The organism is Microbacterium sp. Be9 (assembly GCF_011754135.1).
Lineage (GTDB): Bacteria > Actinomycetota > Actinomycetes > Actinomycetales > Microbacteriaceae > Microbacterium > Microbacterium maritypicum_A.
Window position 1 is genome coordinate 114964 of the sequence record NZ_WNWT01000007.1, and the last position, 57254, is coordinate 172217.

Consider the following 57254-nt stretch of genomic DNA (forward strand, 5'->3'; position numbering starts at 1 on the left):
CTTGCCGCCCTTGCGCAGCACGTCGACCGCATAGCCTCCGTCGGTCGTCGCCACCAGGGCGGTGACCGGCACGACCAGCGCGTCCTTCACCTCCGAGGTCGCGAACACGACCTTGACCGCACGCAGTCCGATGCCCTCGGCGACGGCCGGATCGTCGAACTCCACGTTCGCCGTGGCGGGCGTGGTCTCGCCCTCCTTCTCGGTCGGCTGACCACCGGGGTCGACGGCGGTCACCGTCGCGGGCACCTCCGTCCCGTCCGGCAGCACCACGGTCACCCGGGTCCCCGGCAGGATCTCGCGGGCCTGCGCGTCGGTGAGCTTGGCGACCACACGCAGGGTGGTGCTGGTGTAGGTCAGCGGACTCGTCCCGGCGGGGTCTCCCAGCTTTCCTTTCACCGACTCGATGCGCACCGATGCGGCGGTGATCGCGACCACGTCTCCCAGCTTCACGATGCCGTCCTGCGGCACCCCGAGCGACTTCTGCCAGGCCTTGACGTTGGTCTCCGTGACCGCGGTGAACTCGTCGTCCACCGTCATGTTCCTGCCGAAGCCGAGGTCGGCGAGCGCCTGCTCCAGCTGGCGCACATCCGGGCCCTTCTCGACGCCGACGCCGAGGTCGCGCCAGAACGGACGGTCGCCGCGCATCGCGATCACCGGCTTCCCGTCGACCTCGTAGATCGCCTGTCCGACGCCGATCACCTCACCCGCGGTGGGCAGGCGTGTGATGGTCCCCCCGCGCCCCGGCAGCGCGATGGACGCTCCGTAGCTGAGGGTGCCGTTCAGCCGCAGGTCGGAGGTCAGCGTGGTGAGCTCGGCCGTGGCGGTGACCGGCTTCTCGGCGTCGTCCGGAGACTCGGCCACCGAGCTCCACGGCTGCAGCACTGCGAGTGCCACCGCCGCGGCCACGAGCAGCACCCCGACCGGCAGCAGCACCTTCGTCACCCGGCGGCTCATTCCTCGCCTCCGGAGGGCATGACGGTCGCCGCGGTGAAGGCGCCTTCGAAGTATTCGCTCATCAGGGCGAACCAGTCGAAGTCGACGGCTTCGATGCTCTCCTGCGTGAACATGGGCGGCATGTCGCCCGCCTTCTCCGCACACGCCTCGAGGAGGGTGCGCGCCTCGTCTTCGGTGATGCCCGTCGGCAGCGTCAGCATGCCGTCGGAGTCGGGGTCGGCGAAGTCCGTGAAGCCGTTGTCCCGTGCGCACGACGCGAAGGCGAGCCCGGCCTCCGTGAGCTCCTCGGGGGAGATCATCTGCGTCTCGGCGCCCGCCTTCATCGAGATGTCCGGCTCCGGCTGCGTGAACTCGGGGACCTTCTCCTCGCACGCCTCCCACGCCGCGCGCTGGCCGCCGTCCTCGGGGTAGCCGGATGCAGCTGTCGAAGCCATCCACGTGCCGTCGTCGTCCGTGAAGATCATCGTCATCGCCATCTCCTCTCCGGCGCCGGCAGAGGCGGTACTGTCGCTCAGCGTGCCCATCGCCCCGTCTCCGGGAGCATCCGGCATCAGCAGCCCGACCTGACCGCCTTCGACGATCTTCGCCGTCTGGCCCTCGTCGGTCAGGCAGCTCACGAACCGCGCAGCGGCCGCATCGTTCGCTCCGTCCTTCGCCTTGTCGTCGCCGGACGGGGCGGTGCACGCAGAGAGCGCGAAGAGCGCCACGACAGCGGGCATCACCACCATGGACCGGCGTGCTTTCGAGTCGAACATGACTTTCCCTTTCTCGCGGTCGCAGCTCGTCCGCGACGTGCAGTCAGTTCTACGGATGCGCTGGTTTGCTGGGGGTATGACGGCGCCTAACCGGAAACTAACCGCGCACCGCGCACCCTCGGAGACGGGAGGTGCCATGCGACTGCTGCTGGTGGAAGACGAGGCCGACCTGGCCGACACCCTCGCCGACGGCCTGCGCCGGGAGGGATACCTCGTCGACGTGGCGCGCGATGGGGCGAGCGCCCTGACCGCCGCCGCATCGAACGATGTGGACGTGATCGTGCTCGACCGTGACCTGCCCGTGCTGAGCGGCGATGCCGTGTGCCGCACCCTCGTGGCGCAGGAGTACCCGGCGCGCATCCTGATGCTCACCGCCGCCGGCACCCTCAACGACCGCGTCGAGGGCCTCGACCTCGGTGCCGACGACTACCTCGCCAAGCCGTTCGCGTACGTCGAGCTGCTCGCGCGCCTGCGTGCTCTCGGCCGCCGCGGACACTCCGCGCGCGCGAGTGCGGTGCTCGAATTCGCCGGGGTGCGCCTCGACGTCGTGCGGCGCATCGTGGAGCGCGACGGCACGCCGATCCGCCTCACGCTCAAGGAGTTCGGGGTGCTCGAGACGCTTCTCGCGGCGGAGGGCGGCTACGTCAGCGCCGACGATCTGCTCGACGAGGTGTGGGACGAGCCGCACGAGCGCACCCGAGGTGTGGTCAAGATCGTGGTGCACACGTTGCGCCGCAAGCTCGGGGCTCCCGAGGTCGTCCAGTCCGCGGCAGGGCACGGGTATCGAGTGGGGACGACATGAGACGCATGAGCTTCCGCACCCGGCTGGTCGTCACCATCGCGGCCGTGTTCGTCGCCGCGGGTGCCGCACTGCTCTCGGTGCAGTACCTGGTGGTGCAGTCGCTGTTCGCCTCGGCCATCGACACGACGGCCGCGACCTGCGTGCCCGCACTCTCGGTCACACAGGTCGCACCGGGGACGCCGGCCGCGGACAGCACCGACATGAGCGGCGTCTCCCCGCTCACCGAGAGCGGCGATCTCCTCTACGGCACGACCGGCACCGGATGCGCCTACTTCGCCGAGACCGCCGATGTCACCGGCTTCGCGGTGGCCACGCCGATGCAGACCGTCGCACTCGACGCCGTGGAAGGAGCGGTGCTGCAGCAGTCGACGTTCCTCGCGGACGAGGTCGGCAGCGGGCTCCTCCTGTGGTCGATCGTGGTGCTCGTCGCCTTCACCGGTGTCGCCGCCGCGATCGCGTTCTGGCTCGCACGGCGCTCACTCGATCGCATCGGCGAGGTCACCGCCGCAGCCCGCGACATCTCGGAGCGCGACCTCGGGCGCCGCCTCGACCTGCCGGGCCCCGACGACGAGATCAAGGAGCTGGGCGACACGATCGACGGGATGCTCGACCGGCTGCAGTCGGCGTTCACCGCGCAGGATCGCTTCGTGGCCAACGCCTCGCACGAGCTGCGCACCCCGCTGACCACGACCAGGACCGCCCTGGAGATCCCGCTCGAACAGGGGGCGGTGCCGGCGGACCTGCAGGCCAACATGCAGCGCGCGCTGCGGGCCACCGAGCAGAGCGAGCGTCTCATCACGGCCCTGCTCGCCCTCGCCCGGGCCCGCACCGGGCTGGACGAGGTCGAACCTGTGCAGTTGAGCACGCTCATCGAGGACCAGGTCGACGACCTCGACGCCCAGGAGATCGAGGTGCACGCGAACCTGCGCGAGCTCACGGTCGAGGGCGATGCGGTGCTGCTGGCCAGGGCCGTGCGCAACCTGCTCGAGAACGGCATCCGCCACAACGTGCCCGGCGGTGAGCTGTGGGTGCGCTGCCGACGGGAACGCGGACGAGCCGTCATCGAGGTCGAGAACACCGGGACGCCGATCACCCCTGCCACCGTGCAGCTGCTCACCGAGCCGTTCTACCGCGGCGATGCGAGTCGCACCTCGGCCGGCCCGGACGGCACCGGGCTGGGACTCGCGATCGTGCAGAGCATCGCCAAGACCCATGGCGGCGAGGTGCGTCTGCGCGCCCGCAAGGGCGGCGGCCTGATCGCCGCGATCGTCCTCCCGCTCTGACCCGACCTACCTCCGGTCGCCCCGACCGACGACCTCCATGCGTTGCGTGAAGGTCATCCGGTCCTGCACGACCCGCTCCGGGTCCCACCCCGGGCCGGGCGTCGAGGCGATGAGGAGCTGCGAGTACGGGTGTTGCGGGCTTCGCAGCACCTGGCCGGTCTCTCCCTGTTCGACCACCGTGCCGCGGAACAGCACGAGCACGCGGGAGCAGAGCTCGCGGATGACGGCGAGGTCGTGACTGACGAACAGATAGCTCACCCCCGACTCGCGCTGGATCTCGGCGAGGAGTTCGAGCACCTGCGCCTGCACGGAGACATCGAGTGCGGACACGGCCTCGTCGAGCACGACGAGGCGCGGAGACACCGCCAGTGCGCGCGCGATCGCGACGCGCTGCCGCTGACCGCCCGACAGCTCATGCGGCTTCGCGTCGGCGTGCCGCTCGGTCAGCCGCACGCGATCCAGCAGCTCTCCGATCGTGCGGTCGATGTGCGCGCCCGCCCCCTGTTCCCGCAGACGCAGGGTGCGCCGCAACGCCTCGCGCACGGTCAGCCGTCGATCGAGCGAACCGTTCGGGTCCTGGAACACCATCTGCACCGCACGAGCCCTCGCACGGCGCTCGGCTCCGCCGCGCGGCCTGCTCAGGCGGTCGACACCGTCGATCACCGCCGACCCCGCGTCGGCGCGTTCCAGACCGACGAGGATCCGAGCGATCGTCGACTTGCCCGAACCCGATTCACCGACGAGGCCGAGCGCCTCACCCGATTCGATGGCGAAGCTCACGTTGTTCACCGCGACGACGCGCTCGGCTCCCGGACCCATCCGAAAGGCCCGATACAGCTCGGAGACCTCCACCAGACTCATGACGCCTCCTTCGTGTCGAGCACCGGGGCCGCGGCGATCAGCGAGAGCGTGTACGGATGGACGGCGTCCGCGAACAGGCCCGGTGTCGTCAGCGTCTCGACGATCTCGCCCTGCCGCAGCACATGGATCCGATCGCAGATCGCTCCGGCGAGCGCCAGGTCGTGGGTGATGAAGAGCATGCCGAGACCGCGGTCGCGGATCTGCCGTTGGAAGATCGCGATGATCTCGGCCTGCGTCGTCACGTCGAGCGCACTCGTCGCTTCATCGGCGAGCAGGAGCGCGGGATCGCTGCTCAGTGCGGAAGCGATGACCACGCGCTGGAGCATGCCGCCTGAGAGCTCATGCGGGTACTGTCGCATTCTCCGCTCCGGGTGGGTGAGTCCCACCGCGGCGAGGAGCTGGACGACATGCGCCTCGGCGCGACCTCGTCGCCAGCCGTGCACGCGGACGAGTCGTTCGGTGAGCGAGTCCCCGATGCGGCGCACCGGATTGAGCGCGGCGCGCGGATCCTGCTGCACCAGCGAGACGGAATCGGAGCGTACTCGGCGCCGGGTGCTCCCATCGGCGGCGACCATCTGGGTGCCGTCGACGCGGATGCTCCCCTCGATCGACGCCTCATCGCCGTAGAGCGCGAGGACGGCGCGAGCCGTCGTGGACTTGCCCGAGCCCGACTCTCCCACGAGTCCGACGAGCTCACCGCGGTCCACCGTGAGGCTGACACCGGCGAGGATCCGAACCGCGTCGTCTCCTTCGCCGAAGGCCAGGTCAAGGTCCTGGATGTCGAGGAGCATCTTTCATCCCTTCGCAAGCAGTCGGTCGGCCACGCGCACCCCGGCGACGTTCACCGCGATGACGACGATGGCGATGGCGGCACCGGGGACGAGCGTGGGAAGGAACTCCCCCTGGATGATTCCGGGTTGCCCCTCCTGGACCATCAGGCCCCACTCCGAGCTCGGAGGCTGCGCCCCGAACCCGAGAAAGCTGAGCGTCGCGAGACTCATGAGGGCTTCGCCGAAGAGGACGACGAGATACCCGACGAGCGGAGGGAGCAGGTTCGGGATGACTCCGCGCACGCAGATCGTCAGGCCGCCGAGCCCCTGAACCCGGTACGCGTCGATGTAGGGCCGCGTCATCTCGCTCAGGGCCAGGCTGCGCGTGTACTTCGCGATGACCGGCGCGTATGCGAGCGCGAGCGCCACGATCGCCGTGGCCGGCCCCTTGCCGAACACGGCGATGACGAGCACGACGAAGAGCAGCCCGGGGAACGCGAACATCACGTCGGTCGCGCGGGCCAGGACCGTATCGATCCATCCGCCCCGCCACGCCGCCAGGACACCGATCGCCACTCCGAGCACGGTGGCGAGCGCGAGCAGCACCACCGGCCCGACGAGCGTTTCACCCGCTCCGATGAGGAGCCGGGAGAAGAGGTCGCGTCCGAGCTGGTCCGTGCCGAGCAGGTGCTGTGCGCTCGGCCCTTCCCAGATCGCGGCGAAGTCGACGCTGTCGGCCTGGTAGGGGGCGAGGAGCGGGGCGAACGCGGCCGCCGCCGCGATGAGTGCGAGGAGGCCGCAGGAGATCCAGAAACCGAGGTCGGATCCGGACCGCCGACGGCGGCGCACCCGCGGGAGGATCACGGAGGTCATGCGGACACCGTCCTTCGTCGGATACGGGGGTCGAGCACGGGAAGGAGCAGATCGACGATCGTCGTGACGATCATGTAGGCCACGACCATGAACAGGAGCACCGCCTGCACCACCGGGAAGTCGTGCGTGTTGATCGCGTCGACGAGGAGCGAGCCGACGCCGGAGATCCCGAACACCGTCTCGACCGCGACCGTTCCGGCGATCATGCTCGCGATGACGAGCGCGACCATGGTGATGATGGGTCCCCAGGCCCCGCGCAGGACGTGATCGCGCACGATGTACCGCTCGCGGAGACCCGAGGCACGGGCGGCCTCGACGTGCTCCGAGGAGAACTGCTCGATCATGGACTGTCGTGTCACGCGGCTCACGATGGCGAGCGCGGTGATGGCGAGGGTGAGTGCCGGGAGTGTGAGCGCATACAGACGATCGAGTCCAGCGGAACCCGCACCTGCCACGGGGAACCATCGCAGTTCCACGGCGAAGAACGCGACGAAGGCGATTCCCAGCACGAAGGAGGGGATGCTCGCGGCGAGAGTCGTGAATCCGATGATGGCGGTATCGGCCGCCTTTCCTCGGCGCACGGCCGCGACGATGCCGAGGCCGATGCCGACGACGGTGAGCACGACGGCCGCGTAGGCGACGAGCGACAGGGTGATGGGCACCCTCGCCGCCAGGAGCGCGCTCACGGGCTGGTGGTACTGGAACGACTGTCCGAAGTCGCCGGTGAGGACTCCGGAGGCCCAGTGCCAGTACTGGACGAGCATCGGCTCGTCCAGGTGGTACTGGGCCCGGACGCTCGCGATCCGCTCCGGGGTCAGGTTCTCGGGGTTGCCGATGAGGAACGTGACCGGGTCACCCGGCGCTGCGTACATCGCAGCGAAGATGATGAAGGAGGCGATCACCAGCGTGAAGACCATGCCGGCGAGCTTGCGGAGCGCGAATGGCATCGTGACTACCCCTTCGCGCTGCCGAGATCGACGGCCCACGGGTAGTAGATGAACGCCGCAGAGGCGGGGACACCCGTCACCGTCTTCGACATGATGAGCGTCGACGGCGTCGCGACGACCGGGATCCACACCGCGTGCTCCACCCAGCGCTTCTGCAGCTCTGTCGTGATCTCGGCGCGCTCGACGTCATCGGTCGCGGCGTAGCCCTCGTCCACCAGCGCATCGTATTCCGGGTCGGAGAAGACGCCGAAGTTCACGCTCGCATCGGACGCGCCGTTCTTGTAGAAGCCGAGGGGGTCGTTCTTCGAGATGTAGTACTCGTCGGGCCACAGATCGGCCTGGCCTCGGAGGTCGGGGTCGGAGTAGAAGTCGCCGTACTGCACCTGCGGGATCACGGTGATCTCCGCCTCGAGCCCGATCGATTGCGCCGCGGCGACCAGCGCATTCGCGATCACGTTGTGTGTCGAGGAGCCGTTCGAGGCGACGACGATCGGGGCGGAAGGGGCGCCGGCCTCGGCGATCAGGTCCTTGGCCGCCGCGAGATCGGCCTCGCTCGGCTTCGCGGGCGCGCCCTCGAGGGCGTCGTAGGCCTGCTCGAAGGTGTCGACCTCGTATCCCCATGCTCCCGAGCCGACGGGTGTCTTCCATGGCTGGGCGAGACCGCCGAAGGCAGCCGTGGCGACACCGGTCCGGTCGAGGGCGAGCGAGAGGGCCTGACGGATGCGCTCATCCGTCAGTGCGCCGCGATCGGTCGCTTCGAGCACCCATGCGTTCGTCGAGGGTCCTTGATAGACGGACACGTCGGCGCTGCCGATGAAACTCCGGGCGGCGCCGGCGTTCTCGAGGAACGACCCCTGGGCCTCACCGGTCGTGACCGAGTTGGCTATCGCGGTCTCGTCGGCCCATCGGAAGACGACCTCGTCCGTGAGGGCGTCGACGTCGGAGTCCCAGTAGTCGGGGAACCTGGTGATGGTGAGCTGCGACCCCGCGTCCCACGACGTCACCTGGTACGGCCCGCTGCACGCGGAGGCCGAACCGGGGCTGCCGAAATCCTCTCCTTCGGCTTCGATCACACGCGGGTTCCAGACGATACCGCCATCGCCCGCCATCGCCTGGAGCAGGATCGCATCCGGCTGCGATGTCGTGACGGTGATCTGGTCGGCGCCGGTCTGCTCGATCGAGACCACGTTCCGGTACTCGTCGGATTCGGCGGCACCGTCCTCGGAGTGGCGCTGCATGCTCCACACGACGTCCGCCGTGCTCACGGGGCTGCCGTCGTGGAACAGCGCCCCCTGCCTGATGGTGAAGACGAGATGGGTGTCGTCGGTCCACTCGGCGTCCGATGCCAGCCCGGGGCCGAGGGTCAGGTCGGGCTGCACCTGCATGAGCCGGTCGCAGACGTTCGCGAGAACCGTGTCGTCGGCGGTGGTCGCATCGATGTCGGCATCGAGTGTCGTCGGCTCTCCGCCGAGCATCCACGTCACGCTCTCGAGCGGGCCGGAGGCGGCGGGTGTCGTCGCGCCGAAAGGCACGTCGAGCGCGGTGTCGCCGTCTTCGCCCTTCGAGCCCGAACTGCAGCCGGCGAGCACGAATGCCGAGGCGGCGAGCACGCCGATCGTCACGGCGATGGGGTGATGCTGCTTCTTCATTGAACGCTATCTCCTCGGGTTCTCAATCTGTCGGTCAGGGGGAGGGGAGTTCGACGTGCGGGCCGTCGTAGAGGTTCCAGGGCAGCACCTCGTACTCGGTCTCGCAGGGGAATCCGTTCGCGACGCGGTACTCGCCGGTGGTGAGGTCGACACAGCTCGAGAGGAGCGTCGACCACTGCTTCACCGAGGGGGAGTCGGGATGCGGATGCGTGCAGACGCCCTCGGGGAAGCCGAGGTGATCCGACATCGCCTCACGCACGAGCGCGTAGCTCTGTTCGGGGTTCTCCGCACGCGCGACCGCCGCCAGCCCGGCCTGGACACGCGGCAGACGAAGCAGCGAATCCGCTGCCACCGGAAGGTAGGACCCGGCGAGCTGCGGCGGCACGGACGCCTGGAAGTGGTTGGTGTGCGCGATCACGCCGCGTTCGGGATAGATCCAGTCCACGCCGCTCGGCGTGGTCTCGAGGTCGATGCCGAATCCGCTGCGGTCGGCGAGGAGCGCATTGCTCGCGATATGGGGACGGGTCTTGACCAGCATCCTGAGCGCGCTCGCGATATCGCCCTGATCGAGCACGAGTCGGCGGATCAGGGTCTGCGGCACGCCGACCGCCGCTCCGAAGCTCCCCCCGAGCCCGTTGGCGTTCAACGAGATGCCGGCGGAGTTGGCACCGTGGCGCCCCACCTGCCCGGCTTCCACCTGCATGATCACCGTGGGAAGCGGATCCTGCACGACGCGGACGATGAGGGTCGTTCCCGCGGTGCGCGTGCGCCAGTCCCAGTTCTGCCCGACGAGCGTGTGCCCGGTGCCGCTGCCCTCACCCGTCAGGAAGAACGACGTGCATCCGTCGACGGCGTCGTCGCGCTCGTCGTCGGCGGCACGGACCGTGGTGCTCGTGACTCGCGACGGTCCCTGGTGGTCGTAGACGAACTCGCCGCGCACGTTCAGCGTGACGATCTCGGCGAAGGCGACACCCGCCCCCTCCGCGATCCCCCGCATCTCCTCGACGAGGTGCGGCGCGATCTGCTCGCTGATCGGAACCCATCGCGAGACGGAATCCGTGATCGCGGCCCAGCTCATGCCGGTCTGCTGGGTCAGCGCTTCCGTGTAGTACTCGATCGAGCCGGCGATGAGGTCGGCGGCGGCCTCGCCGTATCGGCGCCCGCGCTCGCGGGGCGCCCCACTGATCTCGATCGTGCGGATCGGTGTCATGGCCGCCATGTGACCTCCCTGTCAGGTGCGCCTGTTGCGCAATGTGGTTGCACCCGAGATGATTGAATCATCCGTTACGGATGATGCGCCTCTCGAACAGAATGATACAGCAATGGAACCGTTTGTAACAAGCGATACAGAGAACCCCGCGCTCTCCGGCCTCCGCGCGCGCATCGCCAGGACGTGGAACGATCTCTCGAAATCCGAACGTGCCGTCTGCCGCGTGCTCTCATCGACGTCAGCCGAGCACATCCTCTATGCGAGCGCCGCCGAACTGGGCACCCAGAGCGGCACCTCGAACGCCTCCGTCGTGCGCACCCTGCAGAAGCTCGGATACTCGGGCCTCTCACATCTGAAGCAGGAGGTGGCCGCTCCGTTCTCGAGCAGCGTCTCGCCCGAGGTGCGCCTCAAGACCCGCATCGAGCACATCGGCCAGGATCTCGCCCGCATCCAGCAGGAGACCTGGGATGAGGCGGCGTCGCTCATCGAACTCGCCCGCAGCTCGAACGACGACGACGCGTATTCCGCCGCCATCACGCTGCTCATGCGCGCCGAGAGCATCTATTGCTACGGCCTCGGCGCCTCCGGGATCGCCGCCGAGAACCTCGCACTGCGCCTACGACGCACGGGACTCTCCACTCGACGGCTCAGCACCGACGGATTCCGTCTCGCAGACGAGGTCCTGAACCTTGGGGCGAAGGACGTCCTCGTCATCTTCGCGCCTGGACGGGTCACCCGCGACATCGATGTGCTCCTGGACCACGCGCAGTTGATGGGCGCCGGCGTCATCCTCGTGACCGACGAGCTCCACGAGAGGCTCTCCTCCCGTGTCGACGCGATCCTGACCGCACCGCACACCCCCACAGGGCTGACCTCCGAGAGCCTCTCGGCGATCCTGATCTCGGACGTGCTGGTCCAGGGCATCTCCGCCGTCGCCCCCGATGCGGCACTGCGTTCTTCGCAGCTGCTCAACGACGTTCGGGCACGACTGGGCTACTGAGCCCCCACGCAGAAGCTCCGGTCGCCCTTCCTGTCGCCCGGCGGACCGGGAAGCGGCAGGAAGTGCGACCGGAGCACACCTCTGAGACGGGTTCGCGTCAGCTGGTGACGGCCCAGTCGAACTGGTCGCCGTACTCCTTCAGCCACGCGTCGACCGCGTCGGCTTCCTTGCCCTCGCCGTACTCGTTCACCACGAGGTCTTCGAGTGCGCCGTACTGCGCGTCGTCGAGCTTGATCTTCTCGATCAGCTCAGCGGCCTCGGGGAACTCCTCCGCGAAGCCCTTGGTGCCCAGGAAGTGCAGGCCCTCGGCCTTGCCCATGGCGCCCTTCGGGTCTTCGAGGTCCTTCACGGGGAAGGCATCGTTGGCCCAGAACGGACGCCACAGCGTCACGACGATGTCCTCCTGCTTGTCGGTCGCGGTCTTCAGCTCGGTGAGCATGGCCGCGGTCGACGAGGTCACGAGTTCGTACTCGCTGTCGAGTCCGTACTCGGGCATCATCTTCTGGGTCTGGGCGGTGAGACCCGCGCCCGGCTCGATGCCGTAGATCTTGCCGTCGAACTCGGCACCCTTGCCCACGAGGTCCTCGATCGAGGTGAGCTCGGAGTACTCGGGCACGGCGAGCGTGAGCTTGGCGTTCTCGTAGTACTTGCCCAGATCCTCGATGTCGTCGCCGTACTTCTCCATGTACGAGGCGTGGGTGAGTTCGGGCCACGCCGACGGGTACATGTCGACGTCACCCTGCGCGAGTCCGGTGTAGAGCGGTCCCGCCTCGGTGAGCGTCTTCATCTCGACCGTGTAGCCGATCTTCTCGAGCTGGTCCTGCAGCAGGTATGCGGTGCTGAGGCCGTCGGTCCACGAGGGCAGGAAGCCCAGCGTGATCGTGCCCTTGTCGTCGGCCGAGCCGTCGCCGCCGCCCGTACCACCGGCGCCGTCGCCGCTGCATCCGGCGAGGGTGAGCGCCGCTGCGGCACCGAGCGCTGTGATTGCGAGGATCTTCTTCTTCATGTGATTTCTCTCTCTTGCGTTCCGTATGGGTGTTGTTTCGTAGGGGTGTGAGTCAGTGCACTCCGCCACCGACGGCGTTGCGTCGCGGAGCGACTTCGGCACGTTCCGCCGCAGCCGCGGCATCCTGCTGCTCGATGACCTCGGGAGCGGGAGCGGATGCTGTTCCGCCACCGTTCGGAGTGCGTCGACGCTCGATCATGCCGAGCAGCGACGACCGGTTCTCGCCCGGCGCGCCCAGCGCCGCGGTGACGCGGTCGAGGAAGACCGCGATCAGCACGACGCCGAGGCCGGCCTCCACGCCCTTCGGGATGTTGATCGTCGAGATCGCCTCGACGACCATCTTCCCGAGACCGTCCGCGCCGGCCATACCGGCGATGACCGCCATCGACAGGGCGAGCATGATGACCTGGTTGACGCCGGCCATGATGGTCGGCATCGCGAGCGGCAGCTGGATACCGCGCAGGATCTGGCCGGGCTTCGCACCGAAGGCCTGTCCCGCCTCGACGGTCTCGGAGTCGACGCCACGGATGCCGAGCTCGGTCAGGCGCACGCCCGGAGGCAGCGCGAAGATCACGGTGGCCACCAGGCCTGGCACCACGCCGATGCCGAAGAACACGATCGCGGGGATCAGGTACACGAACGCCGGCATGGTCTGCATGAAGTCGAGCACGGGCTTGAGCACCGCGCGCACCGTGGCGTTGCGCGCCGACCAGATGCCGAGCGGCACGGCGATCAGTACCGCGATCACGGCGGCGACGAGCACCAAGGCGAGAGTCTGCATGGCGGGGACCCAGAGGTCCATCCCCACGATCAGCGCGAACGACACGATCGTGCCGATCGCGAGCTGCCACGAGCGCACGACCCAGGCTATGAGTGCGGCGATCACGATGATGACCACGAAGTTCGGGGCGAGGAGCGCTCGGGTGAGGCCGTCGACGAGGAAGCTCATCACGAACGAGATCACATCGAGCAGGCCGTCGAGGTTGTCCTTGATCCAGTCGACAGCGGACTCGATCCAGGTTCCGATGGGAATGCGGAAGCCATCCATCAGCGCACCTCCTCCGTGGTCGGGGCGTCGACCGGGTCGGCGGTCCACCCGTCATCGAGCACGGCATCGATCTCGGCCTGGGGCATCGGCATCATCGGCAGGGTGATCTCCTCGGTCGCGCCGGGCCCGGGGCCGAGGGCGGCGAGCAGGGTGACGCGCGGGATCACACCCACGAGACGGCCGTCGGCGTCGATCACGGCGAGCGGCAGCGGAGACTCGACGGCGGGGACGAAGAGGTTCATCAGCACGTCGTCCTCGCGCACGCTCTGCAGCACGGGCTTGATGATCGAATCGAGGGTGGTCGCGCCGTTGCGCACGAGCTTGACCGCATCCCGGTCGGTCACGACGCCCACGAGCTGCCGGTCGCGGCCGACGACGTAGGTGGCCGACATGTACGCGTCGCGCATCTGCCGCAGCGCCGTGCGGGGGCCGGCGGTGTGCGGCACGACGGGGCGCGGGCGCTCCATCACGTTCGCGGCGGTGAGCACGCGAGCGCGGTCGACGTCCTGCACGAACTGCTCGACGTAGTCGTTGGCCGGGTCCATCAGGATGTCCTCCGGCGTGCCGATCTGCACGATACGGCCGTCGCGCATGACCGCGATGCGGTCGCCCAGGAACATGGCCTCGTTCAGGTCGTGGGTGATGAAGACGATCGTCTTCTGCAGCTTCTGCTGCAGTTCGAGCAGCTGCTCCTGCATCTCGCGGCGGATCAGCGGGTCGAGGGCACTGAACGCCTCGTCCATCAACAGGATGTCGCTGTCGGCGGCGAGCGCACGGGCGATGCCCACACGCTGCTGCATTCCGCCGGAGAGTTCGGAGGGGAGCTTCTCGCCCTGGCCCTCGAGGCCGACCAGGGAGAGGATCTCCTCCGCCTTGGCCAGACGCTCGGCCTTGGGAGTGCCCTTGAGCTCGAGCGGGTAGGCGACGTTCGCGGCGACCGAGCGGTGCGGCAGCAGGGCGAAGTGCTGGAACACCATCGAGATGCGGTCGCGACGGATCTCGCGGAGCCTCGATGACGGGATGCCGGTGATCGGGTCGCCGTTGACGGTGACGGTGCCGTCGGTGACGTCGTGCAGGCCGTTGAGCATGCGGATGATGGTGGACTTGCCCGATCCGGACAGCCCCATGATGACGAAGATCTCACCGCGGTTGACAGTGAAGCTGGCGTCGATGACCGCCGCGGTACCGGCATCCGCGACGGCGGCACGGCTCTCACCGGCTTTCAATCGACGGACGGCGGTGTTCGGATTCTTACCGAAAACCTTGTACAGATGGCGCGCTTCGAGAGCGATTTCGGACACGTTTCCCCCGCGGCTCGCCTTCGGGTGGCTGAGCCTGCTTCGGTTACGCCCGGGTGAGGCTCTCGGGGCCGTTCGACGTGTTCGCTGTGGCGGCACAGACGGCGGATTTCGGATCCGCCGCGATAGAGCATCGACCGTACGTCCACGCCTCTTCGCAGCACAGCTCATCGAAAGAAGGACGTGGTCGCGGACTGGTCTTCGGGCCGTCAGGCCCACGTTCCAACGTAACGAAATGGCCGATCAGGGGCAAATCCTGGGTCCGCGGCACGCTCGGGTTTCCGTCGCTGACCGGGGAATTGCACGGGTATTCAACAATCCTTCTGCGTGGCTGGCCGCAGGCCGGAACCGCCCTCTCAGGAGCTGCGGATGCTGCGTGTCACGGTGAACTTCGGCGTGCGTTCCACCTGCACGGTCGCACCCACCAGCAGGGTGAGTTCGGGGCGGTACGCGAGCGAAGAGTTGTAGACGGTGAAGAGTTCGCCGCCCGGTCGGAGCAGGCGCGCCGCGGCCTCGAACAGGCGGGTCGCCGCCCCCGTGTGGATGCTCGCGCCGAGGTGGAACGGCGGGTTCAGCAGGATCACGTCGAAGGAGGCGTCCGGCAGCTCGGAGGCCGCGTCGTCATGGGTGACCGTGACCCGGTCGGCGACGCCGTTCGCGGCGACCGTCGCCCGCGCGGATGCCACAGCGGCGGCGGATCGGTCGGTCGCCGTCACACGCGCATCGGGGTGAGCGAGCGCGTACGACACGGCGAGCGCTCCCGTGCCGCAGCCGAGATCGAGCACGCGTGGCGCGGCGGCCGGCGGCTGAGCACGGAGTGCGTCGAGCAGCACACGCGTGCCGATGTCGAGGCGCGCGCCCGCGAAGGCTCCGCCATGGGCGACCAAGGTCAGCCCGTCATGCTGCGCGGTCACGGGGTACGGCGGATCGACCGGGACCGGCAGGGCTTCCGACGCCACGATCAGACGCGACTTCCGCTCGGCGCGTTGGGGCTGAACCCGCGCGAAGCTGCGTCCCAGCACCTCGTTCTGCGTGAGGGTCATGTGCTTCACCCGCCCTCCGGCGACGAGCACCACGTCGGGAGCCGCCCAGCGGGCGACCGCATCCGCGATCTCCTCGAGCTCCGCGAGCGCCTTCGGCAGCTGCAGCAGCACCAGTTTCGCGCCGGTGAGCAGTTCGGCATCGAGCTCGCGGGGGCGGAACGGTTCGTCGAAACCCAGACCATCCGACTTACCCTCGGCGTGTTGCGGGGCGACGCGCCGCACCGGGGCGCCCTCGTCTCCGTTTCGGCCGTCCGCGACGGCGAGTCCGAGCTCCTCGGCGTTGCGCAGCAGAGCCCGCCGACCGGTCGCGAGGTCCTGATGCACGCGGATGCCGTGTCTCCCGGCGGCGACGAGAGCGAGGGTGATCGCACCGTACTCGTCGCCGATGACCACGGTCTCGGAGCCGGCGACATCGAGCGCGAGCGCCCGTTCGACGAGCAGCAGATCGGTCGCGTCATGAGCCTGGAGGTTGTCCGCCTCGACGTCGGGCCAGCGGCGCAGGCGGCTGTAGGGGAACTCCGGCACCAGCCCACTGTACGCGGCGGCCGTAAGGATTTCGCATGCGTTGTTTTCGCCCGATTCACAAGTTTGTGAATCGGGCGTACGCTCCCGCGCATGACCACCGTCATCACCACCCGGAACCTCACCAAGCACTACGGCCACGTGCACGCTCTCGACGGCCTCGACCTCACGGTCGAACACGGCCAGGTGCACGGCTTCCTCGGCCCGAACGGTGCGGGCAAGTCGACCACCATCCGCGTCCTCCTCGGCCTCGCGCGGCGCACCGGGGGCGAGACGACCGTGTTCGGTGAGGACCCCTGGAATCGCGCGGTCGAGCTGCATCGACGCATCGCGTACGTTCCCGGTGACGTCAGCGTCTGGCCCAACCTGTCGGGAGGTGAGGCCGTCGATCTGCTCGCCCGGCTGCGGGGAGCGCACACCAAGGACCCCGCCTACCAGCACGAGAAGAAGCGGCTGATGGACGCGTTCCAGTTCGATCCGCGCAAGAAGGGCCGCGCCTACTCGAAGGGAAACCGGCAGAAGGTCGCCCTCATCGCGGCGTTCGCGGTGCCCGCCGACCTCTACATCCTCGACGAGCCCACCAGCGGCCTCGATCCCCTGATGGCGGTCATCTTCCAGCGCGAGGTCGCCCGTGCGCATGCGAACGGTGCGACCGTGCTGCTGTCGAGCCACATCATGAGTGAGGTCGAGCAGTTGTGCGACCGGGTGTCGATCATCCGCGCCGGCCGCATCGTCGAGACCGGCACGCTCACGGAGCTGCGGCATCTCACGCGCAGTGACGTGTCGTTCACCCCCTCCGGAGCCACCCTCGAGCAGGTCGCCCGCATCCCGGATGTGCACAGCCCGGAGCAGCAGGGCGACCGCATCCGCCTCGCCGTCGACAGCGACCGCACGGCTACCGTGCTTCCCGCGCTCGCGGCCCTCGGCATCAGCGACCTGCGCGTCGCGCCGCCTTCGCTCGAGGAGCTGTTCCTGCGCCACTACGGCGATGACCTCGCGACGCTCGAGGCCGCGGAGGACGGTCGGACGGACGACGCGAGCCCCTCCACCCGCCGCGAGCGGCGTGCGCAGAAGGAGCGTGCGTGATGAGCGCCTTCGGAGTGCTGCTCCGACAGCGGCTGCGGCGTGACCGGCTGCAGCTGACCCTGTGGATCGTCGGCACGGCGCTGATGGCGTTCGCGGGGTACGCCGGTGTCAGCCAGTCGTACGCCACCCTCGCCGACCGGCAGAACATCCTGGCCGCGGCGCTCGCGAACCCGGTGATCCTGATGTTCCGCGGCCTCCCCTCCGGCACATCCGAGGGCGCCTTCCTCGCCTTCGAGGTGTTGCCGTGGCTGGCGCTGCTCGCCGCGCTCATGAGCACGTTCCTCGCCGTGCGGCACACCCGCGGCGATGAGGAGGCCGGGCGCGCCGAGCTCGTGTGGGCGACTCCGGCCGGACGCCGCCTGCCGACGATCGCCACCATCGTGCACGGCATCCTGGCGAACGTCGTGCTGGCCGCGCTCACAACGCTCGCGCTGATCCCCACCGGACTCCCGGCGGGAGGATCGCTCCTCACCGGAGCTGCGGCCGCGTCGTGCGGCATCGCATTCCTCGGCATCGGCCTGCTGGCCGCGCAGTTCATGCGCACCTCGCGCGGGGCGAACTCCCTGACGGTCTGGGTGCTCGTGGCGACGTTCCTGATCCGCGGCATCGGCAACGCTGCAGGAACCCCGAGCGATGACCTCACGAGCATGACGAGCGCCTGGCCCGCCTGGCTCTCCCCCTTCGGCTGGGTCGAGCAGACCCGCCCGTACGACACCGATATCGTCTGGCCGATGCTGCTCGGGCTCGGTTTCGGGTTCGCGCTCGCCGGTGCCGCCGTCGCCCTGCAGTCGCTGCGCGACATCGATGCCGGTTTCGTCGCGGAGCGCCTCGGCCGGGTCTCGGCACGACCGACCCTCGCCTCGCCCCACGCCCTGGTGTGGCGGCTCACCTCCGGCTCGATCGTGGGCTGGGCGATCGGAGGCGCCATCACGGGCATCCTCGCCACCACGCTGAGCGGGCTGGTCGACCAGATCTCGGGCGAGAATCCGGCCGTCGCCGACATCCTGAAGAAGATCGGAGGCGCGACGGGCGGACTCGACGAGGTCGTCGTCACGGTGTTCTTCACCCTGCTCGGGATCCTGGCCGCGTGCTGTGCCGTACAGACGGTGGTGCGCGCGCGACAGGAGGAGGCCCATGGCACCGCCGAGGCCGTGCTCGCCACCCCGGTCGGTCGCGTGCGCTGGCTCGCCGACTTCGTGATCGTCGGGATCGTCGCGGTGCTGATCGTGGTCGCCGCCGCGGTGCTCGCCGGCTGGGCGGGTGTCTGGTCGAACGGCGGCGACGCGTCGCTCTACCGCATCGTCGCGGTGGCCGGGCTCGGCCAGGCGGTCGCGGCCTCGATCTTCGCGGTGCTCACTGCGCTGGTGTTCGTGCTCCTCCCCCGGGCGACGACAGCGGTGGCGTGGAGCCTCGTGCTGCTCGCGGCCCTGCTCGGCATGTTCGGCCCCCTGTTCGGTCTGCCGGAATGGAGTGCGAACCTCTCCCCGTTCGCCGTGACCCCCGTGGCGGACGGCAGCGGCGTGGACGTGCGCGGCCTGTGGTGGCTGATGCTCGCGCTGGCCGCTGGAGCCGCGGGATCCCTGGCCCTGATGAGGCGGCGCGAACTCGCCCCCGGAGCATAGGAGGACTCCGATGGCCGACGACAGCACCGACGACCTCGAGCCCGAGGCGTCGATTCGCCACAGCGACTCCCACCGCGGGATGGAACCCGCCGAGCAGGCCGCGGCCATGATGACCGCGGCCGGGATGCCACGCATGCCCGCCCGCGTGATGATGGCGCTGATCGCCGCCCCCGAGGGCGGATACACTGCCGCCCAGCTCGGCGAGCGCCTCGGGGTCTCGGCAGCCGCCGTCTCCGGTGCGGTGCGCTACCTGCAGCAGCTGCACTTCATCCAGCGCCGCTCACGGCCCGGCGACCGGCGGGACCGCTACGAGTTCGTGCACGATCCGTTCTACAGCTCGATCGTCGGGAACATGCCGGTGTACTCGCGCCTGTCGGAGTACATCGACGACATCGCCGCCGCGCACGACGACGACCGGGGCGCGCATGACCGGGCCGTCGAACTGGCCGAATTCTTCCGCTTCCTCTCCGTGCGCATGCTGCAGATCGTCGAGGACTGGCGCGAGCACCGCCGCGACGCCGACTGACCGCAGCATCCACCCGTCGGCCGAAACGGAGACCATCCGCGTGCGCTCCGGCGTGCCGCGCGTCGACGCGCCGAGCCCGAGACGAATGCTCTGGGTTTTCGCACGCGAGACGACGAGGGGTTGACACCCGCGCGGATTGCATGGTTACTTAGTCAAGTAAGTAACCCACTAACCCAGCGGAGGACTCGTGATCGAAGAAGGCAAGCCGCTCTTCCTCCAGATCGCCGAGCAGATCGAGGACTCGATCGTCGACGGCTCGCTCGCCGAGGAGGCGCAGGCCCCTTCCACGAACGAGCTGGCCGCGTTCTATCGCATCAACCCCGCCACCGCAGCCAAGGGAGTCGCCATGCTCACCGACAAGGGAGTGCTCTACAAGCGCCGAGGCATCGGCATGTTCGTCGCCGACGGCGCCAGGGAGCTGCTCCTCGGCGAGCGCCGTGCCGCCTTCGCCGACCGCTACATCGACCCGCTCCTCGCCGAGGCCCGCACGCTCGGGCTCGGCGCCGAAGACCTCGCGGCCCTGCTCCGGCAGCGCGCCGCACTGACCACCGACGCAGAAGGGAAGAACCCCGCATGACCACCGTCATCGAGGTGCAGAACCTCAGCAAGCGCTACAAGGAGAAGCGAGCCCTCGACAACGTGTCGCTCGCCATCGAGGGTGGCGCCATCTACGGCCTCCTCGGTCGCAACGGGGCAGGGAAGACGACACTCATGTCGATCCTCACGGCCCAGAACTTCGAATCGTCCGGCACCGTGAAGGTGTTCGGCGAGCACCCGTATGAGAATGCGCACGTGCTCAGCCGGATCTGCTTCGTCCGCGAGAGCCAGAAGTACCCCGACGACGCGTACCCCAAGCACGCCTTCAAGGCTGCGAGCCTGTTCTTCCCGAACTGGGACCAGTCGCTCGCCGACGAGCTCATCGCCGAGTTCCAGCTGCCGATGAAGCAGACCATCAAGAAGCTCTCCCGCGGACAGCTCTCCGCGGTCGGCGTCATCATCGGACTCGCCTCGCGCGCCGAGATCACGTTCTTCGACGAGCCCTACCTCGGCCTCGACGCCGTCGCCCGGCAGATCTTCTACGACCGTCTGGTCGAGGACTACGCCGAGCACCCGCGCACCGTCATCCTCTCGTCGCACCTGATCGACGAGGTGTCCAACCTCATCGAGAAGGTCATCGTGATCGACAACGGCCGGATCCTCCTGAACGAGGACACGGATGCGGTGCGTGACCGCGCCGTGACCGTGGTGGGTGACGCCGCGAAGGTCGACGCCTGGGTGGGAGCCCGCGAGGTGCTGCACCGTGAGGCGCTCGGCCGCGTGGCCTCCGTCACCGTCCTCGGTGCCGTGTCCCCGGCGGAGCGTGCGGAGATCACGGCCTCCGGGCTCGACCTCGCGCCGGTCTCGCTGCAGCAGCTGATCGTGCGCCTCACCCAGAAGGCCGAGGCCGACTCCACGAGATCGACCATCACGAAAGAGGAGGTGCGCTGATGCGACGCACGCTCAACGTCATCCGCCTGCAGATGATCAATCGACAGACGTTCATCTGGGTCCCGCTGATCGTCCTCGCCGGAGCAACACTGATCTCGGTGCTGATCTACGCGATGATCCCGGGGGACTCCCCTAAATACGGCGGCGGCGGCCAGGCGCCCCTCTGGTACTTCTTCGCCATCGGGCTGTCGGCGATGACGCTCACGTTCCCGTTCTCCCAGGCGATGAGCATCACACGTCGCGAGTTCTTCTTCGGCACGATGCTGACTGCGGTGCTCGCCAGCACGTTCATGGGCGCACTCTTCCTGGTCGGTGGAGGCATCGAGGTCGCCACGAACGGCTACGGCGTGAACGGCTGGGTGTTCTATCTTCCGTGGCTGTGGGAGGCGGGTCCGCTCGGGGCCTTCATCGTCTACTTCACGCTCGCGCTGTTCTTCTTCGTGGTCGGCTTCACGGGCGCCACGATCTACAAGAGCTGGGGGCTGACGGTCCTGACGATCACGTGGATCGCGCTGGCACTGATCCTCGTCGGAATCGTGTACCTCGTGACCAGGCTCGAGCTGTGGGGACAGGTCTGGACCGGGATCGGCGATCTGGGGGCCCTCGGCCTCGCGCTGTGGGGCCTCGTGGTCACCGCGGCCCTCATGGGCGTCTCGTTCCTCGCCTTCCGCAGAGCCATCCCGTAGACCCGACCGCCTCGTCGACGCCGGTCGCCCTCCTGGGCGGCCGGCGTCGCGTGTGCGCGCTACCCGTAAGCGCCCGAGGACGCAACCCGCTCGCCCCCGACGCACAGGACGCATAGGCTCGCGGAACCACCCGCCCCGACCGCGCCCACCCCGACCGCGCCGCCCCCGACCGAGAGGACGCCGTGCCCCAGACCCGCACCCGGCTCCGGGTACGACGAGCAGGAGTCCAACGCGCACTCCACGACGCCGTCCGCCCCGCCCGCCTCCTGCTCGTGGCCAAGACGACCCTCGCGGTCGGACTGGCCTGGATGATCGCCCCGCACATGCCCGGGGTCACCGACGAGTACCCCTACTACGCTCCGCTCGGGGCCCTGTTGAGCATGTACCCGACGCTGATGGGTTCGGCGAAGTCGAGTCTGCAGACGCTGCTCGGCCTCGCCACGGGCATCGGGCTCGCCACGATCGTGGTGCTGACGATCGGCCCGACCTGGTGGAGCATCCCGCTGGTGGTCGGGGTCGGAGTGCTGCTCTCCGGTACGGGCTGGTTCGGTGTCGGTCGCGAGTACGTGCCGATGGCCGCGCTGTTCGTGCTGATCATCGGCGGGCAGGACGCCGATGACTACTCGCTCGGCTACCTGACCCAGACGGCCGTCGGGGTGATCGTCGGGTTGCTGGTGAACCTCATCATCGCGCCGGCACCCCTGACCGTCGCGGCAGCCGGGCGGGTGGCGGCCTTCCGGGAGCAACTGGCCGCGCACCTGCACGACATCGGCTCCGCGGTCTCGGAGTCGTGGCCTCCGGAGCACGAGCAATGGGCCGACGATGCGGCGTCGCTCGCCGACACGTCCTCCGCGCTGCGCTCGGCTCTGACGGAGGCGGACGAGAGCAGACGCGGCAACCCTCGCGCCAAGGGCCATCGCACCCGGATCCAGCAGAGCCACGATGAACTCGCCGCCCTCGACCGCATCGCGCACCTCATCCGCGACATCTCCGACGAGATCGCCGACACCATCTGGGATCGGCCGGCCGGCCTGGCGCTCGACCCCGCCCTGCCGGATCCCCTGTCCGCGGCCTGTCACGCGGTCGCCGACGTGATCGCTCGCGGTGACGCCTCGTCCAGTGACGATCACCGCGCTCGCGGCGAGGCGGCCCGTGCGATCCGACTGCTTCTCGAGACCGTCGACGACCGCACCATCGATGCCCGGCGGTCGATGGGACCCGGCGTGCTTACCGCCATGCATCTGCGGCGCATCCTGATCCTGAGCGGTGCGTCCGCCCCGGCGGAGGAGTAGCAGCCTGAGCGGCGTCAGATGGTGTCGTCGGCGGCGATCAGATCCAGTTGCCAGTACCGGCCCTCGAAGTCGGAGCTGTCGTGGGCATCGTCGGCAGCGCTCAAGACGTCGTTGATCTTCACCATCACATCGTCGAACTCCGACTCGGTGAGCCGGATGGTGCGCTGGGTGAAGGCGGCGTGCACCTCGGCCGTGCGCCCGGCCACGTACTCCGGGGTCCAGGCCATCACCCGGCGGATCAGATCCTGATGGTCCTCGACGAGGGCGGCGATCACCGCAGAGCCGAGAGCCTCGTCGGCGACGGGGCTCTCGGGCCCTCCGACGTTGAGCGCACCCTTGTGTCCGGTCCAGACACGATCGCGCCGATCGCGGGCCTTGTCGGGCGCCTCTTCGATGAGCCCGGCGTCGGCGAGCGCGCGCAGATGGAAGCTCGCACTGTTCGCCGGCACACCGAGCTCGGTGGCGATATCGGCGGCGCGGAGGAACTCCCGCCGCGAGAACAGCCGGATCATCTGGCGCCGCAGTGGGTGCGAGTAGGCCTTGAGCATGGCCGAGGTCATCCAGACGGGATCGTCGCTGGTGCTCTTCGCGGTGTCCTCCGTCATGTGCCGATCCTACCCGCACCCAGAATTGCGCAATAAGAGTTGCGCAATAGTTCTTGCGCATCTATTCTCAGGACATGACCACCGTCACCGCGCCCCACCGCCTGTGGCGCAACACCCGATACCTCACCTGGCTGGTGAGCGACACCAGCAAGGGTCTCGCGGCCTCGCTGTTCGGCTTCGCCATCCCCCTGCTCGCACTGATCGTGACGAACGATCCCGCCCAGGCCGGCATCATCGGCGGTGCCGGCATGGTCGCCCGACTCCTCATGACCCTGGCCGGCGGCGTGCTGGCCGACCGCCACCGCCGCATCGCGTTGATGCTCCTCGGCTCCCTCATCGGCATCGTGCTCGCGGGCGGCTTCACCCTTCTCGCCCTCGGCGATGCGATGACGTTCGGGTCGCTGCTGGTGATCGACGTGCTGCTCGCCGCGCGCAGTGGACTCTTCGACGTCGCGGGCGAGAGTGCGATCAAGGAGATCGTGCCCGACGACGCGATGGGCCGTGCCCAAGCCGCGAACCAGGGACGCGATGCCGCTCTCCAGCTCGCAGGCGGTCCGCTCGGCGGCCTGCTGCTGGGCGTGGGCGGATGGCTCGTCGGCGTGGTCATGACGCTGTGTCACGCGATCGCGGCCCTGACCGCGTGGATGCTGGGGCGTCAGGTGCGCCGTGCTGGGATGATCGACACGGGTGCGGATGACGTCGCCGAGCCGAGTACCGTCGTCGAGCCCGGTGTGGCCGTGAAGCCGAACGCCTGGGCGGAACTGCGCGAGGGATTCGGCTGGCTGCTCTCCCGCCCCGACCTCGGCGGAGTGCTGCTCATCACGACGGTCATCAACCTCGGCTTCAACGCCACGATCACGACCATCATCTACGCCCTCCAGCAGGACGGCTACTCCGAGCTGCTGATCGGCACCCTGAGCGCGTCGATCGGAGCCGTGATGCTCGTGGGCGCGGTCTGTGCACCGCTGCTCGTGCCGAGGATCAAGGCCGGCGTCCTGACCATCGCCGGACTCACGGTCGTCTCGATCGGCGCGATCGCCCTCTCGATGGTGACCGATCCCTGGGCCATCGCGGTGGTACTCGGCGCCTCGGTTCTCCTGATCCCCGCGCTCAACGCCGGGATGATGGGCTACTTCATGGTCGCCACCCCGAGCCATCTGCTCGGTCGTGCCAACAGCGCCGCCGGAGTCCTCGGCATGGGTGCGATGCCGCTCGCACCGCTCATCGCGGGCTTCGGGCTCGCGTGGATCGGGAGGGAGTGGACCATCCTGATCTGCGCCGCACTGTGCCTGATCTCGGTCGTGCTCGCCGTGAGCAACCGTGCGCTGCGGGCGCTCCCGGTCGAGTCAGGCTGGGCCGCGCACGCGAAACAGTACGAGACGGTTTGACGCCGCGCGGCGGCGAGGCCCGACTCTTCCGGCCTAGAGAACGCCGGTCAGCGCCGCGATACCGGCGAGCAGGGAGACCAGGGCGAGCACGAGCGCGATCCCGATGAGCACCGCGTGCACCTTGAGGAACGCGGTGGCCCTGCCGTTCTCATCCCGCGCCCGCGGATCCTTGGCGACGCGCTTGTAGAACTGCGGCCAGACGAGAGCGTTGAAGACGGCATTGAGGAAGAGCACGACGGCGAGGGGGATCACCCCTCCACGCTATCGGCGTCACCTATGCGCGCGACCGTGCCGTGTCCTCCGAAGAGGGGACAGCGTTGCCGCGACGCAGGGGATACGGTCGAAGGACCGAAAGCGTCGGAGGTGGGCATGGGTACTGCGACGACAGGAAAACCTCCAACGGCCGCGGGTGATGCCGTCGCGATCCCCTCCCGGCACGCGAGGTGGGTACTCCTGGCATCGACGCTCGCATTCAACGTATTCGCGACGTACTACTATCTCGCGATGGCCGAGGTCACGAACCCGCCCGTCTTGTTCGTCGGTCTCGTCATCCTGTGGGGAGTGTGGGCGGCCTTGCTGATTGCCACCCTGACAGCATGGCCTTCGGGGCGTATCGACCGGCTCGCGGTCAGTGCCGCGACGGCATGCGTGGCGGTCAGTGGGGCTCTCTCCTTCTTGGTCTGACCGGCCGGTCCGGACGAGACGCGCAGTCCCACCGGGGAGCCGCGGGATTCTTGGATGCAGACATGTATCAGAAAGCCCTTGCCGCGCTCCTGGTAGGTGTGATCACAATGGGCTTCATGATCGACGGTGCACCCGGCACCGCTCACGATCCTGCCTCGGACGACGGGCGCGCACGCTGGGAGCGCGCCGCGGATCTGTTCGGTGCATGGCGCGAGAGCGACGGCCGCGCGATGGACGAGCTCGTACGGCTGATGACGCCCGTGCTCTGGCACGTCGTGCGCGCGTACGGGCTCGAACGCACGCTCGCCGAAGACGTCGTGCAGACCACGTGGCTGCAGCTCGTCCGCGGCCACGGGTCGATCAGCGATCCTCGCGCCGTGTCTGCCTGGCTCACGACCACCGCGCGCCGCGAGGCCTGGAAGGTCGCGAAGGCGCATGGCAAGGTCGACACGGCCGAAGCAGACGACCTCGACACGCTTCTTCCCGAGCAGGCCTCGGCTGAGGAGCACGCGGCGCTCGGCGACGAGAACCGTCGCCTGTGGTCGGCCGTGCGCCGCCTCAACGAACGCTGCCAGAAGCTGCTGCGCGTGATCGCCTTCGAGGATCGCCCCGACTATGCGCGCATCGCCAGCGACCTCGCCATGCCCATCGGAAGCATCGGCCCCACACGCAATCGGTGCCTCGCCAAGCTGCGCGCCCTGCTGGACGCGCCGCCGACAGCGCAGACAGGGGGACTCGCATGACCGAGCATGAGGATGCCCAGATGTTCGCCCGGCTCCGCTCCCTGTGGAGCGAGGTCGATCCGATGCCCGCCGGCCTGATCGATCGCATGGTCGCCGCGGTCGCCGCCGACGGCCTGAACCGCGAGTACGCGCTTCTGACCCTCGTGGAGGGACAGTTCGGCGCGGTGCGGGGCGAAGCGGATGCGCTCACCCTGCAGTTCAGCGACGGCTCCACGAGCATCCTGCTGCACGTGACGACCACCGCGTCCGGTCACCGCCGCGTCGACGGCTGGGTCGACACCGCTGCCGCGGAGATCGTGCTGACGCAGGGCGAGAAGACACGGTCGGTCTCGCCGGAGGAGACAGGACGCTTCGTGTTCGACGATGTGCCTCCCGGCCTCACACGCGTGAGCCTGACGACCGTGATCGGGGACGAGACGCGCACCCTCGCGACCCCGCAGTTCGAGCTGTGATCGCGGGCACCGCCCGTCGATGAGGACGCGGGGCGACCCGCACGGAGAGGATGACGCATGGATCAGCCCAAGGGATGGACCTGGCAGGACCGCGCGGAGGGATCGATCCGCCGGGGCACGGCACTCGACCCGAGCACGGAACCGGTGGACGGCATCCGCGCGTTTCCGACGGCGTACCTGCCGGAGCGGCTGCTGATCACCCGCGCCCTCGGCGACGAAGAGGCCTACGACCGCGAGGTGCGCACCCTGCGTGATGCAGCCGACACCTTCGGATGGCAGCTCGAGATCGAGGACGGCACCCGCTCGGCACTCGACGGCGAGCTGGTTCCGGGAGTCCCCGGCTTCCTGCGCGCACGGCTGCGCACCCCCGACGAACCGGTCCGCGGCGAATCGCCCGTCGCACCCGACGCCTGGCGCGTGCTCCAGCGCGCCCGCCGCATGTCCCGCTCCACGATGCCGCGCACGAGCCTCGACCACGTGCTGTCCATCGACCCGGTCGGGCTCAATCCGTTCACCCGGACGAACCCGTTCACCCGCACCAACCCGTTCACGCGCACCAACCCGGTGCGCGGCGCCGGAGGGGGCGCGGGCGGCAGCGACGACTACCTCGAGCCCGGACGCGGCGCGCGACAGCCCGTCACCTGGTTGGGCCCCGCTCCGGTGCGCGGGCCCGCACCGAAGCGCGGACGGCGGCCCGTCGTCGCGGTGCTCGACACCGGCTGCGGCGAACACGCCTGGCTGCCCGCCGACATCGTCACCCGCACGGTCGACCTCGACGGCGTGCCGGTGGGGCTGACCGACGACGCCGACCCGGAGCGCTACCCCGACCTGTACGGGCAGCTCGACGGCGAGATCGACGCGGTCGCCGGGCACGGCACATTCATCGCCGGGCTCGTCCGACAGGCGGCCCCGGATGCCGATATCCTCTCCATCCGGGTGGCCGGAGCCCTCGGAGTGGTCGACGAGAGCACCCTGCTCGAGACCGTCGCCCAGGTCGTGACGCTGCTCGCCCGCCACCGGGAGGATCCGAACACGGGCTTCCCGATCGATGTGCTGAACCTGTCGCTCAGCTACTACCACGAGACACCGACCGACGGACTCTTCAGCCTCACGCTGTACCAGCTGCTCGCCAAGGCGCGCGAGCTCGGATGCGTGGTGGTGTGCTCGGCCGGGAACGACGCGATCGACCGCCCTTCCTTCCCCGCGTCGCTCTGGCCCTGGCCTGGTGCCGACAATGGCATCCGCCCCGACAAGGACGCGCCGCTCGTCTCGGTCGGAGCTCTCAACCCGTCGGCGCAGTCGGTCGCCCTCTTCTCGAACATCGGCCCCTGGGTCCGGGTCTATGCACCGGGCGCGGCCGTGGTGAGCACGTCACCCGCGTTCGTGGGCGGCACCCAGGCGGTGACGAGGGCCGACGTCGACGGTCTCCGCCGCGAGACGATCGACCCCGACGACTATCGCGGCGGATTCGCGATCTGGAGCGGCACCTCCTTCTCCGCCCCGTACGTGGCCGCGCGCGTCGCCGCGCAGCTCGGCACCGTGCCGGTCGGCGGTGTCAGCCCCGGAGCCGCGGCGAAAGCCGTCGCCGCGGTGCTGAAGTCGCTTCCGGATCCCGTGGACTCCGCCTGATCGATCGCGCCTGATGCACCCGGCCTGATGTACCCCCGGGACGAGCCGTCCGTACCGATGCGGGCGGCCCGTCCTGGTGCGCGGGGTGCTCCGCGGAATCCGGGCTCTTCCCTTGCAGACCCGACGCACGGCATTCTGGAGGGATGCCCCTGTCCGCGATCGAGCTGCACCGGCGCGGCGTCGAAGCGGCGAACGCCCGACGATTCACGCAGGCACGACGCGCGCTCGACACGGCATCCACCCGCACCGACGACCCCGACCTCCGCGCGCGCATCGACGGCACGGTCGCCTACGTGCTCGCGCAGACCGGAGAGCCCGCGGCCGCCGAGCAGCTGTGCCGCGAGGCCCTCGGCCGAACGGGCCTCCGTGCGGAGACGATCACGGTGCTCAGCGGCCAGCTCGGCACACTTCTCATGCACGGCGGACGGCTGGCCGAGGCGGAAGTCGAACTGACCCGCGCCATCGACACGCTCACGGCGATCGGAGACGAGACCACCGAGCTCGCGAACTGTCTGATGAACCGTTCGGTGGTGCGGATGCAGCAGCGCGAGCTCGAGACCTGCGTCGAGGATCTGCGGCGCGCGGTGGCCGTGTACGAGGCGAACGACGATGACGAGCCCCTGGCCGAGGCGCGACACAATCTCGGTTACGCGGCGCTGCTCGGGGGCGACCTCGTCACCGCGCTCACCCTGATGACCCGTTCCCGTCCGAAGCTCGCCGCGATCAGCGACCTCGCCGCGGCGATCAGCGACCTCGATCGGGCGGAGGTGCTGCGCGACGCGGGCCTCACGACCGAGGCCGAGGCACTGCTCGAACAGGTCGCCGCCCAGTTCGGCGCGCAGCGGATGCGGCAAGCCAGGGGCGAGGCGGAATTCCACCTCGCCCGCTCGCTGCTGCGACATGATCCCGCCGCCGCAGAGCGGGCGGCCCGCACCGCCGCCCGACGTTTCACCGCACTCGGGAATCACGGGTGGGCGGCGCGTGCCGAAGCGGTGCGCCTCGAGGCGCAGCAGCGGGCGAAGCCGCACCACCCCATCGACGGCGACGATTTCGCGCGCACCGCGAAGGCGCTCGACCAGGGCGGCTTCCGCACCGAGGCGACAGGACTCCGCCTGAGCGCTCGGCGTGACGGTTCCGGCCGGCTGCCGCGGCTGGACGATGCGGCCCCGACGCCCCTGCGCCTGCGTGCACACGAGGTGCGCGCCGCTCGCGCCGCAGCCGCCGGTCGCGACCGCGATGCCCTCCGGGCAGCCGCCGATGGCCTCGATCTGCTCACCGCCTGGCAGCAGTCGTTCGGCGCTCTCGACCTGCAGGCGTCGGTCGCGATGCACGGCAGCGACCTGATGTTCGCCGGACTCTCCGCGGCCGCTCGACGGCGCGACCCCGCCCTCCTGTTCGAGTGGTCGGAGCGTGCGCGGCACCTCAGCCAGCAGGTCGCCCCCGTGCGCCCCCCGCACGACGAATCCCTCGCGGTCGATCTGGCGGAACTGCGCATGCTCCGTGCCGAGCTGGCCGGCGCCGACTGGACGACGGATGCGAGGGTGCGCGCCCTCCGTGATCGGGTGCGCGAACGACAGTGGGCGGCGACCGGCTCAGGCGGCACGCGCGAACGGCTCGGACTCACGGAGGCGATGGCGCTGCTCGATCCCGACCTTGCCGTCCTGTCATACGTGTTCACCGGCACCGATCTGCATGCGGTCGTGGTGACCGCCACCGGAGCGACCGTCGTCGATCTGTCCTGGTCGCGGGTGCAGTCGGCGCTCGACGGCCTCCGCGCCGACCTCGACATGGCCGCCCTGACCCGTGGCGGCCTGATGGGCGAGGTCACCGAAAGGGCGCTCGCCTCGCGCCTGGCGATCCTCGACGCCGAGCTCCTCGCGCCGCTGCTGCTCGCCGCGCCGTCCGCAGCACGACTGGCCATCACGGTACCCGGAGCGCTCGGTGGAGTTCCGTGGGCGATGCTCTCCGGCATGTCGGGCACCCCGTTCACGCTCGCGACATCCGTCTCGCGCCTGCTGGCCGGCCCCTCCCGCACGATCACGCGGCCGGCCTCGGTCGGATTCGCCGCCGGTCCGCGTGTCGCTCGCGCCGGTGACGAGGTCGAACGGGCAGCGGCGGCCTGGCGACGCGCCGGGGTGGCACCGCAGACCCTGCTGACCGGGGAGGCGACGGTCGCCGCGGTCACCGAACTCGCCGCAGCCACCGATGTGCTGCACATCGCCGCGCACGGCAGGCACGCGGTGGACAACCCGCTGTTCTCCGGATTCGAGCTCGCCGACGGCATCCTCTTCGGCTACGACGTCGATCTCATTCCGCGGGTCCCGGCGACGGTGATCCTCTCGGCCTGTGAGCTCGGACGCTCGTCGGTGCGCTGGGGCGAGGAGGCATTGGGCATGACGCGGGTGTGGCTGCACGCCGGTGCCGACTGCGTGATCGCCGCCCCCGTCGCGGTCCCCGATGATGTGGCCGGCGATCTGCTCAGCGCTGTGCACACCGGTCTCTCCGCGGGTGCCGCACCGGCCGTCGCGCTCGCGAGGGCCGCGATCGACACCGGCGTGAACGCGCCGTTCCAGTGTCATGGAAACGGATTCTGACTTTTCCTCCATTCGGTGTATCAGAACCGATGCCGCACGCTCCTGTTCTTCGGAAGGTGCCATGCGAAGGGCCTCGAAGGGTGAGGCGCGAGGGAGGCGCAGTCGGATCTGGGGATCAGGCGCACTGGGGAGCGCGAGTACGACACGGACACCATCTGCTCGGGGGCGTCGCGGCATGCAGCCGCGACACCCTCAGAGGGCCTCGACGATCTGGGGACGTCGGGGCCCTTGGGGTGTCCGACAGCGTCCGGGCTCAGGCGACCAGCACCGCGTATCCGGCCGCGCGGAGGGCGGCGAGCACCTCGGGATCCGCTCCGGCGTCCGTGATGACGGTCGGGAAGAGGTCGACGCCGCCGACCGTCGAGAACGCCTCCACGCCGAGCTTGCTGCCGTCGGTCACCACGACCGCACGCCGGGCCCGCTCGGCCATCATCCGGTTCACCGCGGCTTCGCGCTCGTCCTGCGTGGTCGCACCGGCGACGGCGTCCATCCCGTTCACGCCGATGAAGGCGATGTCGAGCCGCACCCCGCGCAGCAGCTGCTCCACGAACGGACCGACCAGTTCGTAACTGCGCGAGTGGATGACGCCGCCGGTGACGACGACCTTGATGTCGGGGCGGGTGGCGAGCTGGGCGGCGATGTTCACGGCGTTGGTGACGACCGTGATGCCGCCGTTGCCCGAGAAATCGTCGCGCGCGGCGAGCGCTGCGGCGATGGCGGTCGTGGTGGTTCCGCCCGAGAGGCCGACGACCATGCCGGGGGCGACCAGGCCGGCCGCGGTCTGCGCGATGCTCGCCTTCTCGTGCGTGCGCAGGTGGCTCTTGTAGCGGATGGGCAGCTCATAGGCGACGGTCTGCGCCACCGCACCGCCATGGGTGCGGGTGAGCAGTCGCTGCTCGGCGAGGGTGTCGAGGTCTCGGCGTGTGGTCGCCGACGAGGCCTCGAACCGTTCGACCAGCTCTTCGACCGTCACCTCGCCCTTCGCGGCCAGGAGGTCGAGGATCGCGTTCAGCCGAGCCGCCCGCTTCATCAGGCGACCGATTCCGCCGGCCGCAGCGCGAACAGCCGCAGCATCCGCGCCGCTTCACCGGCGAGGGCGTCGCGGGCGGGGGCGAGGTACTTGCGGGAGTCGACGAGACGCTCATCGGCGTCGAGCTTCTCGCGCACCGCCCGCGTGAAGAACCCGTTCAGGTGCGTGGAGACGTTGATCTTCGTCATGCCCGCCCGCACGGCGTCGGCGATCACGGCATCCGCGACGCCGGAAGACCCGTGCAGCACCAGCGGCACCGGCAGGGCCTCGTGCAGTCGTGCGATCAGGTCGAGGTCGAGGGACGCCGTGCGGTCGGTCATCGCGTGCGAGGAACCCACCGCGACCGCGAGCGCATCGACGCCGGTGGCCGCGACGAACGCACGCGCCTCGTCGGGGTCGGTGCGCACACCCGGAGCGTGCGCCCCGTCCTTGCCCCCCACCTCGCCGAGCTCTCCCTCGACGTAGACCCCCGCCTCGTGAGCACGGGCGGCGACCTCCGCCGTGAGAGCCACGTTGTCGTCGTAGGGCAGGGCGCCGCCGTCGAACATGACGGAGCCGAAGCCCAGCGCGATGGCCTCGTCGACCAGTTCGGGCCGCTCGGCGTGATCGAGGTGCACAGCCACGGGTGTCTGCGCGCGCCTGGCCACCGCGAGCGTGGCGAGCGCAATGGGCTCGAGCCCGCCGTGGTAGTCGGCACAGTTCTGCGAGATCTGCAGGATGACGGGCAGCTGCGCGAGGGCGGCGGCCCGCACCAGCCCCTCGGCGGTCTCGAGGTGGATCACGTTGAAGGCGCCGATGCCGGTGCCTTCGGCGGCAGCGGCGGAGACGAGGTCGCGAGCGGAGACGAGGGTCACGAAGGGTCCTTCCGGAACGATTCAGGATGGGGATGCGAGATGCGGAGCTGTTGTTCGAGCTCCGTCCAGCGCGACGAGATGTCGCCGGCCAGCGGGGTCAGCACCGCGGCGGCGGACCAGGCGGTGGCCCGGCGAAGGATCTGCTCGGGATCGCGCACCCCCTCGGCGTACAGCACGGCGCAGGCGGCGACCCCGGCATCACCGGCGCCCGTCGGGTTGCCCGCGAGGGGTTCGTCGAGGCGAGCGTGCACGAGTGCGGATGCCGTGACCGCGAGCATGCCCTCGGCCCCCAGCGAGAGCAGCACGAGTTCGGTGCCCCGGGCGATCAGCGATCGGGCCCCTTCGACAGGGTCGGCGATGCCTGTGGCCTCGACCAGCTCGGCCGCGTTGGGCTTGAGCACTGTGGCTCCGGCCTCCGCCGCGCGCAGCAGAGCGGGTCCGGAGGTGTCGACGATCACCGGCACTCCGGCGTCCTTCCCCACCGCGATGAGCATGGGGAGCAACGACTCCGGCGCGCCAGGCGGCACACTGCCGGACACGACCAGCACTCGCGCACCCGACAACCGTTCGACGACCTCGGCGAGCAGCGCCGCCCATTCGGCATCGGTCGGATTCGCACCCCGCTCGTTGATGATCGTGGTGTCGCCGAGCGCCTCATCGACCACCGCGATGCTGCGGCGGGTCTCCGCGGCGACCGCCACCAGCGCGTTCGGCACACCGCTCGTGCGCAGCTCCGCGGCGAACTCCTCGCCGACCCGACCGCCCACGGTGGTGACCGCGAGCACGTCCGCACCCTCGGCGTGCGCCACCCGCGCGACGTTGAGTCCTTTGCCGCCGGCACGAGCGGCCCCGGCATCCGCCCGGTGCGTTCCGCCCTCGACGAGCCGATCGACGCGCCAGGTGAGGTCGAGGGCGGGGTTCGGAGTGACGGTGAGGATCATGTGAGCTCCCGTGCGCGGAGAGCGGCGCCCAGCAGCCCTGCGTTGCCGGAGAGCTCGGCGGGGACCAGCGCCGGGATGCGATGGAAGCTGAGCCGGGCGGCCAGGCGCGTGCGCAGCTCATCGAACAGGGCGCCGCCGGCGCGGGAGAGCCCGCCGCCGATGACCACTGCTTCCGGCGCCACGACGGCGGTGAGCTGAGCCAGAGACATCGTGAGCGCGTCGAGCGCGGAGTTCCAGATCTCCGCGGCCACCTCGTCGCCGGCCGCCGCGCGGGCGATCACGTCCTTCGCTCCGTCCGGAGCGATCCCGGTCGCCTCGCGATACCGCCGGGCGATGGCGCCGGCCGAGGCGACGGCTTCGAGGCAACCGCGTGCGCCGCACGCGCAGATCGGCCCGTCCGCGATCGGGGAGTGCCCGATCTCACCCGCGTAACCGCCGGCGGTGTACGGGACGCCCCCGACCAGCAGCGCACCGGCGATCCCCGTGCCGATCACGAGCACCACCGAATCGGCGTAGTCGCGCGCGCCACCGAGTCGGCGCTCCGCCCAGCTCGCGGCACGGACATCGTGGTCGAAGGCCACGGGCAGCCCGAGGCGTCCAGCGGCGAGGTCGCGCAAGGGCGAGTCGTGCCAGCCGAGGTTGCTCGCGAAGACGCCCAAGCCGGCATCCGCATCGACGATCCCGGGCACGACGAGTCCCACCGCCTGCGGCACGACAGCGGGGTGCGCGGCGCGGAGCTCCTCGGCCAGCACCTCGAGACGCTCGAGCAGCACCTGCGTGCGGTCGCCCTCGGCGATCGGCGTGGGCGTGCGGCGCAGTCCGAGGGCGGTGCCGTCGGCGTCGAACAGGGCCGACTTGATGTCGGTGCCGCCCACGTCGAACGCCAGCACGGGGGCACCGACGCCGAGCGTGCGCACGGCGGCGAGCTTCTCACCGGTCGCGTCTCGCTCGACGTCGGGAACGGCATCCGTCCCGTCAGCTCGGGTCATGGTCAGCTCCGGCGGCGGGTTGCGTCATGCATCCAGGATGACGGATCGCGTGAGGTTGCGGGGCTGGTCGGGGTCGAGGCCGCGGGCGACGGCGCGGTCGAGCGCGGTGCGGTGCAGGCGCACGAGGTCGGCGAGCGGGTCGATCGACCGCTGCTCGAAGCGGGCGCCGGTGGCCTCGACCTGCGCAGCGAGTCCCTCGGGAGCCTCGCCGAACTGCCAGGTGACGCGGCCAGGGGCCGCGATCGCGATCGGACCGTGCCGGTAGTCCATCGAGGGGTACGCCTCGGTCCACGACTGCGAGGACTCGCGCAGCTTCAGCGCGGCCTCGCGGGCGAGGCCGATCGTCCATCCGCGACCGAGGAACGTGTACTGCTCCGCGTCGCGCAGCTCGTCGTCGCCGCCCTCGGCGAGCACGGCCTCGGCATCGGTGATGGCGCCGGAGAGGTCTTCGCCGAGCGACGCCCGGAAGAGCGCCAGCGCGGTGGTCGCGAATCGCGTCTGCACGACCGACTGCTCATCGGCGAACGGGAGCAGCACCGCCTCGTCGGCGAGCGAGACGAGCGGCGAATCCGGATCGCCGATCACTCCGATGGTCGGGATGCGCCCCTTGATGCGGTCGACGAGCTCGAGCACCTCGCTCGTGGTCCCGGAACGGGTGAGGGCGACGACGGCGTCGTATCCGCGGTCGAGGAAGGCCTCGGACGCCGCGTAGGCGTCGGTCTCACCCTGACCGGCGGACTCGCGCAACGCGGCGTACGACTGCGCCATGAACCACGACGTACCGCATCCGACGACGGCGATGCGGGCTCCCGATGCGGGGAGCAGTGCCTGCTCGGCCTTCAGATCGGCCGCCCGCGCCCACATCTCCGGCTGGGAATTGAGTTCTTCGCGCATGTGCGCGCCGGGCAGCGATTCGGACATCGAGGTGCCTTTCTGGCGATAAGTTGCAGACTTGTGATCGTTTGAAGCCTAATTCGATCATAGTATGGCGTCGAATCACAACACCAACAGCTTTACCTTGATTTGTTTGTTCTCCTGACAAATAATCAGACGAGTTCCACCCTCGACGTCGACCCCGGCCGAAGTCGAGAGCCCCGAGCCCCGGCTTGAACGATCGTGGCTGCCTCACGGCGAAACGATCACCCACGCACTGTCGCGTGATGTGCTTGCGACTGTGCACCACACCCCCTCCCGAAGCGGCCCTGCCGCCGAGGGTTCGGACATCACAGTGAGGAATGCAATACACATGAAGAAGTCACTGCGGTTCGGCGCCGCCGCCATTGCGGCCGTCGCCACGCTCTCGCTCGCTTCGTGCGGGTTCGGCGGTTCGTCCGGCGACAGCGGAGGCGGGGACGGCTCGACCACCCTCGACCTCCTCGTCCCCAGCTACTCCGACGGCACCAAGGCCAACTGGGAGACGGTGATCGACGGGTTCGAGAAGGCCAACCCCGACATCAAGGTCAAGCTCGAGGTGCAGTCGTGGGACAACCTCGAGAAGGTCGTCTCCACCAAGATCCAGGCCGGCGAGGCACCGGACATCTACAACGGCGGACCCTTCGCGGGCTTCGTCGGCGATGAGCTGCTCTACCCGACGAAGGACGTCGTCTCCGACGACACCTACTCCGACTTCCAGGAGTCGTTCCTCAAGAACGCCGAGGTCGACGGGACCGCCTACGCGCTGCCGATGATCGCCTCGGCGCGCGCCCTGTTCGTCAACAACGCGCTGCTCGACCAGGCCGGCGTCGAGGCGCCGACCAACTGGGATGAGCTGCTGGATGCCGCCACCAAGGTGTCCGCACTCGGCGGCGGTGTCGCCGGCTACGGCATGCCGCTCGGATCGGAAGAGGCACAGGCAGAAGCGGCCGTGTGGCTGTGGGGCGGCGGCGGATCGTTCGGCGATGCCTCCGAGATCACGATCGACACCCCGGAGAACCTCCCCGGCGCCGAGCAGATCAAGAAGATGATCGACGCCGGTGCGACGCAGGCCGACCCGGGTTCCACGCAGCGCTCCCCCCTGATGGACATCTTCATCCAGGGCAAGATCGGCATGCAGGTCGGCCTCCCGCCGACGGTCGGCCAGATCAAGGAGAACAACCCCGACCTGGACTACTCCATCGTTCCGATCCCGACGAAGGACGGCTCGCCCTTCACCCTCGGCGTCATGGACCAGCTGATGGCGTTCCAGAACGATGGTGACAAGCAGGAGGCGATCACCAAGTTCTTCGACTACTACTACTCCGCCGACGTCTACGTGCCGTGGGTGCAGGCCGAGGGCTTCCTGCCGGTCACCAAGTCCGGTGCCGAGCAGCTCTCCGGCGAAGAGGCCCTCAAGCCGTTCCTCGACGTGCTGCCCGACGCGCAGTTCTACCCGTCGACGAACCCGAAGTGGTCCGCTGCCGACGGTGCGTTCAAGTCGCTGTTCGGTCAGATCCAGTCGAAGCCGGCACAGGACGTGCTGACCGAGATCCAGGCACAGGTCGACGCGGGCTGAGCCCGCTGATCGGAGAGGTTCGGGTACCCGAATGAGCCAGAAGACAGAGTCCTCGAACCTCGCGGGGGCGGCGAAGAGCCGCCCCCGCACTCCGAAGACCCCGGATGCCACGCGTGGCAGGCCGGGCGGAAAGGATCTTCTCCAAGCGCTGCCGTGGATCGCACCGGCGCTGCTGCTCATCATCGGCGTCGTGCTGTTCCCCGCCGGGGTGATGTTCTTCAACTCGACGCGTGACATCTCCCTGTCGGGCCTCGACAAGGGGTCCGTGGGCTTCGACAACTTCGTCACGGTCTTCACGTTCACCGAGTTCTGGCCGATCTTCTTCCGCACGATCGTGTGGGTGGTCGCGGTCGTGACCCTCACGGTCGTGATCTCGCTCGGTCTGGCGCAGATCCTGAACAAGGCCTTCCCCGGGCGCCAGCTCGTGCGCATGGCCGTGATCGTGCCGTGGGCCGCATCCGTCGTGATGACGACCATGGTGTTCTACTACAGCCTCGAGCCGTACTTCGGCATCTTCAACAAGTTCCTCTACGACATCGGGCTCTCCGATGACGCGGTGGGCTACGGCTGGACGAAGAACCCCGCGACGGCCTTCACCTGGTCGATCGTGATCGCGATCTTCGTATCGCTCCCCTTCACGACCTACACGATCCTCGCCGGACTCCAGTCGGTCCCGGCCGACGCGATCGAGGCGGCGAAGATGGACGGCGCCGGCCCCGCCCGCACCTACTGGTCGATCGTGCTGCCGCAACTGCGCAGCGCTCTGGCCGTGGCCATCCTCATCAACATCATCAACGTCTTCAACTCGCTGCCGATCCTGAAGGTGATGACCGGGTCGATCCCCGGCTACGGCGCCGACACGATCATGACCCTGATCTTCAAGTACATCGAGCTGCAGAAGAAGGTCGATGTCGCGAGCGCCCTGTCGGTGGTCGCGTTCCTCATCGTCATCGTGATCGTCGCGGCGTACGTGAAGATCGTCAAGCCCATGAAGGAGGTCTGATCATGACCATGACCGAGACCGAGCTCGTGACCACCGCCGGAGGCCGCGGTCGTCGCACGCCGCCGACACCCGGCCGCAAGCGCCGCTACACCGAAGACCAGGTCACGCTGCCCCGGGTGATCCTGCGCACCGTCGCCGGTCTCCTGGTGCTCGCCATCTTCGTGCTGCCCTACCTGATCATGTTCTTCGGCTCGGTGAAGACCAAGTCGCAGATCCGGTCGGTCGATCCGACCTACCTCCCGATCGAGTGGCACTGGGAGAACTACATCTCGATGTGGTCCACCCCCGAGACGCCCCTGCCGTACAACCTGATCTCGACCATCGTCATCGCCGTGTTCGCGACGCTGCTGGTCCTGCTGGTCTCGCTTCCGGCGGCGTACTACACGGCGCGCTTCAAGTTCCCCGGCCGCATGGTGTTCCTGTTCCTGGTCATCGTCACGCAGATGCTGCAGCCGGCCGTGCTCACCTCGGGTCTGTTCCGCCAGTTCACCGTGCTCGGGCTCGGCGACACCTGGATCGCGATGATCTTCATCAACGCGGCCTTCAACCTGTCGTTCGCGGTGTGGATCATGCACTCGTTCTTCGCCGGCATCCCCAAGGAGGTCGACGAGGCCGCGCAGATCGACGGCGCCGGGCGCTTCACCGTGCTGTTCAAGATCAACCTGCCGCTCGTGTGGCCGGGCATCGTCACGGCGATCGTGTTCACCTTCGTCGCCTGCTGGAACGAGTTCGCGGCATCGCTCGTGATCCTGTCGACCGACAAGAACCAGCCGTTGTCGGTCGCTCTGACCAAGTTCGTCGGTCAGTACGAGACGAGCTGGCAGTACGTGTTCGGCGTCTCGATCGTCGCGATCCTGCCCGTGGTCATCCTGTTCATGCTCATCGAGAAGCGTCTCGTCGGCGGCTTGACGGCGGGCAGCGTCAAGTAGCCCTCCGCATCCGCGCGTCGACATCCGCTTGACGACATCCGCCCGATGGGAGCACCCGTCGGGCGGATGTGCGTCTGCCGGTCAGGAGCGCGACGTCGATGCCGCGCGCAGCTGCTCGGGATTCCAGCGCACACCGAGCGCCGAGGTCAGTGCGGCCTGGGCGGCTCCGGCGGCGATCGACACACGAGGATCGGCGTAGCGGACCGGAACCTGCGCCGTGCCGCGGGCGGGGTACTCGGTCTCGCGGCGCACGCGATCGAGGAAGCGCGGTCCGAGCTCGGTTGCCGGGCCTCCGATGACGACCTCGATCGGGTCGAGCAGCGCGCCGATGAGCTTGACGGCTCTGGCCAGCGCGCGAGCGCCCTCGTCGAGTTGCTCTTCGTCGGCCTGAGCCGCGAGCGCGCGGATCTCCGGGGCATCCATGGCGTCGGAGAACTCGTCGCCGAGCATCGCCCCGAGAGCGGCGGCCGATTCCAGGCAGCCGCGCTGCCCGCATCGGCAGGCGCGCGCAGCGTCGCCGAACACGACCTGCACATGTCCGATCTCACCCGCGCGGTCTCGGGGGCCCGGAGCCAGCTCGCCGTCGAGCGTGACGGCCGCACCGACACCGCCGCCGAGATGGATGAAGAGGCGGTAGCCGGACGGTGACTCCTCCATGCCCGCCTCGGCGATGGCTTCGGCGTCGACGTCGTTGATCAGCAGCACGGGCGCTCCCAGCACACGCTCGAACCGGTCGGCGAGGGGGACGTTCTGCCATTTGAGCTGCACGCTCTCGAGCACCGACCGCCCATCGGTCGTGCCCGGCAACTGCACGCCGGCGGCGAGGAGCCGTCCGCCGAACTCCTCCGCCACGGCCGACACCGCCTCGTCGAGGGTGCGGTCACGGTTCTCGGCGGTGTAGCTCACGCGACGGAGGTCGACCTCGGTGCCGTCGAGCGCCACGAGAGCGATGTCGGCGTGCAGGGGCTGGATCACCAGCACCAGGATCAGGTGATGATCCGCGTCGACGCTCAGAGTGGTCGCCCGCTTGCCGCCGGTGCTCGCCGCCTGCTCCCCTTCGACGATCAGCCGGTTCTCGATGAGTTCGGCGACCAGCGATGACGCGGTGGCCGCGGTCAGCCCGGTCGACCTCGCAATGCCCGCGCGCGTCTGCGTACCCGGACTCCGGAAGACCAGCTGCAGAGCCCGGCGCAGGTTCGCACGCCGAACAGACGCCTGGGTGTCGAGGCCGTCATCCGTGCTGAGCATGTGTTCCCGTTCCGACGCTCGCCCGTCGCGAGCTGTTGACAGATCGTGGCGCGATCCGTAGTCTCTCCCTAAGTTTATTCATTGAACTTAGTTGGTCAATGAATCTCACAAAGCTCCGGACGGGCGAGTGCTGCACACACCGTCGCCCGTCCGGCTCCTCCTCAGCGGCTCTCGGCCGCTTCGGTGTGGTGACGGATGACCTCTGCCACCACGAAGTTGAACCACTTCTCCGCGAACTCCGGGTCGAGGTGCGCCTCCTCGGCGAGAGCACGCAGCCGGGCGACCTGCTGTTCCTCCCGATTCGGGTCCGATGCCGGCATCTCATGCTCCGCTTTCAGATGCCCGACCTGCTGAGTCGCGCGGAAGCGCTCGGCCAGCATGAAGATCAGTGCGGCGTCGATGTTGTCGATGGTGGCGCGAAGCCGGAGCAGTTCGGCCTTCGGGTCCTCGGCGGCGGTCATGCCCCTACTCTAGAGCCGCGTGACATCCTGGTTTCGATCCATGGCACCGCTATCGTGAGCACATGAGCAACGAAGAGCCGCCGGAATCCGCGCCCCACGCCGACGACGCATCCGCCGCGACTCCCGCCGCGCCGGCGACCGGCCGTCGCAAGGCCGCACCCGCATCCGTGCCGGCCGTCGCAGACTCCCCGATCCCGGTCGTGATCGAGCCGACGACGCCGAGCCGTTCGTTCTGGACGCGCATCGACCGCCCGTTCGTGTTCGGCTTCCTCGTGACGCTGGGTGGACTCGGGGCGATCGTGATCGGCCTCGCGCTGTCGAACCTGTCGACCGTGCTCATCTACATCGCCCTCGCCCTGTTCGGTGCGCTCGGACTCGACCCCGCCGTACGGTTCCTGGAGCGCCGTGGCCTCTCGCGTGTGATCTCGGTGGTCATCACGATCCTCGCACTCATCGTGGTGTTCGCCCTCGTGCTCTGGATGATCGTCCCCGTCGTGATCGATCAGATCGTGAGCTTCGTGCAGTCCGTGCCCGGCATGATCAAGGACTTCACGCACAGCGACATCTACGCGACCCTCGAAGCCCAGTTCGGTGACCAGTTCCAAGAACTGGTCGCCCAGGTGCAGTCCTTCCTCACCGACTTCGGCAACCTCGCGACGATCGGCGGCGGCGCCCTGGCCGTGGGCGCTTCGATCGCCACCAGCATCTCCGGAGCCATCGTCGTGCTCGTGCTGACGCTGTACTTCCTCGCGTCGCTGCCGTCGATGAAGCAGGGTCTGCTGCGTCTCGCCCCCGCCCGCGACCGCGCTCGTGCCGGCGACATCACCGACCAGATCACCGACTCGGTCGGCGGCTACGTGATGGGCATGGTCGTGCTCGCGTTCTGCAACGCGACGCTCGCGTTCCTGCTCTACCTCTTCCTCGGGTTGCCGTTCCCCCCGCTGATGGCGGCCATCGCCTTCTGCATCACGTTGATCCCGCTGGTCGGCTCGGTGCTGTTCTGGATCCTCGGCACCTGCCTGGCGCTGTTCACCAACCCGATCGCCGCCCTGATCTTCGCGGCGATCTACCTCGTCTACATGCAGATCGAGGCCTACGTGATCACCCCACGCGTCATGAACAAGGCGGTCTCGGTGCCGGGTTCTCTCGTCGTGATCGGTGCTCTCGCCGGCGGCACACTGCTCGGTCTGCTCGGGGCGCTGGTCGCCGTGCCGGTGACCGCGTCGATCCTCATCATCATCAAACAGGTTCTCGTCCCGAAGCAGGATGCCCGGATCTGACCCACCCGCCACGCAGAAGCGCCCGGACCCTCAGGGGGCCCGGGCGCTTCTGCGTGATGACGACTCAGCTGAGCTTGTTGTCTGCCAGCCACTTCTTGGCGATGTCCTCCGCCGACTTCTGGTCGACCGTGCTCTGCACGTTCAGCCCCACGAGCTCCTCGGCGGTGAGCTTCTTGCTGACCGCGTTGATCACGTCGGCGATCTCGTCGGCGACGTCGCTCGAGACGATCGGCACGACGTTCGAGGCCAGGATGATGTTCTCCGGGTCTTCGAGCGCGACGATGTCTTCGGTCTGGAAGGCCGGGTCTGCCGAGTAGATGTCGGCGACCTGGATCTCGCCGGCGAGCAGCGACTCGAGCGTGGTCGGGCCGGTGGCCGAGAAGCCGAGATCGACGCCGTAGACCTCCTTGGCCGCAGCCGGACCGTACGGACGCTGCTCGAACTCGGGCGCGGCACCGATCGTGACCGGGGTCGTGACCTTCGAGAGGTCGCCGATCGTGGTGAGGCCGTTCTCTTCGGCGAAGCTCTTCAGCACCGTGTAGGTGTCCTGGTCAGAGGCCTCGGCGTAGTCCAGAGCGGTCAGGCCCTTGGGCAGAGCTTCCTTCAGAGCGGCGTAGACGTCTTCCGGGCTGGTGGCGGTCGCGTCCTTGTCGAGGTACTCGAGCAGGTTGCCGGTGTACTCCGGGAACAGGTCGATCGCGCCGGACTCGACATCGGGCATGTAGGCGTCGCGCTGTCCGATGTTGAACTGGCGGTCGACCTTGATGTCGGCACCCTCGAGAGCCTGGGCGTAGATCTCGGCGATGATCTCGTTCGAGTAATACGCCTGCGAGCCGATGACGATCGTGTCGCCGCCGGAGCTCGAGCCTTCGCTCGGGGCGTCGAGCGGGTTGCTGTTCGCGCAGCCGCCGAGGACGAGCACCGCGGCGAGCGCGGCACCACCGGCAAGGGCGAGTCGTGACTTACGTGCTGTGAACATGAGGACTTCCTCTTCTCTGGGACAACGGGGTTGGTGCTGTGGGACGGTGTGAGGGCTGTGGGATGAGTCGGATGATGGGCGTCAGGCGGTGGCCGGTGCCGGCGAGGCAGCGGCCGCGCGCGAGCGACGTGTGGTGGTCGGTGCGCGCACCCCCGCGGGGACGGCGGCGTGCTGGAGCAGGGCGAAGATCAGGTCGACGACCAGGGCGAGCACCGCGACGAGGATCGCCCCTCCGAGCACCTGGTCGAACTTGCGCAGCGGAATGCCCTGGATGATCGGCCAGCCGAGTCCGCCGAGGTTCACGTATGCGGCGATCGTGACCGTGGCGATCACCTGCAAGAGCGCCGCGCGGATGCCGCCGACGAGCAGCGGGAGACCGAGCGGGACCTCGACCTTCCAGAACACCTGCCACTCGGTCATGCCCATCGAACGCGCGGAGTCGAGCACGCGACGGTCGATGGCTTCGAGGCCGGTGTAGGCGCCGGCGAGGAGCGAGGGGATCGCGAGGAGCACGAACGTGATGATCGCGGCCTCGGGAACGCGGAGCACGCCCAGGATCAGCACGAGCAGCACCATGAGACCGAAAGACGGGATGGCACGTGCCGCGCCGGAGACCGCGACCGCGATCTCACGGCCTTTGCCGGTGTGACCGATGAGCCACCCCAGGGGAATCGCGATGATGCCGGCGATGAGCACCGAGATCAGCGTGTAGTACATGTGCTGGCCGAACAGGATGGGCAGGGAGTACGGCCCCTCCCAGCGGTCAGGGGAGAAGAGCCAGGCGAAGGCGTCGGTGAACACGTTCATGCGGCGGTCCTCAGGGTGGCGGCCTGTCGTGCGGCCGACGGTGTCTTCGCCGCGCGCGTCCACGGCATCAGTGCGCGACCCAGGAGAAGGAGCAGCAGGTCGATCACGAGCGCGATCACGACCACCGCGATGACGCCGGCGAACACCTCGGCGAGGATGCGACGCTGCAGGCCGTTGGTGAACAGGTAACCGAGGTTGTTCACCCCGACCAGGATGCCGACCGTGGCGAGGGAGATGGTGCTGACGGCTGCCACGCGGAGACCGGCGAGCACGACGGGACCGGCGAGCGGGAAGTCGACGGTCCAGAACCGGCGGAAGCCGCCGTAACCCATCGCGGTCGCGGATTGCCGGATGGCGGGGTCGACCGAGTCGAGGCCGTCGGATACCGCGCGCACCAGGATCGCGACCGCGTAGATCGTGAGGCCGATGATGAGGTTCACGGGGCTGCGGGCGGGATATCCGGCGACGGACGGGAGCAGGATCAGCAGCGCGAGCGAGGGGATCGTGTAGAGGAGTCCGGTGAGAACGATGACCGGCCCCTTCACCAGCTGATAACGCCATGCGACCCACCCCAGCGGCAGCGACAGCACGAAGCCGAGCACGATGGCGATCGCGCTCTGCTGCAGGTGGATCCCGGTCAGCTCGAGGATGAGGCCGAGATTGTCGCCGATCCAGTTCACGGAGCGCCCTTCGTCGCGCTCTCCTCGCTCAGAAGCGCGTCGGTCACGGCATCAGGAACATCGATGATCGCCCCCTGGGTGCGACCCTCGCCGTCGACCACCACGGTGCCGTGCGGCGTCTGCTTGAGGTGCAGAGCACGGCGACCGCGTTCGGCGCCGATGAACGCCGAGACGAAGTCGTCCGCAGGGTTCTCGATGATCTCGCTGGGGCTGCCGACCTGCACGATTCGCGCACCCTTGTCGAGGATGACGACCTGGTCGCCGAGCAGGAACGCCTCGTCGATGTCGTGCGTGACGAACACGACCGTCTTGTCGAGCTCGCGCTGCAGCCGCAGGGTCTCCTGCTGCAGGTCGGCCCGCACGATGGGGTCGACCGCACCGAAGGGCTCGTCCATGAGCAGGATGTTCGGGTCGGCGGCAAGACCGCGGGCCACACCGACGCGCTGCTGCTGACCGCCGGACAACTGGCTCGGGTACCGCTCGGCGAGTGCCTGGTCGAGACCGACCGTGTCGAGCAGTTCCCGTGCGCGCTTATGGGCGGCAGCCTTCTTCACGCCGGTCAGGCGCAGCACCGTAGCCACGTTGTCGATGACCGTGAAGTGCGGCATGAGACCGGAGTTCTGCATCACGTAGCCGATGCGTCGACGCAGGGCCACCGGGTCACCCTGGAGCACGCTCTCGCCGTCGATCTCGACCTCGCCGGAAGTCGGCTCGACCATGCGGTTGATCATGCGGAGCAGAGTGGTCTTACCGCAGCCGGACGAGCCGACGAACACCGTGGTCTTGCGCGAGGGCAACACGAGGCTGAAGTCATTGACGGCGAGGGCGCCGCCGGGGAAGCGCTTGGTGACGTTGCGGAACTCGATCATGGGCTGGTCTCCAGTCGGTCGATCGATGTGTGAGCGGACGAGTCTAGGCTCTTCTGATGGCTACGGGGCTCTTCAGATGGCTACGGGCCGACCTCGACACGGGGATCGAACGCCACGAACCCGGAGAAGTCCTTGCCGACGCGGTCGAATGCCGAGGGGTAGGGGTTCGGGTACGACCAGGCGTAGTCGGTGTGGAGCTCGCCCTCGGTCTGCACCGAGTAGTACTGAGCGGCCCCCTTCCACGGACAGGTGTAGGGCGTGGGGCTCTCGACGAGCACTCCGGGCGTGATGGACGCCGGTGGGAAGTACCAGTTCCCCTCGATGCGGGCGAGATCACTCTCGTCGGCTTCGGCGATGACGGTTCCTGCGAGTACAGCCTTCATGGTCCTGCCTCCTCGGATGTGGGTATGAGCGTATAAGACGGTGCGGACATCGGGGGTGAGGGTTGCGCCGCGGCCGTCAATATGAGAAACAATCCGGATCCAGTTCGATGCGATCGGAAGAACGGATTGCCCTGGATTCGGGTCAGGCCCGATGTCGGGATCGATTCCCTCCGCGGGTCACGCGGAGTCGCGACCGTACCCCTCGAGCAGTCGCAGCCAGATCTCGCTGATCGTGGGGTACGACGGCACCGCATGCCAGAGGCGGGCGATCGGCACCTCTCCGACGATCGCCACGGTGGCCGCATGCACCAGCTCCGCCACCTCGGGACCGACGAACGTCGCACCGATCACGACGTCGCGGTCGGTGTCGACCACGAGCCGCGCCTGGCCCTCGAAGCCGTCTTCGTAGAGGCTCGCGCCGGCAACCCAGCCCAGGTCGTAGTCGACGGCCTTCACCGCGATGCCGGCCTTCGTCGCCTGGGCCTCGGTGAGCCCGACGGACCCGACTTCGGGAATCGAGAACGTGACCTGCGGGACGGCGGCCTGGTCGGCGGTCGCGACGTGACGGCCCCACGGGGCATCGTCGACATCTTCGCCCTGGGCACGGGCGACGATCACATCGCCGGCAGCGCGCGCCTGGTACTTGCCCTGGTGGGTGAGGAGCACGCGCCCGTTGACGTCGCCCACCGCATAGAGCCAGTCGGATCCGGGGACGCGGAGCGTGTCGTCCGTCTCGATCCAGCGACCGGGTTCCAGTCCCACGACGTCGAGGCCGATGTCACCGCTGCGGGGCGAGCGACCCGTCGCGGCGAGCACCTCGGTCGCGGTGATCTCCTCACCGCCGTCGAGGGTGATGGTCACGCCGTTCGCACCGCGATGCACGGATGTCGTTCCCGTACCGGTGCGCACATCCACGCCGAGCTCCTTCAGGCCTGCGGCGACACGCTCGCCCGCGAAGGGCTCCATTCCGCCGAGCAGACCGCTGCGGGCGATCACGGTGACGGTCGAGCCGAGTGCGGCGTAGGCGGTCGCCATCTCGACGGCGACGACGCCTCCACCGATGACGGCCAGGCTCTCGGGAAGCTCTTCTGCGCTCGTCGCCTCGCGGCTGGTCCACGGGGTGGCCTCGCGCAGGCCGTCGATGGGCGGGATGACGGCATCCGATCCGGTGCTGATGGCGACAGCATGCCGAGCTTTGAGCACGCGCTCCGCGCCGTCGGCATCCGTCACGGTCACCTCGCGCTCACCCGTGATGCGGCCGTGGCCGCGGGCCAGGTCGATGCCGGCCGACTCGAGCCACTTGACCTGACCGTCGTCCGACCAGTTGCTGGTGAACGAGTCGCGGCGGTCGAACACGGCACGCACATCGAGCTTTCCGGTCACCGCCTGCGAAGACCCGCCCACGTGTTGCGCGGCACGGAGCGCCTGCGCCGAACGCAGCAGCGCCTTCGACGGCATGCACGCCCAGTAGGAGCACTCGCCTCCGACGAGCTCGCTCTCCACGATGATCGCGGTGAGTCCGCCCTGCACGGCTCGGTCGGCGACGTTCTCGCCCACCGGACCACCGCCCAACACGATCAGGTCGTACTCGTCGGTCTTCTCCGCAGCGTTCATGCGTCGCACCTCTCCGTGAGCCGGTTACGTGGCCCAGTCTCGCTCATGAGCAACGCCGAGTCACGGGTGAGTTGTTCCCGGCGGCGTGGCGGGGAACGCCTGGGGCAGGTCATAGAGTGTGGTTCGTTGTTTGGATCGGCGGCGGAGGCCCCGCCCGCGCCACGATGTGGTCCAGCATTCTGGGCGAGGCCTTCCTCATCGCCGCCGCCTTGATGGCCTTCATCATCATCCGTGGAATCACACACGGCGTGATCCACCGTGCACAGCAGCAGTAGCCCGCAGGCGCCACCAACCCGATGCCTCACTCACTCCAATCTGAGCGTTGCAGGCTACCCCGGTCGAACGTCACCGGTTCCGCTGAGGTGACGTCGACGGATCTGCTGGGGGATCGCTCCGGGATCTACGCCGAGCTACGTTCACGGCAACGGTCGCCCGTACGAACCGAGCAGTTCCCGATAGTGGGGGTTCCTGAGTAGTTCGGGGTGGACGCTCTCAATTCGCTGGCGAACCTTAGTGAACATCCCCTCCGCCGCCCGCAGGAACTCGCTGACGGATCCCGCCGCCACGGTCTTCACATACTCAGCCATCGATGACGCGAAAGAAATCCATCAAAGAAAGTTTTGAACAATACCCGTCATCGCAAAAGCTAGCATGACGAGACCCACGAGTATGATTCCGGCGCCGACGACCCCCATCGTAAACGGCGTCTGGCGGCCCGCCGAGGCCTGAGCGGCACGCTGACCGAACATCGCTTTTTGGTTCTTGTAGACCGCGTCGTTGAGCCGCCGACGATAGCGAATGGTAAGCATCCCTAAAACGACGGCCATCAACCCAAAGATCAAATTCGGGAGAATCGTGCCAGCATGAACGAAGTTCAAGTTCACCATCCCCATCCGACGTCTGCGCTGCATCCGAGAGCTGCGCCCACCGAGACGCCGCCACCCCCATATCCTAGTGGCCCGTTCTCTTGGATTCCGCCTGAGATGTAGCCACCCACCGGTCCCATGACCGCAGTGCAGCTTCCTCCCAAATAGAGCCCCCCTTCAGACTCAGTCGATGCTCCCGCTGAGACCGATACTCCCGCCTTCAGGCCGAAACCAAGTCCGACTCGGCCCGTACCGTCGTGACCAATTGAGAGGTTGAGACAGGCACCGGCGCAGGCTGAGACAGTGAGGTCTGCAGTTCCACCGTTTTCGGGCATCCATTGCCAGAGAGGTTGCTGCTTGGGCCCGGTGCGGGTTGGCTGTGACGGTGCGGCGGGCAGCGCGGCGAGCTGCGAGATGAGCGTGGGCGTGCCACTTGCCTTGGGGCGTGACTTACTAAACGGCAATCCGCCTCCTCCTAGCCACGTTAGAGGCTTGGTCCCTGACCGTTTCGCGGCTGTCGAGCCACCGTCGACTAGTGGAGCGATGGACCATTTCTTGCCGGTGAGGTCGTGTCCGTTGATGGGATCCGTAGGCCAGGAGTAGTCGTTCGCTCCACCGCCTTCGATGGGGTCGACTTGCAGGAACCTCCCGAGGGCGGGGACATACAACCGCACGCCCATCTCCACCACCAGAGCCGACCCTGCCGATTCCGCGGGCTTCAACGCCCCCTGATGCCACAGCGTGTTCCCCGCCACCTGCCCGGAGTCATCCGACGCAGTGGTGCCGATCGCGAACGTCACCGGGTCCACCGGCTGACCAAACGGATCCCACAACAACAACGCACTCGTCGTCACCCCGGTGCGGGTCACGAGACCGTGTCCACCCAACCCGGGGAACGACCACGTCACCACCCCGGCCTGGTTTGTCCACGACACCCCACCCGGCAACCCCAGACTCCTTGTCAACTCCGCACCCGACTTCTGACCCCACGCCGCATCACCACCCGCCGCATACAGGTAGCTCGTCGACACCGCGGGGGCATCACCAGTCGGGTCAATGGTGCGTGTGGCAATGCGTCCGGTCGCATCCCGCACGATCCGCACCGTCGTGCCATCGTCATACGTCGTCCCGATGTGCCGGTTGGCCGCGTCATACGAGAACTGCATGTCGCCCAGACGAACGGTGTTCCCCCGCACGTCATAGACAATCTCCGACGCCGCCAGACCATCCGCCACCGTCGTCGCACCCGGGATCGCCCCCGTCACCGACGACGACACCAACCGGTCCGCCCAGTCATAGCAATACGACGTCGACGTCGACACCGCAGCCTGACCCGGCGCCGTCCACACATCCGTCAGACCCGTCCGGTTCCCCGACATCCCCGCCGCCGCATTCGGACCACACCCACCCGACGACCCGAACCCATACGTGAACTCATGCCCGGGGATGCTCGCCGACACCAAACGCCCAGCCGTGTCATACCCGTACGTCGACGAATACGACGTCGACCCCATCGACGACTGCTGCTTCACCACACGCCCCGACTGCGACCGCACCACAGCATCCGACACGACCTGCCCGCCGACCAGCCACTCCTGACCGATCACGCGCTCCGCCACATCCCGACCCACACTGTTCAGCGCCGAACCGTCCGGATACGTGATCTGCTGCAGCCGCTGCAACGCGTCATACGTCACCGACGCGAGCTGCTGCCCGTCGACGGTAACCGTCTTCACCTTGCCGTCGGCGTCATACGTGTACGCCGTCACCGACGCTGCACCACCGGCCGGAGTCGTCGAGATCTGCATCACACGCCCGGAAGCCGGGTCGTATGTGGGTGTGGTCACCGTGCCCCACACATCCGTGTAGCTCACGGTGCGTCCGAGCAGGTCGGTGACCGTCGTGATCGTCGAGTCGTTCGGCGAACCCGCAACCGTCACCCCGCCCGTGACAGACGTGTACCCACCACCCGTGACCCGCGTCGTCTCGGTCGTCGTGCTGGAGATCGTCGCGACCCCCGACTGGCCGACGATCTTCGACGACACGACCTTGCCGCGGGCGTCGTATCCCGTGCACGACCAGTCCGTGTCCCCGGTCGACTTCGTCGCCACAGCACGGCCCCACGCGTCATACGCGTACTCGGTCGTGATGGCCCCGCCCGAAGCCGGAGTCGGCCCCGTGGTCGACTTCGCCATGCCGTACTGCTTCGTGCCCGACGGGATGCCGCACACCGCCGGCGCGTTCTCGAGGTCGCCGTAGTACGTGCTCGTGGTCTTCGCCGTCGACGGAGCCCCGGTGACACCACCGGCCGGGAGCGTGCGCGTCAGACGCCGCAACCACCCTGCCGCGCCGGGCTGCTCGAACGTCGTCGAGGTCGTCAGCGCCAGGCCATCAGGATCGACCGTTCCGGCCGTCGCCTGACCCAGCCACGGGTGCTGATACGTCATCGCCGTCGTCGTCGACGGAGCAACCGCACCGGAAGCAGTCGTCGAATCGTCCGCCGTCGTGCGCGTGACCAGACCGTAGTCGGGACGCAGCGCCGTGCCGGGGACGATGACTCCCGTGGCCGGGGAAGACGGGGTCTTCCACTTGAGCTGCAGGGTTGCCGTCCAGGTGTCGTCGCGGAACTCGACGCGGATACGCCGGGTCTCGCCTGCCGCGACCGTGATCGGAGCGCCGAAGCGTTCCGCGGGCCCTGGTTCCCACTTGTCGGATACCAACGTGTCACCGACCCAGACCCGTGCGCCGTCGTCGCTGTAGGTGCCGAAGGTGTACTGACCGGCCTGAGGGAACGTCACCAGACCGGTGAGGCGCAGCGACCAGTCGTCGATACCGATCCCCGTTCCCGGTGACCCGGTGGCCCAATCGCGGTCGACCGCACCTCCCGCGCCCCCGATGCCGAAACTGATGAGAGTCGGCTTCCCAGCCAGGTTCGGGTTGGGGTAGTACGTGGCCTGCAGCCCCTGGAGCCCACTGTCGTATGTCGTCGCCGAGTGCGCCGGAAGGATGCCGCATCCAGTTGTGCCTGCCGGGTTCGATACCGGGCGACCATCGGATTGGAAGCACGCGGCCGGTGCCGGGCCGTACGAATCCGTCGCCCGGTCGGTGGCGGGGTCATAGATGGTCGTCGACTTCTGGCCTGCCGAACTCGTCGCCGAGAGCACCAGGTCTTTCGTCGGGTGCCACTCTTGCGTCGCCGTGACGCCCATCGGCGACGTCGATGACACCTGCCGCCAAGCCGCGTCGTAAGAGACCGTGCTGGTGGAGTCGGGAACCCCATCCAGCGTGACGGTGCTAGACCGCGCCGCAGCGTCGTAGGCGTAGGTCTTCTTCATCCGCGGCGCCGGTCCGCCATCGGCGGAAGGCAGCCGGACTGATGCGACCTTGCCCTCGGCGTAGACGATATTCGTCGCCGGCGGGTCGTATTCGCTGGGAACCGGTTGCGCGAGCAGATAGTCATTGGCCGCGGAGTCGACGACCGACTTCAGCACGTTGTTACTGTCGTAACCGAACACTGTCCGCTCCCCGCCCGGATCCTCGATCATCCACAGCTGACCACCCGCGTAGTAGAGGTTCGTCACGGGAGTGTCCGTCGCCGACAAGGCCGGATAGACGATCTTGCACAACGATCCGGCGCGGGCTGGATAGTAGTTGGGAGGCAGGGTCGGGCAAAGCGTCTGCGCCGCATCCTGATACACGAACGACACCTTGCGGTGATACGTCGACCCTTCCTTGGAGAGAGGGTCGACGATCTCCTTGACCGTGCCGTCGGAGTTGTAGACCATCACCGGCGCCGCCGGCTTCTGCCCATCAGCGACTGAGGTCGCCGACTCCACGGCACCGCCCGCCGTGAACTGATAGACCGTTCCGCCCTCGTCGGTGAACACCACGCGGCCCGCGTTGTCGAGCGAGACGACGCCATACTCTCCCGCGGGCGGGGAGTAACCGCCCGATGACGTTCGTGTGTAGGTGTGCGCACCCCCGGTCACATCGGTCAGAACGATCGCCTGCGGCTCGATCGAAGCTCGCGCCCACGCAGTGGCATCACCGGCGATTGCCGTCGATGCCGACCATCCGTCTCGCAACGGTGACCGCTGTGTCGTGAACCAGGACGCCGGAACGATTACCGGACCCTCACTGTCGGCGAGATCGTCGGCCCACAATTCGGCGTAGGCGCCCGCCGTGACCTCGTAGTAGTCGAGCTGGATCGGCACCTCGCCTGTGGACAGGTTCTGATTGGTCGACCACTCGAGCCCTGCCGCACCTCCCACCCATTTGTCGAGAATCGTCGCGTTGTCGACCCGAAGCTTCACCCCGTCGTCGTGGCGCACCCCGAATCGCCACTGAGAAGATGCGTGCGGCACCCGAACGAACCCGGTCCACCGCGCCATGAAGTAGTCGTCTGCAAGCGGGGGCCCCGGCGAACCCGTCGGCCAGTCGAACGAGATCGCGGAATCCGTCCGCACCATGAGAGGCGTCTTACCTGCGAAGGTGTATCCCGCCGGAGACGTCGGGATGTTCCCCAGCTCGTCTTTGGCGCTGAAGTACGAACCCGTCAGACCCCTGTTCGAGACGCCCTCCGACTGCGAGTTGTAACTGAACGACATTCCCATCGGGCCGCCCAGGGTGCTCACCAACGGCGAGGAGAACGACAGGTTCGCATTGCCGTTGGCGAGATTGACCGTCACGGGTCCTGTCGTGTCGAAGGGCGAGGGACCGGATGCTCCGAGACGCAGGTCGACCTTGATCTTCTTCACCCACGCCGGTGTCGTGTTCTTGCCCACTCCATCCGTGGGCTGCACGACCCAGGAGTAGATGTTCCCGTCCCGCAACGTGCCGGGCGGGACCGTCCAGCGCACCTTCCCGTCAGGGTCAGGCGTCAGCAGACCCGACGTGAACACGGCGCCCGACTTCCCGTCTGAGCCCGTGGCGATTTTGAACTCGTACTTCACCGTGCCACCGGCCGGAATGCCGTCGGGATCGCTGACCGAATCCACCTGCAGCGTCGGCGTGAGCGTGACGATGGTCTCGGCTGCTCCCACAGAGTTCCCCGGAGACGCCGTCGAATCAGGAGGAGTGGGCGGAGGCACCTGAGTGGTGAGCGTCCGCACGCCGGTCGCCCTCTCGGTGGACTGCCCCGCCCACGTGTTGTGCGCGTCGTACACCTTGCCCTGCCAGTAGTAGGTGACGCCGGGGAGAAGCTTGCCCTCCGGAACGGTCACCTGCGACGAGGTCGTCTCAGCGGTCCACACAGGAGAGCTCATGTCGGCGCTCGCCGACACCGCGAACTTGAAAGCGATCGCAGCTGAGTGCGGCGAGTAACTCGCCCCGGTCAACGAGAGCGTGGGAGTCGTCGATTGTCCTACCGCACCATCTGCCGGGGAGACCTGCGACACCGACGGATAATCCCAGTACTCCATGTAGAACGCAGTTGCCACGCGCTTGTGACTGTAGACCGAACCCGTCTCGTTCCCGCTGATGATGAACGCGACGTTCGGCACACCAGCTTTGACGTGATTCGCCGTGTTCGTGGCCACTCCGGCACCATCCGTCCAGACGGCGTCCGTGCTGATCGAGTAGTCGTCGAGCCATTGGTACAGACACCCGAAGCACTCACCGGTGGTCGAGTAGACATTGCCCAGCTGCGCGGTCGTCGCCCCCAGCCCGTCGTACGCAACCGCCAGTTGGGTGTTGCCGACGAACTTGTACGCGGCCGCGCCGGCGTTGAAGATCTCGTAGGTTCGCCAGAACACGTTGGTGTTGTTCTGGCGGGTATTGCCGACGTGCGACTGGTTCACGAACACCGCGCCATCAGACTTCAGCGACTTTAGATACGAGGGACCGATCTGCACCGTGGGATCGATGTAGACCGGATACGCGCGTTCCGCATCCTTCAGCCAAGCACCGTCGACCGCGAGCGCGTACCGCCAGATACTCCCCTCGACCTGCTCGAGACGCACGTCAGGGTTGATCAGCGCATCGGAACGCTCCCCCTCGACACCCGATGAATCCCAGGCGACGGGTGTGGGGACGTGCATCGCTACCGCACCAGTGGCATCCAAAAGCTGCAACAGCCCGTCCTCACCGAGAACCGGAACGAGATCGCCGACATCCAGGCGCCAGCTCCACTCCGCGGATGCCCGGGGCTTCGTCCTCAGGATGATGGTTTCTTTGACCCCACCCGTCTCAACCTCGTACTCGAGGTCGACGCCCGGAGCGATGTCGTCCAGACGCAGAACGTCATCGACTTTCGAACCCTCCGAGCGATCCGTCACCGCTTTCACGGGCGCGGCCTGTTCGAGGGTGAAGGACACGGCGTGCTCTCCCGCCGACAGCGAGACCCCGTTCTCGGCATCCGCTCGCTTCGCGAACGAGGGTTCCAGGGGGTGGGCACCTGTCTCCCACCGACCATCCACCTCGGTCAACCCCGTCGATATCGTGCGCCACTTCCCGTCTTCGTCGAGGACGTTGAGAGGCTGATCGGACTGCTCCTGGATGAAAGAGCCGGATTCGGTTCGATAGGTCGTCGAGAACGTGTCCCGCGCAGTAACGGGAAGACCCTCTACCCGCTCTGCAAGGTCCGCCTGCGAGGCTTTCGCCGGAGAGAGCAGGGGCAGTTTCAGCTGTCGGGCCTGCACCACCGGAACCGGCGCGGCCTCAGCTTCGAGCGAGGAGAAGTCACCGGCAGGCATCTCGGAAACCCACTCGGTCGGGGCTTCCGTATCGTCGCCGAGCCGCTCGACGTCCTCGGCTGTCAGCCCCCCGTTGTCGGGGATCTCACGCGTCTCCATCGGCGCGCTGCTGACGGTGTTCGCGGTCGTGACGAGAACGTCGCCGACGGCCATGGATTCGGGCGTGATGATCGCCAGCACGCCGACGAGAAGGCAGGCAAGACCTGCAGCGGGGAGTCTGCGCAAGACCGCGGTTCCTTTCACGGAGTCGCGGCCTCAATGCCGCACAGATAACTCATAGCGGATACTGAGGATCCAGCGCGAGCACTCCCGCATCACGAGTATGTAACTTCGTGAGAAGAACGGCCATCGGCGTGAATGCGCGCCCGGTCAGAGGCCAGACTTCTCCGACCGGAGGCGGCGGTGATGCGTGGTGTCGCTTACGCCGTCGCAGCCTCTCGCACCCGCAGGCCGTCGGCGAACGCACGCGGGTAGGCCCGTCGGAGTGCGACCACGACCAGCGTCGCCGCCACCACCTTGATCAGGTCTCCGGGCAGGAACGCGAGGCTCGACAGCGCCGTGGGCCCGAGCGGCACCGCCGTCACGAGCGCCTGCACAGGGATGCCGAATGCGTAGACGACGAGCACCCCTCCCACGAAAGCGGCGATCGCGGAGCGCCACCAGGTGAAGCGACCCGTGCGCATGAGCAGGCCGATCACGACGACCCCGGCGATCCAGCCGACGAGGTACCCGGCACTCGGTCCGACGAACACGCCGAGGCCGCCACGACCACCCGCGAGAACCGGAAGTCCGACCGCGGCGAGCGCGAGCACCAGGACCACGGCGAGTGGCGCGAGACGCGGCCCCAGCACGAGTCCGGCGAGCATGACCCCCAGGGTCTGCGCCGTGATCGGCACGCCGCTCGGAAGGGGCACGATCACCGTGCCGAGCACGACGATCAGTGCGGCGAAGACCGCGATGCGGCCGAGCGAGGCGCTCGTGTCGGTGGCGCGGGACGTGGTCATGAATCCTCCTGAACACCGTTCACCTGAACGGTGTTCATTAGAATAGGGACGCCACCCTTTCCGCGCAAACCCGCCCAGGAGTCCTCACGTCTCTCACCCCGACGCTGCGCCGCATCGCGGCCGACGACCCCGACCGCTGGGCGATCGTCGGCCGCGATGCCCGCGTGACGTACGGCGAGCTCTACACCCACTCATGCCGGATGTCGGCGGCCATCAGGCGTCTGCTCGCAACGGACACCGCTGCGGATCACCCGAGCAGGCTCGCGGATCTGCCCCCGGTGGTCGCCATCTGCCTGTCCGCCACATTCGATACGGCGCGCGCCGTCGTCGCGGTGGAGGCGGGCGACCGCATCCTCACCATCGTCGACGCGCAGTGGCCCGTCGCTCTGCAGATGCGGTCGATCGTCACATCCGGGACGGCTGCCGTCATCACGGATGTTCCTCACCTCCGGCACGCTCTGCGCGCGAGCGGATGGCCCGGTCTGGTCTTCGACCTCGCCGACCTGCTGGACGACGGATCATCCGCGCCCGAGGCACCGACCGACGACGCTCCGACCGACGGCCCTCCGATCGACACCCCGTTCCTGCTGCTGACGTCATCCGGTACGACGGGCGCGCCGAAGGCGTTCCTCAAGACGCGGTCGCAGTATGCGGCGAACATCGAGGTGTCCCGCGAGCACTTGGGCGCGCACGACGGCGTCGCGACCTTCGCACCCGGGCCGATGTCGTACAGCCTGACCCTGTACACACTGTTCGAGGTACTCGCCACGGGTGGTCAGCTGCACGTCGCCGACAGCCTGGACGAGCTGTGGCTCACCTCCCGCGTGCACGACGAGCGCATCACGCGCCTCGTCACGATCCCCGCGGCGGTGACGACACTCGTCGACGCCGCCCTCCGACATCCAGGACGGTACGACGGCATCGAGCTCATCGTCACGGGAGGGGCGACACTCTCCGCATCGACGCGAGCCGACGTCGCCGAGGCGCTCCCCCATGCCCGGAGCATCGGCTACTTCGGCACCGGCGAACTCGGCTTCATCGGCGACGATCGCGCCGGCGACGAAGCCATCCGGCTCTACCCGCAGGTCGAGGCCTGCGTCCGTGGCGATGACGGCGACGACCTGGCTCCCGGCGAGCTCGGCAGTCTCTGGGTGCGCTCGCCCTCCTGCTCGACCGACTACCTGCCGAAGACGAGCACGACATCGTTGACGGACGCTGACGGCTGGGCGAGCGTGCACGATCAAGGGCGACTGCTCGGCCGGGACTTCACGTTCGTCGGCCGAAGAGGCGACGTCGTCACGACAGGCGGACACACCGT

The 57254-nt window shown here is 68.3% G+C and carries 52 protein-coding genes (2 of these 52 only partly in view); 22 read left to right on the forward strand and 30 right to left on the reverse strand.

Annotation, left to right across the window (positions count from 1 at the left end; genetic code table 11):
- Together GLO27_RS18535 and GLO27_RS18540 are read right to left on the reverse strand one after the other, a co-directional pair.
- Positions 1-954: the 5' portion of a peptidoglycan-binding protein gene (locus tag GLO27_RS18535; RefSeq protein ID WP_081859691.1), read on the reverse strand. Its footprint begins 102 nt before the window's first position; the window shows 954 of its 1056 coding nt (coding positions 1-954); the start codon lies at positions 952-954; the stop codon falls past the left edge of the window.
- Positions 951-1709, reverse strand: a complete 759-nt coding sequence (locus GLO27_RS18540) for a hypothetical protein (protein WP_029258840.1) — start codon at positions 1707-1709, stop codon at positions 951-953. The genes GLO27_RS18535 and GLO27_RS18540 overlap by 4 nt, the downstream gene beginning before the upstream one ends.
- 136 nt (positions 1710-1845) lie before the next feature.
- Here GLO27_RS18540 and GLO27_RS18545 point away from each other — a divergent pair, with 136 nt between their 5' ends.
- Positions 1846-2511 (forward strand): response regulator transcription factor, encoded by a 666-nt coding sequence (locus GLO27_RS18545; RefSeq protein ID WP_021200164.1) that lies wholly within the window; start codon positions 1846-1848, stop codon positions 2509-2511.
- 5 nt (positions 2512-2516) lie between these two features.
- A complete protein-coding gene (locus tag GLO27_RS18550; protein ID WP_167256391.1) occupies positions 2517-3794 on the forward strand; it encodes an ATP-binding protein in 1278 nt (425 codons plus the stop codon).
- Positions 3795-3800: 6 nt separating this feature from the next.
- Here the strand turns inward: GLO27_RS18550 and GLO27_RS18555 are convergent, their stop codons facing one another.
- The 6 genes from GLO27_RS18555 to GLO27_RS18580 are packed head-to-tail and all read right to left on the reverse strand — an operon-like array spanning position 3801 to position 10113.
- Positions 3801-4655, reverse strand: a complete 855-nt coding sequence (locus GLO27_RS18555; protein ID WP_021200162.1) for an ATP-binding cassette domain-containing protein — start codon at positions 4653-4655, stop codon at positions 3801-3803.
- Positions 4652-5446: an ABC transporter ATP-binding protein gene (locus GLO27_RS18560; RefSeq protein WP_167256393.1), complete on the reverse strand. Its 795-nt coding sequence runs from the start codon at positions 5444-5446 to the stop codon at positions 4652-4654. The genes GLO27_RS18555 and GLO27_RS18560 overlap by 4 nt, the downstream gene beginning before the upstream one ends.
- Positions 5447-5449: 3 nt before the next feature.
- Positions 5450-6298, reverse strand: coding sequence for an ABC transporter permease (locus tag GLO27_RS18565; RefSeq protein WP_021200160.1), 849 nt, complete (start codon positions 6296-6298; stop codon positions 5450-5452).
- Entirely contained in the window at positions 6295-7245 is a 951-nt protein-coding gene (locus tag GLO27_RS18570) for an ABC transporter permease (protein WP_029258835.1), read from the reverse strand. The genes GLO27_RS18565 and GLO27_RS18570 overlap by 4 nt, the downstream gene beginning before the upstream one ends.
- Before the next feature lie 5 nt (positions 7246-7250).
- Positions 7251-8894 (reverse strand): ABC transporter substrate-binding protein, encoded by a 1644-nt coding sequence (locus GLO27_RS18575; RefSeq protein ID WP_021200158.1) that lies wholly within the window; start codon positions 8892-8894, stop codon positions 7251-7253.
- Positions 8895-8928: 34 nt separating this feature from the next.
- Positions 8929-10113 carry a C45 family peptidase gene (locus GLO27_RS18580; protein WP_029258833.1) on the reverse strand — a complete coding sequence of 395 codons (1185 nt, stop codon included), beginning with the start codon at positions 10111-10113 and terminating at the stop codon, positions 8929-8931.
- Between the two features lie 103 nt (positions 10114-10216).
- On the opposite strand from GLO27_RS18580, the gene GLO27_RS18585 reads away from it, so the two are divergent.
- A complete protein-coding gene (locus GLO27_RS18585) occupies positions 10217-11104 on the forward strand; it encodes a MurR/RpiR family transcriptional regulator (protein WP_021200156.1) in 888 nt (295 codons plus the stop codon).
- A 97-nt stretch (positions 11105-11201) separates the two neighbouring features.
- Here the strand turns inward: GLO27_RS18585 and GLO27_RS18590 are convergent, their stop codons facing one another.
- The 4 genes from GLO27_RS18590 to GLO27_RS18605 form a co-directional block, all read right to left on the reverse strand.
- Complete coding sequence (locus tag GLO27_RS18590) at positions 11202-12110, reverse strand: glycine betaine ABC transporter substrate-binding protein (RefSeq protein ID WP_021200155.1); 909 nt, start codon at positions 12108-12110, stop codon at positions 11202-11204.
- A 52-nt stretch (positions 12111-12162) separates the two neighbouring features.
- The gene (locus GLO27_RS18595; protein ID WP_021200154.1) at positions 12163-13158 is read right to left on the reverse strand and encodes a proline/glycine betaine ABC transporter permease; all 996 of its coding nucleotides are present in this window, start codon (positions 13156-13158) and stop codon (positions 12163-12165) included.
- Positions 13158-14459 (reverse strand): betaine/proline/choline family ABC transporter ATP-binding protein, encoded by a 1302-nt coding sequence (locus GLO27_RS18600; protein ID WP_021200153.1) that lies wholly within the window; start codon positions 14457-14459, stop codon positions 13158-13160. Before GLO27_RS18600 ends, GLO27_RS18595 begins: the two co-directional genes overlap by 1 nt.
- A 353-nt stretch (positions 14460-14812) precedes the next feature.
- Entirely contained in the window at positions 14813-16024 is a 1212-nt protein-coding gene (locus GLO27_RS18605; RefSeq protein WP_167256395.1) for a methyltransferase, read from the reverse strand.
- Between the two features lie 90 nt (positions 16025-16114).
- Between GLO27_RS18605 and GLO27_RS18610 the strand changes: the two genes are divergently transcribed.
- The 7 genes from GLO27_RS18610 (at position 16115) to GLO27_RS18640 (ending at position 22721) form a co-directional block, all read left to right on the forward strand.
- On the forward strand, positions 16115-17107 hold the full coding sequence (locus tag GLO27_RS18610; RefSeq protein ID WP_021200151.1) for an ABC transporter ATP-binding protein: 993 nt from the start codon (positions 16115-16117) through the stop codon (positions 17105-17107).
- Positions 17107-18729, forward strand: coding sequence for an ABC transporter permease subunit (locus GLO27_RS18615; protein WP_167256397.1), 1623 nt, complete (start codon positions 17107-17109; stop codon positions 18727-18729). The genes GLO27_RS18610 and GLO27_RS18615 overlap by 1 nt, the downstream gene beginning before the upstream one ends.
- A 10-nt stretch (positions 18730-18739) precedes the next feature.
- Positions 18740-19255, forward strand: coding sequence for a helix-turn-helix domain-containing protein (locus GLO27_RS18620; RefSeq protein ID WP_029258830.1), 516 nt, complete (start codon positions 18740-18742; stop codon positions 19253-19255).
- A gap of 187 nt (positions 19256-19442) precedes the next feature.
- Positions 19443-19832, forward strand: a complete 390-nt coding sequence (locus GLO27_RS18625; protein ID WP_029264725.1) for a GntR family transcriptional regulator — start codon at positions 19443-19445, stop codon at positions 19830-19832.
- Entirely contained in the window at positions 19829-20743 is a 915-nt protein-coding gene (locus GLO27_RS18630) for an ABC transporter ATP-binding protein (protein ID WP_029264724.1), read from the forward strand. The genes GLO27_RS18625 and GLO27_RS18630 overlap by 4 nt, the downstream gene beginning before the upstream one ends.
- Positions 20743-21429: a hypothetical protein gene (locus GLO27_RS18635; protein WP_021200146.1), complete on the forward strand. Its 687-nt coding sequence runs from the start codon at positions 20743-20745 to the stop codon at positions 21427-21429. Before GLO27_RS18630 ends, GLO27_RS18635 begins: the two co-directional genes overlap by 1 nt.
- Positions 21430-21611: 182 nt before the next feature.
- Positions 21612-22721, forward strand: coding sequence for an aromatic acid exporter family protein (locus GLO27_RS18640; RefSeq protein ID WP_167256399.1), 1110 nt, complete (start codon positions 21612-21614; stop codon positions 22719-22721).
- A gap of 14 nt (positions 22722-22735) precedes the next feature.
- Here GLO27_RS18640 and GLO27_RS18645 read toward each other — a convergent pair whose 3' ends face one another.
- Positions 22736-23326: a helix-turn-helix domain-containing protein gene (locus tag GLO27_RS18645; protein WP_167256401.1), complete on the reverse strand. Its 591-nt coding sequence runs from the start codon at positions 23324-23326 to the stop codon at positions 22736-22738.
- Between the two features lie 74 nt (positions 23327-23400).
- On the opposite strand from GLO27_RS18645, the gene GLO27_RS18650 reads away from it, so the two are divergent.
- Positions 23401-24714: an MFS transporter gene (locus GLO27_RS18650; protein WP_029258826.1), complete on the forward strand. Its 1314-nt coding sequence runs from the start codon at positions 23401-23403 to the stop codon at positions 24712-24714.
- Positions 24715-24747: 33 nt separating this feature from the next.
- Here the strand turns inward: GLO27_RS18650 and GLO27_RS18655 are convergent, their stop codons facing one another.
- Positions 24748-24966: an MASE2 domain-containing protein gene (locus GLO27_RS18655; protein WP_029258825.1), complete on the reverse strand. Its 219-nt coding sequence runs from the start codon at positions 24964-24966 to the stop codon at positions 24748-24750.
- 117 nt (positions 24967-25083) lie between these two features.
- Between GLO27_RS18655 and GLO27_RS18660 the strand changes: the two genes are divergently transcribed.
- The 5 genes from GLO27_RS18660 to GLO27_RS18680 all read left to right on the forward strand — a co-directional run bounded on the left by GLO27_RS18660 (position 25084) and on the right by GLO27_RS18680 (position 30816).
- Complete coding sequence (locus tag GLO27_RS18660) at positions 25084-25398, forward strand: hypothetical protein (RefSeq protein WP_167256403.1); 315 nt, start codon at positions 25084-25086, stop codon at positions 25396-25398.
- A 62-nt stretch (positions 25399-25460) separates the two neighbouring features.
- Positions 25461-26141, forward strand: a complete 681-nt coding sequence (locus tag GLO27_RS18665) for a sigma-70 family RNA polymerase sigma factor (RefSeq protein ID WP_231479796.1) — start codon at positions 25461-25463, stop codon at positions 26139-26141.
- A complete protein-coding gene (locus GLO27_RS18670; RefSeq protein ID WP_021200140.1) occupies positions 26138-26593 on the forward strand; it encodes a hypothetical protein in 456 nt (151 codons plus the stop codon). The genes GLO27_RS18665 and GLO27_RS18670 overlap by 4 nt, the downstream gene beginning before the upstream one ends.
- Positions 26594-26650: 57 nt before the next feature.
- Entirely contained in the window at positions 26651-28222 is a 1572-nt protein-coding gene (locus GLO27_RS18675) for a S8/S53 family peptidase (protein WP_021200139.1), read from the forward strand.
- 143 nt (positions 28223-28365) lie between these two features.
- Positions 28366-30816 carry a CHAT domain-containing protein gene (locus tag GLO27_RS18680; protein WP_167256405.1) on the forward strand — a complete coding sequence of 817 codons (2451 nt, stop codon included), beginning with the start codon at positions 28366-28368 and terminating at the stop codon, positions 30814-30816.
- A 253-nt stretch (positions 30817-31069) separates the two neighbouring features.
- Here the strand turns inward: GLO27_RS18680 and GLO27_RS18685 are convergent, their stop codons facing one another.
- Genes GLO27_RS18685 through GLO27_RS18705 form a run of 5 tightly spaced genes read right to left on the reverse strand, consistent with a single transcriptional unit; the run spans position 31070 to position 35551 of the window.
- Complete coding sequence (locus GLO27_RS18685; protein ID WP_167256407.1) at positions 31070-31846, reverse strand: DeoR/GlpR family DNA-binding transcription regulator; 777 nt, start codon at positions 31844-31846, stop codon at positions 31070-31072.
- Positions 31846-32700, reverse strand: coding sequence for a class II fructose-bisphosphate aldolase (locus tag GLO27_RS18690; protein WP_021200136.1), 855 nt, complete (start codon positions 32698-32700; stop codon positions 31846-31848). The genes GLO27_RS18685 and GLO27_RS18690 overlap by 1 nt, the downstream gene beginning before the upstream one ends.
- Positions 32697-33641 (reverse strand): 1-phosphofructokinase family hexose kinase, encoded by a 945-nt coding sequence (locus GLO27_RS18695; protein ID WP_021200135.1) that lies wholly within the window; start codon positions 33639-33641, stop codon positions 32697-32699. Before GLO27_RS18695 ends, GLO27_RS18690 begins: the two co-directional genes overlap by 4 nt.
- Positions 33638-34630 carry an ROK family protein gene (locus GLO27_RS18700; RefSeq protein ID WP_167256409.1) on the reverse strand — a complete coding sequence of 331 codons (993 nt, stop codon included), beginning with the start codon at positions 34628-34630 and terminating at the stop codon, positions 33638-33640. Before GLO27_RS18700 ends, GLO27_RS18695 begins: the two co-directional genes overlap by 4 nt.
- Before the next feature lie 24 nt (positions 34631-34654).
- Positions 34655-35551 (reverse strand): SIS domain-containing protein, encoded by an 897-nt coding sequence (locus GLO27_RS18705; RefSeq protein WP_167256411.1) that lies wholly within the window; start codon positions 35549-35551, stop codon positions 34655-34657.
- 325 nt (positions 35552-35876) lie between these two features.
- Between GLO27_RS18705 and GLO27_RS18710 the strand changes: the two genes are divergently transcribed.
- Genes GLO27_RS18710 through GLO27_RS18720 form a run of 3 tightly spaced genes read left to right on the forward strand, consistent with a single transcriptional unit; the run spans position 35877 to position 39053 of the window.
- On the forward strand, positions 35877-37121 hold the full coding sequence (locus tag GLO27_RS18710) for an extracellular solute-binding protein (RefSeq protein WP_021200132.1): 1245 nt from the start codon (positions 35877-35879) through the stop codon (positions 37119-37121).
- A 31-nt stretch (positions 37122-37152) separates the two neighbouring features.
- Complete coding sequence (locus GLO27_RS18715; RefSeq protein WP_029264718.1) at positions 37153-38124, forward strand: sugar ABC transporter permease; 972 nt, start codon at positions 37153-37155, stop codon at positions 38122-38124.
- A gap of 2 nt (positions 38125-38126) precedes the next feature.
- Positions 38127-39053, forward strand: coding sequence for a carbohydrate ABC transporter permease (locus GLO27_RS18720; protein WP_021200130.1), 927 nt, complete (start codon positions 38127-38129; stop codon positions 39051-39053).
- An 81-nt stretch (positions 39054-39134) separates the two neighbouring features.
- Here the strand turns inward: GLO27_RS18720 and GLO27_RS18725 are convergent, their stop codons facing one another.
- Together GLO27_RS18725 and GLO27_RS18730 are read right to left on the reverse strand one after the other, a co-directional pair.
- Positions 39135-40301 carry an ROK family protein gene (locus tag GLO27_RS18725; protein ID WP_167256413.1) on the reverse strand — a complete coding sequence of 389 codons (1167 nt, stop codon included), beginning with the start codon at positions 40299-40301 and terminating at the stop codon, positions 39135-39137.
- Between the two features lie 161 nt (positions 40302-40462).
- Complete coding sequence (locus GLO27_RS18730; RefSeq protein ID WP_021200128.1) at positions 40463-40762, reverse strand: chorismate mutase; 300 nt, start codon at positions 40760-40762, stop codon at positions 40463-40465.
- Between the two features lie 62 nt (positions 40763-40824).
- Between GLO27_RS18730 and GLO27_RS18735 the strand changes: the two genes are divergently transcribed.
- A complete protein-coding gene (locus GLO27_RS18735; RefSeq protein WP_167256415.1) occupies positions 40825-42042 on the forward strand; it encodes an AI-2E family transporter in 1218 nt (405 codons plus the stop codon).
- Positions 42043-42106: 64 nt separating this feature from the next.
- On the opposite strand, the gene GLO27_RS18740 is transcribed toward GLO27_RS18735, so the two are convergent.
- The 6 genes from GLO27_RS18740 to GLO27_RS18765 all read right to left on the reverse strand — a co-directional run bounded on the left by GLO27_RS18740 (position 42107) and on the right by GLO27_RS18765 (position 47374).
- Complete coding sequence (locus GLO27_RS18740; RefSeq protein ID WP_021200126.1) at positions 42107-43021, reverse strand: ABC transporter substrate-binding protein; 915 nt, start codon at positions 43019-43021, stop codon at positions 42107-42109.
- An 81-nt stretch (positions 43022-43102) separates the two neighbouring features.
- Positions 43103-43828, reverse strand: a complete 726-nt coding sequence (locus tag GLO27_RS18745; protein ID WP_029258814.1) for an ABC transporter permease — start codon at positions 43826-43828, stop codon at positions 43103-43105.
- Positions 43825-44508: an ABC transporter permease subunit gene (locus GLO27_RS18750; protein WP_021200124.1), complete on the reverse strand. Its 684-nt coding sequence runs from the start codon at positions 44506-44508 to the stop codon at positions 43825-43827. The genes GLO27_RS18745 and GLO27_RS18750 overlap by 4 nt, the downstream gene beginning before the upstream one ends.
- A complete protein-coding gene (locus GLO27_RS18755) occupies positions 44505-45377 on the reverse strand; it encodes an ATP-binding cassette domain-containing protein (protein WP_021200123.1) in 873 nt (290 codons plus the stop codon). The genes GLO27_RS18750 and GLO27_RS18755 overlap by 4 nt, the downstream gene beginning before the upstream one ends.
- An 80-nt stretch (positions 45378-45457) precedes the next feature.
- A complete protein-coding gene (locus GLO27_RS18760; RefSeq protein ID WP_021200122.1) occupies positions 45458-45760 on the reverse strand; it encodes a DUF427 domain-containing protein in 303 nt (100 codons plus the stop codon).
- Between the two features lie 177 nt (positions 45761-45937).
- Positions 45938-47374 carry an NAD(P)/FAD-dependent oxidoreductase gene (locus GLO27_RS18765; RefSeq protein ID WP_167256417.1) on the reverse strand — a complete coding sequence of 479 codons (1437 nt, stop codon included), beginning with the start codon at positions 47372-47374 and terminating at the stop codon, positions 45938-45940.
- Between the two features lie 116 nt (positions 47375-47490).
- On the opposite strand from GLO27_RS18765, the gene GLO27_RS18770 reads away from it, so the two are divergent.
- A complete protein-coding gene (locus GLO27_RS18770; RefSeq protein ID WP_167256419.1) occupies positions 47491-47649 on the forward strand; it encodes a hypothetical protein in 159 nt (52 codons plus the stop codon).
- Positions 47650-47982: 333 nt separating this feature from the next.
- On the opposite strand, the gene GLO27_RS18775 is transcribed toward GLO27_RS18770, so the two are convergent.
- The 3 genes from GLO27_RS18775 to GLO27_RS18785 form a co-directional block, all read right to left on the reverse strand.
- The gene (locus GLO27_RS18775) at positions 47983-48261 is read right to left on the reverse strand and encodes a hypothetical protein (protein ID WP_167256421.1); all 279 of its coding nucleotides are present in this window, start codon (positions 48259-48261) and stop codon (positions 47983-47985) included.
- Positions 48255-55157, reverse strand: a complete 6903-nt coding sequence (locus GLO27_RS18780) for a PA14 domain-containing protein (protein ID WP_167256423.1) — start codon at positions 55155-55157, stop codon at positions 48255-48257. Before GLO27_RS18780 ends, GLO27_RS18775 begins: the two co-directional genes overlap by 7 nt.
- Positions 55158-55351: 194 nt before the next feature.
- Positions 55352-55936, reverse strand: coding sequence for a biotin transporter BioY (locus GLO27_RS18785; protein WP_167256427.1), 585 nt, complete (start codon positions 55934-55936; stop codon positions 55352-55354).
- Between the two features lie 113 nt (positions 55937-56049).
- Between GLO27_RS18785 and GLO27_RS18790 the strand changes: the two genes are divergently transcribed.
- Positions 56050-57254 carry the 5' portion of a class I adenylate-forming enzyme family protein gene (locus tag GLO27_RS18790; RefSeq protein ID WP_292775024.1) on the forward strand. It continues 283 nt past the right edge of the window, so only the first 1205 of its 1488 coding nucleotides appear in the window; it begins with the start codon at positions 56050-56052; the stop codon falls past the right edge of the window.

Coding starts and splice junctions, on each gene's coding strand:
- GLO27_RS18735 (WP_167256415.1), top strand. CDS start 40,825: ATGAGCAACGAAGAGCCGCCGGAATCCGCGCCCCACGCCGACGACGCA.
- GLO27_RS18755 (WP_021200123.1), bottom strand. CDS start 45,377: ATGATCGAGTTCCGCAACGTCACCAAGCGCTTCCCCGGCGGCGCCCTC.
- GLO27_RS18705 (WP_167256411.1), bottom strand. CDS start 35,551: ATGTCCGAATCGCTGCCCGGCGCGCACATGCGCGAAGAACTCAATTCC.
- GLO27_RS18590 (WP_021200155.1), bottom strand. CDS start 12,110: ATGAAGAAGAAGATCCTCGCAATCACAGCGCTCGGTGCCGCAGCGGCG.
- GLO27_RS18565 (WP_021200160.1), bottom strand. CDS start 6,298: ATGACCTCCGTGATCCTCCCGCGGGTGCGCCGCCGTCGGCGGTCCGGA.
- GLO27_RS18710 (WP_021200132.1), top strand. CDS start 35,877: ATGAAGAAGTCACTGCGGTTCGGCGCCGCCGCCATTGCGGCCGTCGCC.
- GLO27_RS18585 (WP_021200156.1), top strand. CDS start 10,217: ATGGAACCGTTTGTAACAAGCGATACAGAGAACCCCGCGCTCTCCGGC.
- GLO27_RS18665 (WP_231479796.1), top strand. CDS start 25,461: ATGTATCAGAAAGCCCTTGCCGCGCTCCTGGTAGGTGTGATCACAATG.
- GLO27_RS18695 (WP_021200135.1), bottom strand. CDS start 33,641: ATGATCCTCACCGTCACTCCGAACCCCGCCCTCGACCTCACCTGGCGC.
- GLO27_RS18650 (WP_029258826.1), top strand. CDS start 23,401: ATGACCACCGTCACCGCGCCCCACCGCCTGTGGCGCAACACCCGATAC.
- GLO27_RS18730 (WP_021200128.1), bottom strand. CDS start 40,762: ATGACCGCCGCCGAGGACCCGAAGGCCGAACTGCTCCGGCTTCGCGCC.
- GLO27_RS18615 (WP_167256397.1), top strand. CDS start 17,107: ATGAGCGCCTTCGGAGTGCTGCTCCGACAGCGGCTGCGGCGTGACCGG.
- GLO27_RS18645 (WP_167256401.1), bottom strand. CDS start 23,326: ATGACGGAGGACACCGCGAAGAGCACCAGCGACGATCCCGTCTGGATG.
- GLO27_RS18575 (WP_021200158.1), bottom strand. CDS start 8,894: ATGAAGAAGCAGCATCACCCCATCGCCGTGACGATCGGCGTGCTCGCC.
- GLO27_RS18745 (WP_029258814.1), bottom strand. CDS start 43,828: ATGAACGTGTTCACCGACGCCTTCGCCTGGCTCTTCTCCCCTGACCGC.
- GLO27_RS18760 (WP_021200122.1), bottom strand. CDS start 45,760: ATGAAGGCTGTACTCGCAGGAACCGTCATCGCCGAAGCCGACGAGAGT.
- GLO27_RS18660 (WP_167256403.1), top strand. CDS start 25,084: ATGGGTACTGCGACGACAGGAAAACCTCCAACGGCCGCGGGTGATGCC.
- GLO27_RS18740 (WP_021200126.1), bottom strand. CDS start 43,021: ATGTTCACAGCACGTAAGTCACGACTCGCCCTTGCCGGTGGTGCCGCG.
- GLO27_RS18680 (WP_167256405.1), top strand. CDS start 28,366: ATGCCCCTGTCCGCGATCGAGCTGCACCGGCGCGGCGTCGAAGCGGCG.
- GLO27_RS18540 (WP_029258840.1), bottom strand. CDS start 1,709: ATGTTCGACTCGAAAGCACGCCGGTCCATGGTGGTGATGCCCGCTGTC.
- GLO27_RS18765 (WP_167256417.1), bottom strand. CDS start 47,374: ATGAACGCTGCGGAGAAGACCGACGAGTACGACCTGATCGTGTTGGGC.
- GLO27_RS18630 (WP_029264724.1), top strand. CDS start 19,829: ATGACCACCGTCATCGAGGTGCAGAACCTCAGCAAGCGCTACAAGGAG.
- GLO27_RS18670 (WP_021200140.1), top strand. CDS start 26,138: ATGACCGAGCATGAGGATGCCCAGATGTTCGCCCGGCTCCGCTCCCTG.
- GLO27_RS18560 (WP_167256393.1), bottom strand. CDS start 5,446: ATGCTCCTCGACATCCAGGACCTTGACCTGGCCTTCGGCGAAGGAGAC.
- GLO27_RS18675 (WP_021200139.1), top strand. CDS start 26,651: ATGGATCAGCCCAAGGGATGGACCTGGCAGGACCGCGCGGAGGGATCG.
- GLO27_RS18610 (WP_021200151.1), top strand. CDS start 16,115: ATGACCACCGTCATCACCACCCGGAACCTCACCAAGCACTACGGCCAC.
- GLO27_RS18685 (WP_167256407.1), bottom strand. CDS start 31,846: ATGAAGCGGGCGGCTCGGCTGAACGCGATCCTCGACCTCCTGGCCGCG.
- GLO27_RS18595 (WP_021200154.1), bottom strand. CDS start 13,158: ATGGATGGCTTCCGCATTCCCATCGGAACCTGGATCGAGTCCGCTGTC.
- GLO27_RS18720 (WP_021200130.1), top strand. CDS start 38,127: ATGACCATGACCGAGACCGAGCTCGTGACCACCGCCGGAGGCCGCGGT.
- GLO27_RS18725 (WP_167256413.1), bottom strand. CDS start 40,301: ATGCTCAGCACGGATGACGGCCTCGACACCCAGGCGTCTGTTCGGCGT.
- GLO27_RS18570 (WP_029258835.1), bottom strand. CDS start 7,245: ATGCCATTCGCGCTCCGCAAGCTCGCCGGCATGGTCTTCACGCTGGTG.
- GLO27_RS18700 (WP_167256409.1), bottom strand. CDS start 34,630: ATGACCCGAGCTGACGGGACGGATGCCGTTCCCGACGTCGAGCGAGAC.
- GLO27_RS18785 (WP_167256427.1), bottom strand. CDS start 55,936: ATGACCACGTCCCGCGCCACCGACACGAGCGCCTCGCTCGGCCGCATC.
- GLO27_RS18620 (WP_029258830.1), top strand. CDS start 18,740: ATGGCCGACGACAGCACCGACGACCTCGAGCCCGAGGCGTCGATTCGC.
- GLO27_RS18635 (WP_021200146.1), top strand. CDS start 20,743: ATGCGACGCACGCTCAACGTCATCCGCCTGCAGATGATCAATCGACAG.
- GLO27_RS18715 (WP_029264718.1), top strand. CDS start 37,153: ATGAGCCAGAAGACAGAGTCCTCGAACCTCGCGGGGGCGGCGAAGAGC.
- GLO27_RS18775 (WP_167256421.1), bottom strand. CDS start 48,261: ATGGTGAACTTGAACTTCGTTCATGCTGGCACGATTCTCCCGAATTTG.
- GLO27_RS18555 (WP_021200162.1), bottom strand. CDS start 4,655: ATGAGTCTGGTGGAGGTCTCCGAGCTGTATCGGGCCTTTCGGATGGGT.
- GLO27_RS18545 (WP_021200164.1), top strand. CDS start 1,846: ATGCGACTGCTGCTGGTGGAAGACGAGGCCGACCTGGCCGACACCCTC.
- GLO27_RS18550 (WP_167256391.1), top strand. CDS start 2,517: ATGAGCTTCCGCACCCGGCTGGTCGTCACCATCGCGGCCGTGTTCGTC.
- GLO27_RS18580 (WP_029258833.1), bottom strand. CDS start 10,113: ATGGCGGCCATGACACCGATCCGCACGATCGAGATCAGTGGGGCGCCC.